Source organism: Arthrobacter zhaoxinii (assembly GCF_025244925.1).
Lineage (GTDB): Bacteria > Actinomycetota > Actinomycetes > Actinomycetales > Micrococcaceae > Arthrobacter_B > Arthrobacter_B zhaoxinii.
Genome location: NZ_CP104275.1, coordinates 2,280,363 through 2,338,033 on the forward strand (window position 1 = coordinate 2,280,363; position 57,671 = coordinate 2,338,033).

Here is a 57,671-nt window from a genome sequence, read left to right on the forward strand (position 1 = left end):
CCACGGTTCCGGCATCCGCCAGGGCTTTCAGGTGCCCTTCATCCTCGGGCCCCGGGTCCACCACCACCGTGCTTCCGGATCCGGGCGCAGCCACAACGTAGCTGTTGGTCCCGTCCAGCGACATGGGACCCGGGTTCGGCGCGAGCCGTACGCGGGTCAGGTCACTGCTGCGGACCAGTCCGGATTCCGGAAGCATGGGCATGGTCTGCCTAGGCCAGGCGGGTCAGCCAGCCGTGGGTATCCTCCACGGTGCCGGTCTGGATGCCGAGCAGCTGCTCGCGGATGGACATGGTCACTTCGCCGGGCTTGGCGTCGGCCGAACCGATGACCTCGTCCTCTGTCTTCAACTGGCCGATCGGAGTGATGACAGCGGCCGTGCCGCAGGCGAACACCTCGGTAATGTCACCGGAGGCAATGCCGTCGCGCCATTCGTCCAGGGTGATCTTGCGTTCCTGGACATCCATGCCGCGGTCGCGGCCCAGCTGCAGCACCGAGGAGCGGGTGATGCCGTGCAGGATGGTGCCGGACAGTGCGGGGGTGACCAGGCGGCCGTCCTTGAAGACGAAGAAGACATTCATGCCGCCCAGCTCTTCCACGGCGTTGTCGTTGAACTCGTCCAGGAACAGTACCTGCTTGCAGCCGTTCGCTTCGCCTTCCATCTGGGCAATGAGCGACGCCGCGTAGTTGCCGCCGCATTTGGCTTCCCCGGTGCCGCCGCGTCCTGCGCGGGCGTACTTGGTGGAGAGCCAGATGGATACGGGCTTCAGTTCCCCGCCGAAGTAGTTCCCGGCCGGGGACGCAATGACCCGGTAGGAAACCTCGCGGGCGGGACGTACGCCGAGGAAGGGCTCGGTGGCGATCATGAACGGGCGCAGGTACAGCGCAGCGCCTTCGCCGTCCGGGATCCAGTCCTGGTCCAGTGCCACCAGCTGGCGGATGGACTCCATGAAGAGCTCCTCGGGCAGCTCCGGCAGGGCTAGCCGGCGGGCCGAGAGGTTCAGGCGGGCGGCGTTGGCCTCCGGACGGAAACTCACCACCGAGCCGTCTGCATGGCGGTAGACCTTCAGGCCCTCGAAAATCTCCTGGCCGTAATGGAGCACTCCGGCGGCCGGGTCAATGGAGATGGGGCCGTAGGGCTCAATGCGGGCGTTCTGCCACTCCTGCTCCCCGGAATCCCCCGCCTTCCAGTCGATGACGGCGGTGTGGTCGGTGAAGTAGTCGCCGAACCCGGGGTTCGCCAGGATGGCTGCGCGCTCGGCGGCGGGCTTGGGATTGGTGGAAAGCTCCTGGCAAAATTCCAGTGCGCTGACGGTCATGATTCCTCCACTGTGAACGGCAAAAACCCGTTCTATGACTACTTGTTGGCTATGAACGAGCTTATGGCACCGCGGCGGCGATGGCATTGCCGACCTCAGCGGTGGTACGCCGCGTTCCGTCCCTGCCGGCAAGATCCTCAGCTACCGCGGACTCCACCCGGCCGGCTTCTTCGTCAAAGCCCAGGTGCCGGAGCAGAAGCGCCGCCGAAAGGATGGCTGCGGTGGGATCGGCCTTTTGCTGCCCGGCAATATCGGGAGCTGACCCGTGGACCGGCTCGAACATCGAGGGGAAGGTGCGGTCCATGTTGATGTTTCCGGAGGCCGCCAGGCCAATGCCGCCGGTGATCGCCGCGGCAAGATCCGTAATGATGTCTCCGAACAGATTGTCGGTGACAATCACGTCGAAGCGTGACGGATCGCTCACCATAAAGATGGTCGCTGCGTCTACGTGCAGATAGTCATGGGTGATGTCGGGGAACTCCTGCGCCACCTTCTCCACCGTGCGCTTCCAGAGCCGGCCGGCGTTCACCAGGACGTTGTGCTTGTGGACCAGGGTGACGTGGCGGCGCGGCCGGGCAGCGGCCCGGACGAAGGCGTCGCGCACCACCCGTTCCACGCCGTACGCAGTGTTCAGGGATACCTCGGTGGCGATTTCCTGCGGGGTGCCCTCCCGCAGCACTCCTCCGTTCCCGGCATAGGGACCTTCGGTTCCCTCCCGGACCACGATGAAGTCCACGTCGCCGGGTGCAGCAAGCGGGCTGTCGACGCCCGGATAGAGACGTGAGGGCCGCAGGTTGACGTAATGGTCCAGGCTGAAGCGCAGCTTCAGCAGCAGTTCCCGTTCGATCAGCCCGGAAGGGATCTGGGTGTCTCCGGGTGCCGCACCTACGGCACCGAACAGGATGGCGTCGTGCCCCTTGAGTGCTTCCAAGGTTTTTTCCGGAAGGGTCTCCCCGGTTGCCAGCCAGTGCTCCGCCCCCAGCGGATACTCCGTCAGATCAAACTCGACGGGGCTGGAACCCGTAACCGCCAGCAGCACCTTTACGGCTTCGGCGGTGACTTCGGGGCCGATCCCGTCTCCGGGGATGACGGCCAGGGAAATAGTTCGGGGTGTTTCGTCGCTCATGCTGCCCATCCTAGGAAGTCGGTCCAGATACCGGGCAACCTGTCCCGCATCGTGGACATCCGGGATTGTCACCCCGGGAGTTCAACCCGCAGTATGACGCGCGGACGTCCGAACACCCCTAAAGTTGGTTTCCATGCTTGTGCACCGACGACTCTATACCTGGCTGCAGGCGAACTCCGGGAAAGTGAACTTCTGGCAGGCAATCGCTGCCACGCTCATCTTCGCCGTCCCCTTTCTGCTCACGCGCGGCGGACAATACGTCGAGTTCGTCCTCTCTGCGGCCATCTGCCTGAGTCTGGCCTGGCGCCGCAGCCGCCCGGTGGGGGCAGCCGCCGTCCAGGCCGCCGCCTGCGTCCTCCAGCTCTTCCTGGTCCCGGTCACCGGCCTGCCGGCAGACATCTTCGTGCTGGTCACCGTGTACTCCCTGGCCGCTTTCGCCCCTCGCTGGGCAAGCATTGCCGGGCTGGCCCTGGCCGTCGTCGGCGGGGCACTCTTCTTGCTCCGGTACATCTTCCCCGACATCGCCGGGGGGAGCATTTCCTTCATCGCCTTCATTGACCTCGTCGCCATCGAAGCGGTGGTCCTGGTGGCATGGACGTTCGGCGACCTGACCCGCACCCGGCGGCTGGCCGTGCAGGCCCTCCAGGACCGCGCGCATCGGCTCGAAGTGGAACGCCAGCAGGAACGTGAGCTCGCTGCCGCCGATGAACGCAGCCACATTGCCCGCGAAATGCACGACATCGTGGCGCACTCACTCTCGGTGATCATCACCCAGGCCGACGGCGCCCGGTATGCGAGCGCTGCGGACCCGGACATCGCGCCAAAGACTCTGGGAGTCATTGCGGAAACCGGCCGCAGTTCCCTGCGGGAGATGCGCCGCCTGCTCGGTGTCCTGCGCGGCGACGAAGCCGCCTCCACCCGTCCTCTCCCTTCCCTGGCCGACGTCGAGGAACTGCTGGGCACGGTTAAGCGCAGCGGATTGGAAGCCGCCTTCAGCGTCACGGGCACGCCGCGGCGCCCCCTGCCGCCCGGCGCAGAGCTGACCGCCTACCGCGTGATCCAGGAATCCCTCACGAACGTGCTCAAACACGCGGGACCGGATGCGAGCGCGAAGATAGCCCTGCAGTGGACGTCGGCGGGCCTGGAACTCGGCGTCAATGACAACGGTCTGGGCGCGGCCTCGGCCCTGCACGACGACGGCGCCGGGCAGGGCATCAAGGGCATGGCCGAGCGGCTGTCCCTCTACGATGGAACGTTGACGGCCGCCCCTGCGGCCGGCGGAGGATTCCGCGTTAAAGCATTCATTCCCTACACGGAGGCCTAGCACCAGTGCCGGATTCCCCCTGGACGGCAGCGTCCGACCCGTCCGCCCAGCCCGCGGAACCTATCCGGGTACTCCTCGTTGATGACCAGCAGCTGGTACGCGGCGGCTTCCGGATGCTGATCAATTCCCAGCCGGACCTCAGGGTTGTTGCCGAAGCCGGCAACGGCCGCGAGGCCCTGGCAGCGCTGGCAGCCGTGTCCGCCGACGTCGTCCTCATGGATGTGCGTATGCCGGGGATGGACGGCATCGAAGCCACCGCCCGGATCCTGGACGGAAGCAGCGGCGGCGGGCCGAAGGTCGTAGTCCTGACCACCTTCGACCTGGACGAATACGCGCTCTCCGCCATCCACGCCGGAGCCAGCGGTTTCCTGCTTAAGGACGCACCCCCCGAGGAACTGCTGGAGGCCATCCGGACGGTGTACCGCGGGGACGCCGTCATCGCTCCCTCCACCACGCGCCGGCTGCTGGAGCACGTCGCTCCCCTGCTGCGCCCGGCCGGCGCCCCGGGCAGCCGGCACGCCGACGCCGTCGCCTCCCTGACCCCGCGCGAACACGAGGTGTTCACCCTGATTGCGCAGGGCCTGTCCAATCCGGAGATAGCGGCGAAGCTGTACCTGTCCGAAGCCACCGTGAAAACCCACGTGGGCCATATCCTGGCCAAGCTGGAGGCCCGGGACCGGGTGCAGGCCGTGGTCATTGCCTACGAGACGGGGATTGTCGCACCCTAGGGACATGGTGACCGTCGACGACGTCCGCTCCATCTGCCTCTCCCTCCCCGGCGTGACGGAACGCCTCAGCTGGAAGCAGCCCGCCTGGTTTGCCCGGACCCTGATGGCACGGATGTGGGAGGACAACGTCCTGACCGTGAAAAGCGCCGAACGCGAGGCGCTGGCGGCGCTGCAGCCGGACCTGTTCTATTGGACGCCGCACCACGACCGGTCCCCGCTGCTCCTCCTGGCTCGGCTGGAGCATCTGCCTCCGGATGAACTGCCCGAACTGCTCCAGGAGTCCTACCGGCTGGCCGGGCCGCTTCCACCCACGGTATGAGACACGGAGGAAAAGACCCGCCTGCCCTCCGATGTGGGCGCCCCTGACTGGTCCATACTCTGGCGGTATGACATCACTTGCACAGCATTCCCCTGCGGCCGGCGCCGGAAAACCGCGTCTCGCCGCCGCCGCCCAGCTCCTGAACAAGACTTACGGAACCGGCGACACCCGCGTCCATGCGCTGAAGGACGTGGACGTCAGCTTCGAAACCGGGACCTTCACCGCCATCATGGGCCCCTCCGGCTCCGGCAAATCCACCTTGATGCACTGCCTCGCCGGCCTGGACACCACCGACTCGGGACGCATCTGGGTGGGCGGGACCGAAATCACCGGGCTGAAGGACGCCGAGCTCACCCGCCTGCGCCGCGACAGCGTCGGGTTCGTTTTCCAGTCCTTCAACCTGGTGCCCACACTGACCGCGGAGCAGAACATTACGCTGCCGGTGTCCCTGGCCAACGGCACCGTGGACCGCGAATGGCTGGACTTCATCACGGAGACCCTCGGCCTCCGGGACCGGCTCCGGCACCGCCCGCATGAGCTTTCCGGCGGACAGCAGCAGCGCGTGGCCGTGGCCCGTGCCCTGCTGACCCGCCCGCACGTGCTCTTCGGCGATGAACCCACCGGCAACCTGGACTCCAAGTCCGGTGCCGAAGTGCTCTCACTCCTTCGCCGCTCCACCAAAGAGTTCGGCCAGAGCATCATCATGGTCACCCACGACCCCGTGGCTGCTTCCTACGCGGACCGCGTGGTCCTGATGAACGACGGCGAGCTGGTCGGAGAACTGGCGCAGCCGACTCCCGAATCCGTGCTCGCCGCCCTCACCCAGCTGGGGGCGTAGGCATGCTGCAGGTAGCCCTGGCGCAGGTGCGCCTGAATGCCCGGCGGTTCATCGCCGTTTCCCTGGCGGTGCTGATTGCCGTCGGCTTCCTCACCGCAACCCTCATCATCAATTCCTCGTCCAAGGCCTCACTGACGCAGAGCGTCGGCGAGGCATACCGGAACGCCGATCTGCTCGTCACCAGCGATATGTACAGCGCGGACTCGGCCGTATTGGATGAAGACACCGCCGCCCTGGTCCGGGACACCCCCGGCGTCGACGGTGTCTATGCGGCCCGGCAGGCCTACGTCACTTTCGGCGAGGGCCGGGACAACGTTTTCGCCCAGCTAGCCAACACCTCCGATCACGCGGACCTCTTTCCCGTGGAAGTGCTGCAGGGCACGCTGCCCGCTGCCGACAACGAAATAGCCGTGGACAAGCAGACGGCCGAGCTCCACGAGCTGTCAGAGGGATCGGTCTTGCCGCTCACCTCCTTTATCGCTGACCCGACAGGTGAACAGCAGACGGCCGAGTTCACAGTCACGGCACTGGTTTCCGACTCCAACGACCCTCAGGCCATGGGCACCCCGCAGCTGTATTCGACCTCTGCCGCGGTGGATCGGTTCGCCGAACCGGAGACCGGTTTCAGGAGCATCCAGGTGGCGCTGGCAGACGGGGCCGCGCTGGAAAACGTCCGCGCGGCACTGCAGGAGGACGTCAGCGGTATGGCAGGTGTCTCCGTCCGGACCGCGCAGGAGCAGACAGACGAAATGGTTGCTTCCATGACCGGCGGGAACGACATCCTCACCACCATCCTGCTCGCCTTCGCCGCCGTGGCCCTGTTGGTCTGCGCCCTGGTGGTCTCCAATACCTTCTCGGTATTGGTGGCCCAGCGCACCCGCGAACTCGCCCTGCTCCGGTGCATTGGTGCAGCCCGCTCACAGATCCGCCGCGCCGTCATTGTGGAAGCGCTGGTGGTGGGCATCGTGGCCTCGATTGCGGGAGTCCTTGCGGCCGTCGCACTGATGGGCGGAATAATCGCCTATCTGAAAACCATCCCGGAGAGCGGCTTCGCGACGCTGGCGGTCTCCCCGCTGGCTGTGATAGTCGGCCTGGTGGTGGGCGTCGCGATGACAGTGCTGGCAGCATTGGTTCCGGCACGCGCCGCAACGGCCGTCGCACCCTTGGCAGCCCTGCGTCCCGCCGACGACGTCCGCGCCGGCACAAAACGCGGCCGGGTCCGCCTGTCCATCGGCATGGTGCTGCTGGCCGTCGGTGCCGCCCTGCTGGCCGTCGGCACCGCAACGAACAACTTGCTCGTGGCGTTGCCCGGCGGCATGCTCAGCTTCATCGGTGTGCTGATGTGCGCCACCCTCTTTGTTCCTTCCCTGGTCCGTACCGTCGGCAGGATTGCTGCGCCGCTGGGAGTGCCGGGCAAACTGGCGGCACTCAACGCCGTCCGCAACCCCCAGCGCACCTCCGCTACGTCCTCGGCCCTGCTGATCGGCGTCACCCTGGTCACCATGATGATGACCGGCGCGGCAACCGTCCGGACTTCCCTGGACGGCGTGCTGGCCGCCGGGTACCCGGTGGATGTCAGCATCAGCGGCGCCGGAAACGAGTCGCCGTTCACCTCGGCCGATGCCGACGCAGCGCGTGCCGTGGAGGGTGTGCGGGAAGCTGTGCTGGTACCTTCGGCCGGAATGGCCGAGACCGAAAACGGACCGTACGGTGTTTATGCCCTGACCCCTGAGGACGCCGCGAAGGTAGTGCGGGACTCCGCATTGAAACTGGATGACGGCATCATCCTGATGCCGAAGGGAACCGCAGACAAGACGGTCACGGTACAGGGGGCTTCCGGGAGCGTCGAGCTGAAGGTTGTGGTTTCGGAAAGCCAGGCGCTGCAGCCGCTGATCACTGCCCGGACCGCCGAAACCCTCGGCGGCCTGCCCGCCGCAACGGCGGACACCTACATTCCGCAGCCGGAGCTGTGGCTGTCCGTGGTGGACGGCCTGAACACCAACGAGCTGATGGACCTGCGCACCGACCTCGCCGCGGCGGTGGACGTGGAGGACTACGCCGTCTCGGGCTCGGCCATCGAGCGCGGGGCCTATGAACAGGTCATCGACGTTCTGCTTCTGGTGGTCACCGGCCTGCTGGGAGTGGCAGTGGTTATTGCCCTGGTGGGTGTGGCCAACACACTCTCCCTCTCCGTACTGGAACGCACCCGGGAATCTTCGCTGCTGCGTGCCCTTGGTCTCACCCGCGGCCAACTGCGCGGCATGCTCGCGCTCGAAGCCGTGCTGATTGCCGGTGTGGCGGCCCTGATGGGCAGCGTGCTGGGGTCGCTCTACGGCTGGCTGGGGGTGGAATCAGCGCTGGGGGCCTTCGCTGCCGTGGCGCCGTCGCTCCCCTGGCTGCAGTTGACCGCTGTCCTGGCCGTAGCGATCCTGGCGGGTTTGGGGGCGTCCGTGCTTCCGGCCCGGCGTGCGGCCCGGCTCTCCCCCGTGGCCGGCCTGGCCGCGGACTAGCTCCTCGCGGTCCGGCCGCGGATCTGCAAGGATACTGAACAGGATGAATTACTAAGCAGGCTGATTTCAGCCGGCACTACGAGATGCATCCGGACAACGTGAGGAGAGCACATGCAGCAGTCCCAGACGGAACACGAATCACTGGCCGCCTACCTGGACGACCATCTGGTCGGGGCGGAGACGGGCGTCCGCCTTTTCACCGCCGCGCAGCGCACCTGGGAAGGATCTCCCTATGAGGAAACCTTCGCCCGGCTCGCGGAGGAAATCTCGGACGAACGCGACGAACTGGAATCCCTGATCCATGCGCTGGGCTATTCGCGCAGCAAGGTCAAGGCCGCGGCCGCCATGGTGGGCGCAGCAGCCGGGAAGCTGGGACCGCTCAATCCGCTCAGCACCGGCGGCGGCGCCACGGGGCAGCTGGAACTGGAATCCCTGCAGTCCCTGGTGCGGATGAAGGAATCCCTGTGGCGGACCCTGCTGGTGCTGTCCGCCACGGATCACCGGTTCAACACGGCCCGCCTGCAGGAACTCACCGAAACCGCCCGACGTCAGCAGGAAGAAGTCGCCGGCGTGATGGAACGGACGGCCGCGCAGCGGTTCCTCGGTTCCGCCGAATCCGTCTGACCTACGCAGGATCCAAAAACACCCCCGGCAGTCCGCCGGGGGTGTTTTTTGCTGCCGGGACCTATTCGGCCGGTTCTTCGTACTTCGGGAAGATAGGCGCCGGGGCCGGCAGTTCGGTGCCCGGCACCAGCGGGGTGCCGATGGCGCTGAACAGGCGGGCATCGCCGTCGGGCTGGCCCAGGACAGTAAGCAGCTTGCCCGCGCTCGGGGGCATGACCGGCTGGATCAGGATCGCCACGATGCGCAGCACCTCCAGCGTCACGTAGAGCACGGTGTTCATGCGCTCGACGTCGGTCTTCCGCAGCACCCACGGTGCCTGGTCGGCGAAGTAGGCGTTGGTGTCGCCGAGGACCTTCCACGTGGCTTCCAGTGCGCCGTGGAAATCCTGGACGTCGTAGGCCTCGCGGGAAACCTGCAGCAGGTTCCCGGCCGCTTCCAGCAGCGCACTGTCCTCGGGGGTGAACGCCCCGGGCTGCGGGACCGCAGCGCCGCAGTTCTTGGCCACCATGGACAGCGAACGCTGGGCGAGGTTGCCCAAGTTGTTGGCGAGGTCGGAGTTCATCCGGCCGACGACGGCGTCGTGGTTGTAGGAGCCGTCCGCGCCGAAGGGTACTTCGCGCAGCAGGAAGAACCGGACCGAGTCCAGCCCATACTGTTCGGCCCATGCCTTCGGCGCCACCACGTTGCCCAGGGACTTGGACATCTTGACACCCTTGTTGTGCAGGAAGCCGTGGATCATGATGCGCTTCGGCAGTTCAAGCTTCGCGGACATCAGGAATGCCGGCCAGAAAATGGCGTGGAAACGGGAAATGTCCTTGCCGATCACGTGCACATCGGCCGGCCAGTACTTCTTGAAGGCTTCGCTCTCCGTATCGGGGAAGCCGACGCCGGTGAGGTAGTTGGTCAGGGCGTCCACCCAGACGTACATCACGTGGTCCGGGTTGCCCGGCACCGGGACACCCCAGTCAAAGGTGGTGCGGGAAATGGAGAGGTCTTCCAGGCCGCCCTTGACGAAGCTGATGACTTCGTTGAACCGCGAGCGCGGCGCGGCGAAGTCCGGCTGGGACTCGTACAGGGCCAGCAGCCGGTCCTGGTATGCGGAGAGGCGGAAGAAGTAGCTTTCCTCTTCCGTCCAGGTCACCTCGGTGTCCGTCTCCTTGGAGTAGCGGACGCCGTCCTCGCGGACTTCGGTTTCGTCTTCGGTGTAGTAGGCCTCATCCCGGACGGAGTACCAGCCGGAGTACTTGGAAAGGTAGATGTCACCGTTCTCCTCCATCCGCTTCCAGATGGCCTGCGCGGCGGCGTAGTGGTCCGCGTCGGTGGTGCGGATGAAGCGGTCATAGGAGATATCCAGGTCCCGGCCCATCTGCGCGAAGGCAGCCGAGTTCCGGTCCGCGAGTTCCTTGGCGGTAACGCCTTCCTTATCCGCGGACTGCTGCATCTTCAGGCCGTGCTCATCGGTGCCGGTCATAAAGAAGACGTCGTACCCGTCGAGGCGCTTGAAGCGGGCCATGGCGTCGGTGGCGATGGCCTCGTAGGCGTGGCCGATATGCGGCACGCCGTTGGGGTAGGAGATGGCCGTGGTGATGTAGAACGGGGTCTGGGAATCGGAAGAAGTCACATAAGAAAATTACCCTGTTTTGCCCGCCGGTGTCGCACTGCGACGGCGCCGGCCCCGCTGTTGCGGAACCGGCGCCGGATCGGCGGACTGATCGGCGGAGTGTTCCCGCTAGTCCTGCAGGTCCACTTCCCGGGCCACGGTGGCACCGATTTCGACCTTCAGTGCTTCCAGCACATCCTGCGGCACCGAGGAATCCACGGTCAGCAGGGACAGTGCCTGGCCGCCCTCGGAGTTGCGGGCCACCTGCATGCCGGCAATGTTGATGTCCTTTTCGCCCAGGACCCGGCCCAGGGCGCCGATGACGCCGGGACGGTCCTGGTAGATCAGCACAATGAGGTGCTCGCTGATGGGGATTTCCAGGTCGTACCCGTTCACGCCCACGAGCTTCTGGATCTGCTTCGGGCCGGTGAGGGTGCCGGAGACCTCCAGCCGGGTGCCGTCGGACAGGGCGCCGCGGATGGTCAGCAGGTTGCGGTAGTCATCCACATCCGGGGTGGTCAGCAGCCGGACCTCGATGCCGCGCTGCTCGGCCAGGACCGGAGCATTCACGTAGGAGACCTGCTCGGACACGATGTCGGTGAAGATGCCCTTCAGTGCTGCCAGTTCCAGCGCCTTCACATCGAGGGCGGCAATCTCTCCGGCTACCTCGATGTCGATGGCGGTCACGGAGTCCGAGGCCAGCGCGGTGAAGATCCGGCCCAGCTTTTCGATCAGCGGGATGCCGGGGCGGACGTCCTCGGCGATGACGCCGCCTGCCACGTTCACGGCGTCGGGCACCAGTTCCCCGGCCAGGGCCAGGCGGACGGATTTCGCCACCGAGATGCCGGCCTTTTCCTGGGCTTCGGCGGTGGAAGCGCCCAGGTGCGGGGTCACCACCACGTTGTCCAGGGCGAAGAAGGGCAGGTCGGTGCTGGGTTCCTTCACGAACACGTCGACGCCGGCGCCGGCGATCTTTCCTGCCTGCAGCGCCTCGAACAGGGCTGCTTCATCCACGAGGCCGCCGCGGGCCACGTTCACCACGTAAGCGGTGTCTTTCATCTTCTCGAACGCCTCGGCGCCGAGCATCCCCAGGGTTTCGGGGGTCTTGGGCATGTGGATGGTGACGAAGTCGGACTCCGCCAGCAGCTCATCCAGGGACACCAGCCGGACGTTCAGCTGCGCAGCGCGGGCGGAGGTGACGTACGGGTCATAGGCGAGGATCTCGGTGCCGAAGCCCTGCATGCGTGCGGCCACCAAAGCGCCGATGCGGCCCAGCCCGATGATGCCGATCTTCTTTTCGAACAGTTCGGTGCCGCTGTACTTGGAACGTTTCCATTCACCGTTCTTCAGGGCGGCGCTGGCCTGCGGGATGTTCCGGGCCAGGGACACGATGTGCCCCACCGTCAGTTCCGCCGCGGAGATGATGTTCGACGTCGGCGCGTTGACCACCATCACGCCCGCCTGGGTGGCGGCCTTGATGTCCACGTTGTCCAGGCCCACGCCGGCCCGGGCAATGACCTTGAGGTTCTTCGCTGCGGCAATGGCTTCCCCGTCCACCTGCGTGGCGGAGCGCACGAGGATGGCGTCGACGTCGGCAATCGCGGACAGGAGCTGGGAGCGGTCGGCGCCGTCCGTGGTACGGATGTCAAAGTCGGGGCCCAGGGCCTCGACAGTGGCGGGCGAGAGTTCCTCCGCAAGGAGTACGACTGGTTTGGTGGCAGACACCGGTGACCTCTTCACTTTGGATGTACTGGGGCTTTTCGCGCAGGAGGCCGGACCCGCGGGCCCGGCCTCCTTGCCGATTCGGCTTGCTTTTCGAGCTTATCGCGCAGGTGCGCGGGCCGGTCGAATCGGCGCCGGACGTTACGGTCCGGTTAGCGGGCTACCGAGCCCTCGGTGTAATCGTCGTCGTTCTTGATCCAGGAGAAGAGCTTGCGCAGTTCGCGGCCGGTGCCCTCGATGGGGTGTTCCTCGCCCTTCTTGCGCAGCGCCTTGAATTCCGGTGCACCGGCGTCCTGGTCGTCGATGAAGCGCTTGGCGAAGGCACCGTTCTGGATGTCGGCCAGGACGGCCTTCATGTTTTCCTTCACGTGCTCGTCAATGACGCGCGGGCCGGAAACGTAGTCGCCGTATTCCGCGGTGTCCGAGACGCTCCAGCGCTGCTTGGCGATGCCGCCCTCGACCATCAGGTCCACGATCAGCTTCAGCTCGTGCAGCACCTCGAAGTACGCGACCTCCGGCTGGTAACCGGCCTCGGTGAGGGTTTCGAAGCCGTACTGGATCAGCTGCGAGGCACCGCCGCAGAGCACTGCCTGCTCACCGAAGAGGTCCGTTTCGGTTTCTTCGGTGAAGGTGGTTTCGATGACGCCGGCGCGGGTGCCGCCGATGGCCTTGGCGTAGGACAGGGCCAGTTCCTTGGCGGTGCCGGAGGGATTCTGCTCGACGGCGATCAGGTCCGGCACCCCGCGGCCGGCTTCGAATTCGCGCCGCACAATGTGGCCGGGGCCCTTGGGCGCCACGAGGGCGACGTCGACGTCGGCCGGCGGCTTGATGTAGCCGTAGCGGATGTTGAAGCCGTGGCCGAAGAACAGGGCGTCGCCGGCCTGCAGGTTCGGGGCAATGTCCTCCGCGTACACGAAACGCTGGACCTGGTCCGGGGTCAGGACCATGATCAGGTCCGCTTCGGCGACGGCATCCGCCACGTTCAGCACCCGAAGGCCTTCCGCCTCGGCCTTGGCACGGGAGGCGGAGCCTTCCTTGAGGCCCACGCGGACGTCGACGCCGGAGTCGCGCAGGCTGAGGGCGTGGGCGTGGCCCTGGCTGCCGTAGCCGATGACGGCGACGGTACGCCCCTGGATGATCGACAGGTCTGCGTCGTCGTCGTAATACATGTCAGTCACTTTGGTTATCTCCTACTGGTTTCTAAGGACAAGGGTCGGTGGTGGAAACTCAGGCGCTGCGCAGCGCGCGGTCACTCATGGATTTTGAGCCGCGGGCAACGGCCAGGGTTCCGGATTGGACTATTTCGCGGATGCCGAAGGGCTCAAGCACTGCAAGCAGTGCGGTGAGCTTCTCGGCGGTGCCGGTTGCCTCGACGATGACGGAGTCGGTGGAGACGTCCACTATCGAGGCGCGGAACAGCTCGGCTGCCTGGGTTACCTGCAGCCGTGTTGCGGCGTCCGCGCGGACCTTGACCAGGATGTGGTCCCGCTGCACGGAGGAATCGGGAACCAGCTCGACAATCTTGATGACGTTGACGAGCTTGTTCAGCTGTTTGGTGACCTGTTCGAGCAGGTCACCCTCGGCGTCGACCACCACGGTGATGCGGGACATGCCCGGCACCTCCGAGGGGCCCACAGCCAGGGAGTTGATGTTGAAGGCCCGGCGGGCAAACAGCGAGGCGACCCGGGTGAGCACGCCGGGAACATCTTCTACCAGCACGGAAAGGGTGTGGCGGGCCATGTCCTAGTCCTCCTCTTCCCAGGTGGGAGTCATGTTGCGGGCAATCTGGATCAGGTCGTTGCTGACGCCGGTGGGGACCATCGGCCACACCATGGAGTCGCGGCTGACCACGAAGTCGATGACGACGGGCCGGTCGTTGATTTCCAGTGCCTGCGCGATGGTCGCGTCAATGTCCTCGTCGCGTTCGCAGCGCAGCCCCACGCAGCCGTAGGCTTCGGCGAGCTTCACGAAGTCCGGGATCCGCACGGTGTCATGCCCGGTGTTGAGGTCCGTGTTGGAGTAGCGGGACTCGTAGAAGAGGGTCTGCCACTGCCGGACCATGCCCAGCGAGGAGTTGTTGATGATGGCGACCTTGATCGGGATGTTGTTGATCAGGCAGGTGGCCAGTTCCTGGTTGGTCATCTGGAAGCAGCCGTCGCCGTCGATGGCCCAGACCACCCGGTCCGGTGCGCCGACCTTGGCGCCCATGGCCGCCGGCACCGAATAGCCCATGGTGCCCAGGCCGCCGGAGTTCAACCATGCCCGCGGGCGTTCGTACTTGATGAACTGGGCGGACCACATCTGGTGCTGGCCCACGCCGGCCACGTACACGCCTTCGGGTCCGGTCATTGCACCGATGCGCTCGATGACCTTCTGCGGGGCAATCAGCCCGTCTTCGGGAGTGGCGTAGCCGATGGGGTAGGTTTCGCGCAGCCGGTCCAGCACGGCCCACCACGCGGAGATATCCGGTTTCCCGGCTTCGAACTGTCCGCGCACGGCGTCGGCCAGCTCGGGCATGATTTCCTTCACCGAGCCGACAATCGGCACATCCGCCGGCCGGTTCTTGGAGATCTCCGCCGGGTCGATGTCCGCGTGGATGACCTTCGCGGCGGGCGCGAAGGAGCTCAGCACGCCGGTCACCCGGTCATCGAAGCGGGCGCCGAGGGTGATCAGCAGGTCGGACTGCTGCAGGGCGGTTACGGCGGATACCGAGCCGTGCATCCCCGGCATGCCGACGTGCTGCTGGTGCGAGTCGGGGAAAACGCCGCGGGCCATAAGGGTGGTGACCACCGGAGCGCCCACCAGTTCGGCCAGCTCGAGGAGTTCGGCGGATGCGTTGGCTTTGAGCACGCCGCCGCCCACGTAGAACACCGGCCGGTGTGCGGCCGCGATGAGGCGGGCAGCTTCGCGCACCTGCTTGGAGTGTCCGCGGACCACGGTGCGGTAGCCCTGCAGATCGATCTTCGGCGGCCAGGAGAACGTGGTCTTTGCCTGCTGCGCATCCTTGGCAATGTCGACGAGGACCGGACCGGGCCGTCCCGACGTCGCAATGTGGAAGGCCTCGGCCAACACGCGGGGAATGTCGGCGGCATCCGTCACCAGGTAGGAGTGCTTGGTGATGGGCATCGTGATGCCCACGATGTCGGCTTCCTGGAAGGCATCGGAGCCGATGAAGGCGCTGGACACCTGCCCGGTGATGGCGACCATCGGGACGGAGTCCATGTGGGCGTCGGCAATAGCGGTGACGAGGTTGGTGGCACCGGGCCCCGACGTCACGATGCAGACACCGGCGCGTCCGGTCACCATGGCGTAGCCCTCGGCTGCGTGACCGGCGCCCTGCTCATGGCGCACCAGGATGTGGCGGATCTTCGTGGAATCCATCAGCGGATCATAGGTGGGCAGGATGGCGCCGCCGGGAAGTCCGAAGACTTCGTCGACGCCGAGTTCCTCAAGCGAGCGGACAATGGCCTGCGAGCCTGTCATCTCGGTGGGCGGAACAACGTTGTTGGGCCCCTGGATGCGCTCATCCGCGGCTTCGGTGGAGGCAGACGCGGAACCGGCTACGTCCTTGGTTTTGGCGGCCGCCGCGCGTGCAGCGGCGTGTGCCTTCGAGGCCATCAGCGAAGGGCTGATTGGCGATCCCTTACTCATCGGAACTTCCTTTGCGGATGCTAATCCATGGTCAATGCGGTCATGCGACGGCCGGCCCGGGTGGTGCCCGGTACGGCTTCTGTGTTCAGCGAAGCCAAAACTGACGATGCCAATAAAAAAACCCCTCGTGCCTGTGGGCTCCGTAGGGGTTCGCGCGTGACGTCTTAGACAAGTCGGGCTGTTACGCCACGCGCTTGATAAGGACGACGGGTACGATCTGCATACCGTTCAGTCTCGCGTTCCCCTACAGGGGTGTCAATTACCTGAGACGTCAGTCTCATTATGTGGACTGGGGCACCCCTGGGCGGAAGGCACCCCGGAGCCTTCCGCCTGGGGCAGGGGTATCAGCCGCAATAGGCACCCGTGGACGCGGAGTTGACCAGTTTGGTGTACTTGCCCAGGACCCCGGTGGTGAACTTTCCGGGCAGCGGCTGCCAGCCGATCCTGCGGGCTTCCAGCTCCTCCGGCTCCACCAGCAGGTCGAAGCTGCGCGCGGCGATGTCCACGCGGATCCGGTCACCGTCCTTCACGAAGGCGATGGGGCCGCCGTCGACCGCTTCGGGTGCCACGTGGCCGATGCACAGGCCAGTGGTGCCGCCGGAGAACCGGCCGTCTGTGAGCAGCAGGACGTCCTTGCCCAGGCCGGCTCCCTTGATGGCGCCGGTGATGGCGAGCATTTCGCGCATTCCCGGCCCGCCCTTGGGGCCTTCGTAGCGGATGACGACGACGTCGCCGGCGTGGATTTCTCCGGCGTCGAGGGCATCGAGGGCACCCTGTTCACGCTCGAAGACGCGGGCAGTGCCTTCAAAGATGTCGGCGTCAAAGCCTGCACTCTTTACGACGGCGCCCTCCGGGGCCATCGAGCCGTGCAGGATGGTGATGCCGCCGGTCTTGTGGATGGGGTTGTCCATGGCGCGCAGGACCTTCCCGTCCGGGTCCGGCGGGTTGATGGCGGCCAGGTTCTCCGCCACGGTCTTGCCGGTGACGGTGAGGCAGTCGCCGTGGATCAGGCCGGCGTCGAGCAGGGCCTTCATGATGACCGGCACGCCGCCGATCTTGTCGACGTCGAACATCACGTAGCGGCCGAACGGCTTCAGGTCGCCGAGGTGCGGGATGGTGTCACCGATCCGGTTGAAGTCCTCGAGGGTGAGGTCCACCTCGGCTTCGCGGGCGATGGCGAGCAGGTGCAGCACGGCGTTGGTGGACCCGCCGAAGGCCATGGTCACGGCAATGGCGTTTTCGAAGGCCTTCTTGGTCATGATGTCTCGGGCGGTGATGCCCTTGCGCAGCAGGTTGACCACTGCCTCGCCGGACTTGCGGGCGAACTCGTCGCGGCGCCGGTCGGCGGAGGGCGGGGCGGCCGAGCCCGGCAGAGACATGCCCAGGGCTTCACCGATGCAGGCCATGGTGTTGGCGGTGTACATCCCGCCGCAGGCACCTTCGCCCGGACAGATGGCCCGCTCAATCGAGTCCAGGTCCTTCAGGCTCATCTTGCCGGCGGCGCAGGCGCCCACGGCTTCGAAGGCGTCGATCAGGGTGACTTCCCGTTCGCTGCCGTCCTCCATTTTGGCGAAGCCCGGCATGATCGAGCCGGCGTAGAGGAAGACGCTGGCCAGGTCCAGGCGCGCGGCCGCCATCAGCATGCCGGGCAGGGACTTGTCACAGCCGGCCAGCAGCACCGAGCCGTCCAGGCGCTCGGCCATCATCACCGTCTCCACCGAGTCCGCAATCACCTCGCGGGACACCAGGGAGAAGTGCATGCCCTCGTGGCCCATGGAAATACCGTCCGAGACGGAAATGGTGCCGAACTGCATGGGGAAGCCGCCGCCCGCGTGGATGCCTTCCTTGGCACCGGTGGCGAGGCGGTTCAGGGAAAGGTTGCAGGGAGTGATCTCGTTCCAGGAACTCGCGACTCCGATCTGCGGCTTGGCAAAGTCGTCGTCGCCCATCCCCACGGCGCGGAACATGCCGCGGGCAGGAGCCGCGTGTATGCCGTCCGTGACTACTCGGCTGCGGGGTTTGATGTCCGGTGTGTTGTCTCCGCTCATGGGTTGATCGTAGGACTTAAGCCGTCAGTGTTCGCCCTTATGACGGACATCCGCAGCTCTTGTTACGGCCTGTGAACGGCAGATGAAGTTCTAGCACGGAGCGGGGCCGGGCTTCCCGAATAGGGGGACGGTGTTCATAGACTGGGGGTATGACATCGGATACAGGATTTCCACATCCGGACGCAGCTACTGTCCCGGGCACAGACGCCGGCACCCCCACCAGCGACCAGCTGAAGCGGGTACTGCGGCGCGTCTTCGAATCCCAGATCCCCAATTACGGTGACTACAACCTGGTGCTGGCCACCCCGGGACTCGACGGCGAAACCGGCTTCTATGTGCTGGGTTACCGGTGGCGTCCGGCCGAGGTGGTGTTCGCTCCGTTCGACGCCGTCAGCCTGGCCGGGCTGGAAGTGCCCACGTCCGTGAACACCACCAACCTCAGCCATACGGATGAGCTGGACGCAGACGCCTACGAGGTGGGCACCAGCACCGGGCGTATCTTCCAGTTCGCCGTCGAGCCGCAGGCCGTCCTTCCGGCCGCCGGCGCAGAGGGCGGACGCCTGCTGGAGCAGGCCGCCGACTGGGAGGATTTCCGCTCCTTCGTGGACTCCTACCTGGAACTGGCCTAACGCCCCGGACTCCTGGTTAAGCCCAGGGGCCTGCCTAAGCCCAGGGGCCCGGGCGGACCAGGTTCAAGGGTTCTTTTCCTGCCGCCAGCCGGGCCACCTGCTCGCGCAGCAGGGCCTTGATCCGCGGCTCGAAGGCTGCGGTGTTCCCGCCCCAGTGCGGGGTAATGATCGCTCCGGGCGCTTGCCGCAGGGGGTGTCCGGCGGGCAGCGGTTCCGGATCGAAGACGTCCAGGGCCGCACGCAGCCGGCCGGACACCACTTCCTTGGTCAGGGCCTCGCTGTCCACCACCGCACCCCGGGCGACGTTGACCACCAGCGCCCCGTCCGGCAGCGCGGCGAGGACACGCGCGTCGATCAGGTGTCGGGTCTGCTCGTTCAGCGGAGTGATCACCACCAGGATTTCGGCCCGGGCGGCCAGATCTGCCAGTTCCCCGGTGCCGTGCACGGCGCCGTCGTCGTCTGTCCGGGCCGTGCTGCCCACCCGGGTGAGTTCGACGTCGAACGGCCGCAGCCGTGCGGCAATCTCGCGGCCGATTCCGCCCACCCCCACCAGGAGGACGCGCCGGTCCGCCAGACCGGGGTACCGGACCGCTTCCCACCGGCCCTCATGCTGGGCGCTCAGCGCAGTGTCGATCCCCCGCTGTGCGGCAAGGACCAGGGTGAGGGCCATTTCCGCCGTGGCGGCCGCGTGGACTCCGGCGGCACTGGCGATGGCCGTTTGCTCGCCCACCAGTTCGGGCAGCCCGTCGTAGCCGGTGGACTGTGCCTGCAACAGCAGCAGGTTCGGCACCCGGTCCAGTGCATCTCCGTAGTCGGCGCCGTTGGCGTAGGGCAGCACCACCGCGTCGATCGCCTCGTAAGCCACTCCTTCCGGCTCGCCTATCAGATCCCAGAGGACGGCGTTCATGCCTTCGGGCAGCGGCTGCAGGGCTTCGAGGAGCTCGGGGGTGGGCACGGTCAGGGTGTGCACCGGGACCTTGCGGGAGTCAATGTCGGCCATGGCAGCCAGCGTAACCGGTGTCGCCCCGGGAGGCGGGACGGCAGCGGGACGCCAGCCGGGGTCCGCAACTATGGACAGCGGCAGGTGCCCGCCGTAACGTGAAATGTGCCTTCCGCCGACCGAAGGATGCCGCCGTGACTCGTAAGTCCTTGCTCTTCACAGCCCTCGGGGTGGGATCCGCCGCAGCGGTCCTCGCGGCGGTGGAGCGGATGCTGGGGCACGGCGTGGTCCGGCTCGCGGCAGGGATCGACACCGCCGGCGTGCCGGATCCGGACCTGCCGGTCACCCCGGTCCCCCGCGATGCTGTCACGACCGTGACCACCGGTGACCTGGCGTCGAACCTTCCTTCCCGGACCTGGGTAGTGGACAACGGCAGCGAATGGGAGGGAACTCCGGGTGAACTGGTGGTCCTCCCCTACTCCGGCAGCACCCCGGACCGGGATGCAACGTGAAACGGAACACAAAACCCCGGGGAATTGCGTTCTCCGGCGAAACTGCTGGTAGTGTTTCATGTCGTTGCTGATGGCAACTGCGCAAGAGATACCGCCGGCTTCCATCACCTCGAATGCGCACCTCTAGCTCAATTGGCAGAGCAATTGACTCTTAATCAATGGGTTCCGGGTTCAAGTCCCGGGGGGTGCACCAATCAAAACCCCGCCCGTTCAGGTTCATCGCCTGAACGGGCGGGGTTTTTTGTTGCTTTCAGTGACGCTGCACGTACTCTAGCCCGTATGCCGCCTATCAGGGCGGCCCTTGAACGGGGGTGCTCCATGGCAAAATCGCGGTCAACATCCTGGGGGTACGCCCTGTCAGCAAGCACGGTTCTTCTGCTGGGTGGTGCTGCTGCTTTGCTCCAGGCAGGCATAGCGGCTGACGAAGGCCGTCTCGGTGACGGGATTCTGCCCGCGCTGTGGCTCGTGTTCGGCACCGGACTCCTCGGGCTGGTTATCAGCCTCCCCTCCTACGTGGGGCATCTACGCAACGAACGGATCCGTTGACCGGGGCCGGACCCTCCGGATGGTTCCTGATTCGCTCCCAGTACGGCCCGGATTTCGTACTCCCTGCCGTGACGTGGTAATGTTTCATGTCGTTGCGGAGAACGAACCGCGCCTCACGGCGTAGGTCTTCCTTCCAGCAAAGTGCGCACCTCTAGCTCAATTGGCAGAGCAATTGACTCTTAATCAATGGGTTCCGGGTTCAAGTCCCGGGGGGTGCACAAACCAAAACCCCGTTCGACTCGGCATTATGCCGGGTCGGGCGGGGTTTTCTTTTTTTACATCACAACTACGCGTTCGCTGAGCGGCTAACGTCATCCGAGTCTCTACCCTTAGGGTGGGCGGACGATCGGGGCAAGCCAATAGATATGCGAGTATTCGGACGGATGCTTGCACGCTCTTTTCCTTCGCCGTTGGTAACTTGATTCGGTGAGTGGGCAGCTTCCCGAATCCCTGCGGACAGGTAAATTGCACCCTGAGCGTTCATACCCCCCCCCCCCCCCCGGCTTCGCACGCGCCGAGCCGGACCCGCTATACGCAAGGGATAATTAGCGGGAATACCCGCTATGAATACAGGGACACCAGAGCGAACCTGGCGACCACCGAGAATTAAATCAAGATTGTTCGCCCGTATAGTGTGAAGCGATAATCCAGGACAGCAAAGGGTGCCCATTGGTAGACATAAAAACAACGGAGTCGAGGCGACTGCTCCGCGAAGGCAAATTGGCTGAGCGTGCCGGCAATATGGGTGAAGCGAGGAACCTCTACCGCCAAGGTCTCATACTCGACCCCAGAGCGTCTCAGGCGGACTGGGATCTATTAGAGGAGAACCCCCGCCAGTTCCGGGAGCGCAGGGCGCTCCACGCCCTGCTGGCGATCCGCATTGAAGATATGCACCGCTCGGCTTACGCCGAAGCCAAACGAGCACCTCGGGTCACCGAGAACCCGCTTGTTTTCATGTATTGGGGGCAGGGCTTCGACTCCGCCCCCGAAATAGTGCGGGCCTGCTATGAGCAGGCGAAGCGTCTGCATTCGCCCGACAGCATCGTCTTTTTGGACGACAACAACCTGCATGAGTGGGTGACCCTACCGCAACGCATAATAGATGTGGCAAGCGTAAGCCGGGCGGCGTTCTCAGACGTCCTGCGTTTCGAACTACTAGCCAAACACGGCGGTGTCTGGCTCGATGCGACGTGTATGGTCATGCGGCCTATGCAGGACATTTTCCAGCATCTGGTGACTCCGTCTGGGTTCTTCGCGTTCGACAAGGAAAAGCCGGGTCTAATCTCCAGCTGGTTCCTTGCGAGTAATCCGGGTAGCTACATCACCTGCATGACGAGGGATGCGCTACGGCTGTACTTCGGCGTGTATGACAAGCCGATCACGTACTTCTTCCTGCATCAGATGTTCGTGTTTATGTACAGATTGGACGACAGGTTCGAGAAACTCTGGGACAAGCGGTCAACCCCTCGCGCCGATCCACGTGCTGTGCACCGGGCATTGCTCAGGGATGTTGGAGACGTCAATTTAAACGAGTTGCTTGCTGGCAGCTTCGTCCACAAGTTGACGCACAAGAACAAGCCCGAGCTGGTTAGTGAAACCTCGGTCCAGCAGGCACTTGTCCGCGGCGCCGTCCGTTTCGCTTAGAACTGCCGGATGAGCGCTCTCACCCTTCTGGGCGGGGTCCATCCCCGTTAGATCGCAGGCGGGCAGTATCAAACCTTGAGATCCCGGTCCCAAGCAGTCACGAACGATCCATGCAGGCACAAACCATATGTGCAGGTGACGCGGGCCCGGAACGGTGCATGATCTGACTGAACTCGTCTGCCAGACGCACCGGGGCGGTGACACCTGGCTTTCCTCGAGGTCCAGCAGCCTCGGGAGCGGGAGCGCTCCGGGAACGGCTGATGAATCCCCTAGTTCCCCTTCACATTCACAAGCTGCCGCAGCACGTGCTTCACCGTGACCAGATCCTTCGCATCCGCCATGACGGCGTCGATGTCCTTGTACGCCGCCGGGATCTCGTCAATGAAGGCCGGGGTGTCGCGGAACTCAATCCCCTTCATTGCCTTCCGCAGCTGCTCCTGGCTGAAGGTCTTGCGAGCCCTGGTCCTGGAATACTCCCGACCGGCCCCGTGCGGTGCGGAGTTCAGCGACGGCGCGTACCCCTTGCCTTCCACCACGTACGAAGCCGTGCCCATGGATCCCGGAATCAGTCCGGGCCGTCCCGGCGAGGCGTCGATGGCGCCCTTGCGGGAAAGCCAGACGTCCCTGCCGTAGTGGTGCTCCACCTCGGTGTAGTTGTGGTGGCAGTTGATCCGCTCCCGCTCCTGCACGGGCTCCCCCGTCCACGCGCTGAAGCAGGCCACCACCCGGTCCATCATCTCCTCGCGGTTCAGCAGCGCGAACTTCTGCGCCCACATGAGTTCGGCAATGTACCGGTCAAACTCCGCGGTCCCTTCCTCCAGATAGGCCAGGTCCCGGTCGGGCAGGTCGATGGACCGCTTCCCGCAGTAGTTCTGCGCGGCCCAGATGTGCTGCTGGGCGATCTTGTTTCCGACGCCGCGTGAGCCTGAATGCAGGAACAGCCAGACGGCGTCCTCCTCGTCCAGGGACACTTCGATGAAATGGTTGCCCGAGCCCAGCGTGCCCAGCTGGAGCCGCCAGCCCTTCAGGTAGGCCGCGGGATCAAAGCCGGCGGCAGCGGCGTCGTCGGCCAGCTCCTCGACGCGGAGGCGGGCCGAGTCGGTGAGGCTGCGGTTGTTGTTGCCGGCCGAAAGCGGAATGGCGTGTTCAATCGCTTCGCGGAGCACCCGGCGGTTTTTCCCGGCAATATCCGCGGCGGAATGCTGGGTGCGGACGGCAATCATGCCGCAGCCAATATCGACGCCGACCGCCGCGGGGATAATCGCTCCCAGAGTGGGAATGACGGAGCCCACCGCCGCACCCTTCCCCAGATGGGCATCCGGCATCGAAGCGAGGTGCGGATAAATGAAGGGCATCCGGGAGGTCTTGGTGTTCTGTTCCAGAGTTACTTCGTCAATCACACTGGCGAAATTAATGTACTTTTCGTTGACCTTCTGCTCCACGGCCACCCTTTCTAAGTTCACTTGCCATCGAAGTTAGCGGGCTTAACACAGAAAGAGGCACATCCCGTGGATGTGCCTCTTTCTTACGTTCCTGCGTGCACCGCAGCAGTCAGCGGCTCTCCGATGCGGTTTCCGTTGCTTCCGCCGGCTCCGGCAGGATCATGCTTTCGGGCGGAATCGGAAGGCCCGGCACGTCGACGGCGACCTGCCAGCGCGGGCTGCCCAGCTCGCTGATGACCTTCCGCAGCTGGCTTCGCAGCGCCTCGGACAGCAGCTCACCGCCGTCAAGCAGTGTCCGCTCGATGTTCTGCGCTTCGTGCAGGGCCTCGGTGCCCTGGGCTGTGATGGTCACCATGTGGCTGCGCTTGTCCAGGTCATTACGCACCCGGCTGACGTGCCCGTGGGTTTCGAGGCGGGCCAGGGTTTTGCCCATGGTCTGCGCCTGAACGCGCACAAGCTGGGCCAGGCGGGCCTGCGTCATGGGTCCCTGCGTTTCAAGGACACCCAACGCGATGACGCCTGCGTGGGTCAGTCCAATACTGACCAACCGCTCGTTCCAGGCGTGCTCTACAAGGCGGGCGGCTGTCGACAACAGGCGACCGGTGGGCCAGCGCTCCATATCCGGCATAAAATAAAACTCTTCCTCTAGGCTTCGGATCCCGCGCAAACAGTAAGTTTGCTGATTGCGTGCCGATCCACAGTCTAGGATAGCCACCGCGCGTGGGAATGTCGCGTTTTGACGCACCCGGCCGCGAAATCGAGACCAAGGAGAGACCTTCATGCCCCGCCTTAGCCCAGACGAAACCGCACCGGAATTCGTCCTTCCCGCCGCAGACGGAACCACCGTGTCATTGGCGGATCTGCGCGGCAGCAGCACCATCGTCTACTTCTACCCGGCTGCGGCAACCCCGGGCTGCACCAAGGAGGCCTGCGACTTCCGTGACAACCTGAACAGCCTCAAAGGCGCCGGCTACACCGTCCTGGGCATCTCCCCCGACCCGGTGGAAAAGCTGGAAAAGTTCGCGGCCTCCGAAAACCTGAACTTCCCGCTGCTCTCCGACGCGGACCACGCGGTGGCCGAGGCCTATGGCGCGTGGGGCGAGAAGAAGAACTACGGCCGCACCTATGAAGGACTGATCCGATCCACCGTGGTGGTGGACCCCGAGGGCAAGGTCTCCGTCGCCCAGTACAACGTCAAAGCCACCGGGCACGTGGCCAAGCTCCGTCGTGATCTGGGGCTTGACTAACCTCGGGTAGACTAAAACCGGTTTCCCGCAGCCGGCCGAAAAGCCGGCAGGGAAAACGGCGCGAGTGGCGGAATTGGTAGACGCGCTGGATTTAGGTTCCAGTGTCTTCGGACGTGTGGGTTCAAGTCCCTCCTCGCGCACTGAATAGTAAAAGCCCCGGTCTTCGGACCGGGGCTTTTTTCGTGCCCGGATAAATCACCTCCCGCCCGGGGACGTGACCAAATCGTGACCACGCCGACGGTGATCAATGTCACGTAACAGAAACACTTCCCCATTAGGCTCTGTCCATACGTTTGTGTCCAAAGGACGCATCCGGGCCGGCTTTCCGGCCGCAGGCACCACTCGCTTAGCGTTTATCCGCCCTTGAGGAGTACCCAAAACATGTTCCCAGCAGACAGCGTCCGGAAAGGCCGGTCCGCGAAAAACCGCGCGTCCGCCCTTACCGCCGGCCTTGCCCTGAGCGCACTCGTGCTCTCCGGCTGCGCCCAAAGCAACCGCGAGGAAGGGGCCGACAGCGGCTCCGAGGGCGTGGACGGCACCTTTGTGTTTGCCGCCTCGTCCGACCCGAAGTCCCTTGACCCGGCCTTCGCCTCCGACGGCGAAACCTTCCGCGTCAGCCGCCAGATGTTCGAGGGTCTTGTCGGCACCGAGCCCGGCACCGCGGACCCGGCACCCCTGCTGGCGAAGTCATGGGAGTCTTCCGAAGACGGCATGACCTACACCTTCGAACTCGAAGAAGGCGTCAAGTTCCATGACGGCACCGATTTCAACGCCGAAGCCGTCTGCGCCAACTTCGACCGCTGGTACAACTTCAGCGGCATCCAGCAGGCCGAAAGCCAGGCCTACTACTACGGCATGCTCTTCAAGGGATTCTCCGACAACCCCGAAGCCGCCACCTACAAGTCCTGCGAAGCCTCCTCGGATTCCCAGGCCGTGGTCACCCTGAACAAGCCGTTCGCCGGCTTCGTTGCAGCCCTCTCGCTGCCTGCCTTCAGCATGCAGAGCCCGGCGGCCCTGGAGGAATTCGGCGCCAACGAGTCCTCCGGCACGGCCGAAGCCCCGGAGCTGACCGAATACGCCAAGGGCCACCCGACCGGCACCGGTCCCTACAAGTTCGACGGCTGGGATGTGGGCAACCAGATCACCCTCTCGGCGAACGAGGACTACTGGGGCGGCGGCGAACCCCAGGTCACCGACATCATCTTCCGCGTGATCGACGATCCGCAGGCCCGCCGCCAGTCCCTGGAATCCGGCGACATTGACGGCTACGACCTCGTGGCCCCGGCCGACACCCAGTCCCTGGCCGACGCCGGGTTCAAGGTGGTCCCCCGCGATCCCTTCACCATCCTCTACCTGGGCATGAACCAGCAGGTGAAGGAGCTGGCTGATCCCAAGGTCCGCCAGGCCATCGCCCATGCCATCGACAAGGAAGCCCTGGTCAGCCAGACCCTGCCCGAGGGCACCAAGGTGGCCACCCAGTTCATTCCCGACGTCGTCAACGGCTACAACGAAGACGTCACCACGTATGAGTACGACCCCGAGAAGGCCAAGGCTCTGCTGGCAGAGGCCGGCTACCCGGACGGCTTCAGCGTGGACTTCAACTACCCCACCGGCGTCTCCCGTCCGTACATGCCCACCCCCGAGCAGGTCTTCACCAACCTGAGCGCCCAGCTGGGCGAGGTAGGCATCACGGTCAACGAGCAGCCGAACAAGTGGTCCCCGGATTATCTGGACCGGGTCCAGGCAGGGTCGGACCACGGCCTGCACCTGCTGGGCTGGACGGGTGACTACAACGACACGGACAACTTCGTAGGCGTGTTCTTCGGTCAGGAAAAGCCGGAGTTCGGCTTCAACAACCCGGAGATCTTCGCCGCCCTCGAAGAGGCCCGCCAGGTTTCCACCCTCGAAGAGCAGACCCCGCTCTACGAGCAGATCAATGAGGACATCGCCAAGTTCGTGCCGGCCGTTCCGCTGGCCCACCCGGCACCGTCGCTCGCGTTCTCCGAACGGGTGGAGTCCTACCCGGCCAGCCCGGTGAGCGACGAAGTCTTCAGCGACATCAAGCTCACCAAGTAACACCCCGCTGAGGCCGGGGACCCCGCGGGGTTCCCGGCCTCCTACGCGCCTCGTCTTTTCCTCCCCAGATCCTCCAGCCTCCCGCTGGGAAAGGACACTCGTGCTACGAGTCATCGGCAAACGCCTTCTTATGCTGATCCCCACCCTGATCGGCCTCTCGATCCTGCTGTTCCTGTGGGTCCGCAACCTGCCCGGCGGCCCGGCAACCGCGTTGCTCGGCGACAAGGCGTCCCCGGAAGCCATCGCCAACATCAACAAGGCCTACGGATTCGACCGCCCCCTGATCGAGCAGTACTTCACCTACGTCGGCAAACTCCTCCAGGGAGACTTCGGCACCTCCATCGTCACCGGACGCCCCGTGCTCGAGGAGTTCGCCACCCGCTTCCCCGCCACGGTGGAGCTGGCCGTTGTCGCCCTCATTTTCGCGATCGGCATCGGTATTCCGCTGGGTTATCTCGCAGCCAGCCACTACGGACGCTTCTGGGACCACTCCTCCGTGGTGCTGTCCCTGATCGGCATCACCGTCCCCGTGTTCTTCCTGGCCTTCATCCTCAAGTGGGTACTGGCCATCCAGCTGGGCTGGTTCCCCACCGACGGGCGCCAGGATCCACGCATCAACGCCACACACGTCACCGACTTCTACGTCCTGGACGGGCTCCTCACCCGGGAATGGGACGCGTCCTGGGACGCCATCCTGCACCTGGTGCTTCCCGCCATCGCGCTGGGCACCATTCCGCTGGCAATCATCGTGCGCATCACCCGGGCCTCGGTCCTGGAGGTCCAGGGCGCTGACTACGTCCGCACCGCCCGGGCCAAGGGTCTGATGGAAAAGACCATCCGCGGCCGGTTTGTGCTGCGCAACGCCATGCTGCCGGTGACCACCACTATCGGCCTGCAGACGGGCCTGCTGATTTCCGGTGCAGTGCTGACGGAGACGGTCTTCGCCTTCAGCGGCATCGGGAGGTTCCTGAGGGACGCGATTTTCGCCCTCGACTATCCCGTCCTGCAGGGATTCATTGTCTTCATCGCCGTGGCCTACTCACTGATCAACCTGATCGTTGATGTGTCCTACGGCTTCATCGATCCAAGGGTGCGTGTCCAGTGAGTACTACTCTGCCTCCCGCAGCGGGCGGGTCCGTCCTCCCCGAAGGGGCTCCCACAGCGAAGCCGGCCACCGGCAGCGGCATGTGGAAAGACGCCTTCCGCCGGCTGCGCCGCAACCCGGCGGCCATTGCCGGCGCCGTCATTGTGGGTCTGTTCATCCTGGTCTCCATCCTCGCCCCGCTGCTTGCCCCGTACGGCGGCAACGACCTGCCCGGCCGCACCAACATCACCCCGACCAGCATTCCCGGTCCGGGCGACATTGACGGCTATCCCCTGGGCCTGGACCGGTTCGGCGGCGACGTCCTTTCCAAACTTCTCTGGGGTGCACGGGCGTCCCTGATCATCGGTGTTGTCTCCACCGCTCTCGGCCTGGCCGGCGGCGTGCTGCTCGGCGTCATTGCCGGCGGCCTGGGCGGCTGGGTGGACAGCGTGATCATGCGCTTCGTCGACATCCTGCTCTCGGTTCCGAACCTGCTGCTGGCCGTGAGCATCGCGGCCCTGCTGGGACAGAATGCCGCCGCCGTCATGATCGCCATCGGTGTCTCACAGGTGCCCATCTTTGCCCGGCTCCTGCGCTCGTCGATGATTTCCCAGCGCAGCGCGGACTACATCCTGTCCGCCCAGACGCTGGGGCTGAGCCGGCGCACCATCACCATGAGCCACCTGCTGCCCAACAGCATGGGCCCGGTGATTGTCCAGGCGACCCTGACCCTGGCGACGGCGGTCATTGACGCCGCTGCGCTGTCCTTCCTGGGGCTCGGCGGCGGCCTGCCGCAGACCGCCGAGTGGGGCCGGATGCTGACCTACGCCCAGGCCGAACTGGGTGTGGCTCCGCAGCTAGCCTTCCTGCCGGGTATCTGCATTGCGGTGACCGCGCTTGGCTTCACCCTGCTGGGCGAGTCCCTGCGCGAGGCGCTGGATCCCAAGACCCGGCGGAAGTAACCGGGAGCGGCATGCCGCTGCAAACAGCAGAAGGGCCTTCCCTGGAATTCCAGGGAAGGCCCTTCTGTGTTGGTGCACCGGGCGTTTCCGGCCCGGCAGCAATCCTGTGCGTTCAGGCGCGACCGGTACCGCCGTCGTCGCCGTCCCCGTCGAGTGACGCCAGGTAATCCGCGTTGCCGTGCAGTGCCGGCAGATACCGCTCCAGGTCCTCCGAGGAGACATTCTCCGCGAGCAGGACCAGCAGACCGGCGAGCGCCGTGTTCGCCTTGCCCGCGGCATGCAGGCTCAGTGCCTCGAAGACGCCCAGCGACACCGACCCGGGGAAGGCACGCCGGGCGCCGGCAAACACCGCCAGGGACTCCTCGGTGCGCCCGAGCAGCCGGAGAGTGCTGCCGTACTGGAGGTAGCAGCGCCGCAGCACGTCCCCCTCCAGTCCCAGCGCCAGCGCCTGTTCGTAGAATCCGGCAGCCGTTTCCTCTTCGCCGGCGGTGTCATAGGCGCCGCCGACTTCATAGAGCACCCGGGGGTTGCCCGGGTGCCGGTGATGGACCTCGAGCAGCGCAGCAATGGTCGGCGCCATGTCCTCCCGGTTCCGGACGGACAACAGCTCCCGCAGTTCGGCTTCCAGTTCCGCTTCGGCGCCCGCCTGCACTGAGCCGCCCGTCATTAGGAGGCCAGCTCGCTGTCGATATTGAGCTCGTTGCCCGGGATGGATGCCAGGAGCTTCCGCGTGTAGGGGTGGCGCGGGTTGGAGAAGACTTCCTCCGAGGTAGCGGCCTCCACCAGTTCGCCGTCCTTCATAACGCACACGTAGTCGGAAATCAGCCGGACCACCGCCAGGTCATGGGAGATAAAGAGGTAGCTGAGACCGAACTCGCGCTGCAGGTCCCCGAGCAGCTGGAGGATCTGCGCCTGTACCAGGACGTCCAGGGCCGAGACCGGCTCGTCGCAGACAATCAGCTCCGGCTTCAGCGCCAGGGCACGGGCGATGGCCACACGCTGCCGCTGCCCGCCCGAGAGCTCCGCGGGGTAGCGGTGCAGCATCTCCGTCGGCAGCGCCACCTGCTCCATCAGTTCCAGCACCCGACGGCGGCGCTCTGCCTTGTCGCCGCGGCGGTAGGTCTTGAGCGGCTCCTCCAGGATCCGTTCGATGGTGTACATCGGGTCCAGCGAGGAATACGGGTCCTGGAAGATCGGCTGCACCCGCTGCCGGAACTCGCGCAGCTGGACCTTGTCCAGGGTGGCGACGTCCATGCCGTCAAAGGTCATGGTTCCGCTGGTGGGTTCAATCAGTTTCAGCAGCATCCGCGCGGTGGTGGTCTTGCCGGAACCGGACTCCCCCACAATCGCCACGGTGCGGCCGCGCGGAATGTCCAGGGTGACATTCTTCGCGGCATAGAAATCATCGGAACGGCCGCGGATCTTGAAGACCTTGGTGAGGTCGCGGAACTCCACGATGTTATCCGGCTCCGCCGCGGCGGGCTCGGCAGCCAGGGTCTCCGACGGCCCGGCGGTCGCTCCGCCCTTCGGCGCGGCATGGCCGGCAAAGGCACCGGGGCTGAGCCGCACGGCCGCCACGCTGGGGGCGGCACGGACCAGGGACTGGGTGTACGGGTGCTGCGGATCCTCCAGCAGCTGGCGGGCGGGACCGGTTTCCACCACCTCGCCGCGGTGCATCACCACCAGTTCGGAGGCACGCTCGGCGGCGAGCCCCAGGTCATGGGTAATCAGCAGGACGGAAGACCCGAGCTCCTCGGTCATCCGGTCAATCTGATCCAGGATGGTCCGCTGGACCGTGACGTCCAGGGCACTGGTGGGTTCGTCGGCGATCAGCAGCCGCGGGCGGCACGCCAGGCCAATGGCAATCAGGGCACGCTGGCGCATGCCGCCGGAGAACTCATGCGGGTACTGCTTGGCACGTTCGGCGGCATTGGGCAACCCCGCCGCGGTGAGGACCTCTACGACCTTCCGGTCCACATCCTTGGAGGTCGCCATGCCGTGGACCAGCAGGGTTTCGGCAACCTGGGTGCCGATCTTGGTGACCGGGTTGAGGTTGGACATGGGATCCTGCGGAACCAGTCCGATGGAACGCCCGCGGATGGCCCGCATCTTGGACTCCGGAAGGCCCACCAGTTCCTGCCCGTCGAAGCGGATGCTGCCCGAGGCGACCTTGCCGTTACCCGGCAGCAGCCCGATAACGGCCATTGCGGTAGTGGACTTTCCGGAGCCGGACTCCCCCACAATGGCCAGCGTCTTGCCGGCCGGGAGGGAAAAACCGGCGTTGCGGACGGCGGGGACTTCTCCCTCCATGGTCCGGAAATTAACGGCGAGGTTGCTCACCTCGAGCAGGGGCGAATCAGTGGTCAAATCAGTCATTTCCCCATCCTGCCCCACTCTTGCCCCTTGTGACGCGTGTCTCACGGCTGTTTACCGGTTTTTAATCATTTAGAATGAAGAATCACCGAAAAATGAGGGATGGAGCGTCCCGGAGGAGTATCACCGTGCCCAAGTCCGGCAGAGCCAAATCCGGGACCGTCAAATCCGGCAGCGCCCAGCCCGGCACCGAGACCCCCGCCCTTTCCCGCCGTTCCGTTATCCGTGCGAGCGCCGTGGCCGCGGCCTTTATGCTCGCCGGCTGCACGGCGGAAGCAGCGGATGATTCCCCGTCCCCGGCCCCTGCGGCCACCGGACCGGCCGGTCCCCGGGGCCGGTTCGTCTTTGCGGCGGCGGCACGCCCGGTAACCCTGGACCCCGCCCTGGCCACGGACACCGAGTCCTACCGCGTCACGCGCCAGGTGCTGGAAGGACTGGTGGGCGTGGACCCCCTGACCTCCGCCCCGACGCCGCTGCTGGCGAAGAGCTGGACCAAGTCCGAGGACCGCAGGACCTACACCTTTGAACTGCGCCGCGACGTCACCTTCCACGACGGCGAGCCGTTCAACGCCGAAGCCGTACGCCGGAACTTCGAGCGCTGGTACACCCTGCCGGAATCCGTGCGCAGCGATTCCCTGATGTACCGGTCGGTTTTCCGCGGGTTCTCGGACACCCCGAAGACCGCGGTCTACCGGGAATGCGTGGTTGAGGACGAATACACGGTGCGGGTGGAGCTCACTGAGCCACTGGACAGCTTCATCCCCGCCCTTGCCGCTCCGGCCTTCGCCATGTCGTCGCCGAAGGCCCTCACGGACGCCGCCGCCGATGCCCTGACCCAGGAACGCAACGGGCGGAAGGTTTCCGGCTACGGTGTCGCCCCGGTGGGCACCGGTCCGTTCCGCTTTGTCGGCTGGAACGAGGACACCGTTGAGCTGGCCGCCTACCCGGAGTACTGGGGCGAGGCCGGACAGATCGGAACCGTCGTCTTCCGGACCATCTCCAGCCCCGAAGGCCGGCTTCGTGCCCTGAAGAAGGGGGACGTGGACGGCTACGACCTGGTGACCGTCAACGACGTCGGCGACCTGGCCCGCAACGGCCTGCAGATCCAGCAACGGGACCCGTATTCCATCCTCTATCTGGGCATCAACACCAACTTCCCCGGTCTGGACAACGTCCTGATCCGCCGGGCGGTTGCCCACGCCATCGACAAGCCGGCCGTCCTGGAGGGTCTGTTCCTGAACGGCACCAAGGCCGCCAACCAGTTCCTCCCGGAAAAGCTCGGCCTGACCTCCGACAGCATTACCAGCTACGGGTACGACGTCGACAAGGCCCGCGAGCTGCTCAAGGAAGCCGGCTACGACGGCCGTGAACTGCCGTTCTACTATCCGCGCCGCGTGACCCGCAGCTACCTGCCCACACCGGAAAAGGTCTACGCCCGGCTCAGCAGCCAGCTCACCGCCGCCGGATTCAATATCCGCCCGGTCCCCGTGGACTGGTCCCAGGGCTACCTCGACAGGGTGCAGGGCAAGGAGGACCGGGCCTTCCACCTGCTCGGGCTTGCCGGAAGCTACGAGGCCGGGGACAACTTTGTGGGAACCCTGTTCGGCCGCTATACCGCCGAATTTTCCTACAATGACCCCGAGGTCTTCACTGGCATCGAAAAAGCACGGACCCTCGCCGAAGGCCAGGAACAGACGGACGCCTACCAAGCGATCTCCGATCGGATTTCAGAACGGGTGCCGGCTGTCCCCCTCGCTTTCCCCATCTCCGCCTTGGCGCTCTCCCCCCGGGTGGGCGGCTATCCCACCAGCCCCGTCCTGCACGAAGTCTTCAACCGGATCACCCTGACGGACAGCTGAGGCCGCCCGTCCCCGGTCAGCGGTTGGCAGCTCCCCCTCCCGCCGGGACGCCGGGGCAAGCGATAATTTTAGGAAGACATGTGGTCGGGGATACGCTTCTAGGGCTAGCGCCCACGCGACTGGAGAACAAGTTGACTGCTAATAGCCCGGCGGATAAGTCCGCAACGAAAACTGATGTACTGCTGATCGGCGGCGGCATCATGAGCGCGACCCTCGGGGCGTTCCTGAAGCAGCTCCAGCCAGACTGGGACATCTCCCTCTACGAGCGCCTCGACCGCGCGGGGCTGGAAAGCTCCGACCCGTGGAACAACGCGGGAACCGGCCATGCCGCACTCTGCGAGCTCAACTACAGCCCGGCCGCGGCCGACGGCTCCGTTGACCCGGCGAAGGCGGTGGGCATCAACGAGCAGTTCCAGGTTTCCCGGCAGTTCTGGTCGCATCTGGTGTCTTCCGGCCACATCTCCAACAGCTTCATCAATCCGCTGCCGCACATGAGCTTCGTCTGGGGTGACGCGCATTCGGAGTACCTGCGCCGCCGCTACGAGTCGCTGAGCGCCCAGCCCCTGTTCAAGACCATGGAGTTCTCCGAGGACCCGGCCAAGCTGGCCGAATGGGCCCCCCTGATCATGGAAGGCCGCGACCCGTCCCAGCGCGTTGCCGCCTCGCGCGTTGCCGGCGGCACCGACGTCGACTTCGGTGCGCTGACCCGCGAACTGACCAACTACCTCGGTGCCAACGGCGTGAACATGAACTTCCGCCACGAGGTCGGCAATGTGTCGCGTTCCTCCACCGGCGGCTGGGAGGTTCGGGTCAAGGACCTGGCAGCCGGCACCACCAGCACCGTTTCCGCCCGCTTCGTCTTCATCGGCGGCGGCGGCGGAGCCCTGCACCTACTCCAGGCCTCCGGCATCCCCGAGGGGAAGGGCTTCGGCGGCTTCCCCGTCTCCGGCCAGTTCCTGCGCTCCACGGACGAATCCATCATTTCGCGCCACAACGCGAAGGTGTACGGGCAGGCCTCCGTCGGTGCACCGCCCATGTCGGTCCCGCACCTGGACACCCGATTCGTCAACGGCCAGCGTTCCCTGCTGTTCGGCCCGTACGGCGGCTTCTCCCCGAAGTTCCTGAAGACCGGTTCCTACCTGGACCTGCCGCTTTCGGTCCGCCCGTCCAACCTCGTGCCGATGCTGGGTGTGGCCAAGGACAACATGAGCCTCGTCAAGTACCTCGTCACCGAGGTGATGAAGACCCGTGAAGGCAAAACGCAGGCGCTGCAGGAATTCATGCCGTCCGCGAAGACCGAAGGCTGGGACCTCATCACCGCGGGCCAGCGTGTCCAGGTCATCAAGAAGGACCCGAAGAAGGGCGGCGTGCTGCAGTTCGGCACCGAACTCATCACCGCCGCGGACGGCTCCATCGGCGCCCTGCTCGGGGCCTCCCCCGGCGCTTCCACGGCACCGCCCATCATGATCAACCTGCTCAAGCGCGCCTTCCCCCGCCAGTTCGGCGGCTGGGAACCGAAGATCAAGGAAATGATCCCGGGCTACGGCGTGAAGCTCAACGAGAACGAGCAGCTGGCGGCGGAGATCGAAGCCGACACCACCAAGGTCCTGGGACTTTCCTAGCACCTGCAGTAGCCGCGGCGCATGTTCCCCTTCCGGCGGGCCTGCGCCGCGACAGGCTTTACGACGCCGGCGCTGCGGGCGTCTTCCAACTCCAGTTCGCCCTTCCTAAGGCAGGATCATGGACCGTTTGGCCAAGCTGTCCCTCTCCAACCGGGCGCTCATTGCCCTGATCACGGTTTTCGTGGCGGTTTTCGGGGTCATTTCAATGAGCTCCCTGAAGCAGGAACTGATCCCGTCACTGGAGTTTCCGCAGATCAGCGTCATCACGGCACTGCCCGGGGCTTCCCCCGAGGTGGTGGATGCCCAGATCAGCGAACCGCTGGAAGGCGCCCTCACCGCCGTCGAAGGCCTCGAGTCCTCCTCGGCGACGTCCCGGTCCGGGATCTCCACGATCAGCCTGACCTTCGCCTACGGAACCGACCTGGACCGGGCACGCGGGCAGGTGGACCGGGCCATTTCCAACTCCCGCCAGCTGCTTCCCGACGATGCCAATCCGCAGTCGCTGGCCGGAAGCATCAGCGATTTCCCGATTGTCTACCTTGCGGTGTCCTCGGATGAACCGCTGGCCGAGCTCAACGCGGATCTGCAGCGGCTGACGGTCCCGCGCCTGCAGAAGATCGAAGGTGTCCGCACGGCCGAGGTGACGGGCGGCTCCACCCGCCACGTGGCCATCCTGCCCGACAACGCAGCTCTGGCCGCCGCAGGCGTCACCCCCACGGCCATCGTCGACGCACTGGAAAACAGCGGAGACCTGCTGCCTGCCGGCACGGTCGACGAAGACGGCCGCACCCTCTCGATCCAGGTGGGCGCGCCGCTGGACAGCCTCGAGAAGATCTCCGGCCTGCCGGTCGAATCCAGCCAGTCGACGCCGGGCAGCACTCCGGTCACCATCGGCGACGTGGCATCGGTGGACATCACGGAGGATGAATCCAGCTCCATCACCCGGACCAACGGCGAAGCCACCCTGGCCGTGTCCATCACCAAGACCCCGGCCGGGGACACGGTCGGCATTTCCCACGAAGTCATGGACCTGCTGCCCGCACTCCAGGACGAACTGGGCAACGGCGCAGTTTTCACGGTCATCTTCGACCAGGCCCCCTTCATCGAGAAATCCATTTCCGACCTCACCACGGAGGGACTGCTCGGCCTCGGCTTCGCCGTCCTGGTGATCCTGGTCTTCCTGCTCTCCCTGCGCTCCACCCTGGTCACGGCCGTGTCCATTCCGCTGTCGCTGCTGGTGACCTTCATTGGGCTGCTCGCCTTCGGATACTCCCTGAACATCCTCACCCTCGGTGCGCTGACCATCGCCATCGGCCGCGTCGTGGATGACTCCATTGTGGTGATCGAGAACATCAAGCGGCACCTCGGCTACGGCGAGGACAAACGCAGTGCCATCCTGACGGCCGTCCGCGAGGTCGCCGGCGCCGTAACGGCGTCGACCCTCACCACTGTGGCGGTGTTTGCACCCATCGCCTTTGTCGGCGGCCTGGCGGGCGAGCTGTTCCGCCCCTTCGCGGTGACCACAACGCTCGCCCTGCTGGCCTCCCTGCTGGTGTCGCTGACGATTGTCCCGGTGCTGGCCTACTGGTTCCTGAAGTCCTCCCCGCCGGTCGCCGATCCGGCGGCCTACCGTGCCGAGGCCGAGGAACGCGAGTCGCGGACCCTCCTGCAGCGCGGCTACCTGCCGATCCTGCGCACCACCCAGCGCCACCCCGTCTACACGGTGACCGCCGGGCTGATCATCCTCGTCGCGACCGCGGCAATGACCCCGCTGCTGCCCACCAACCTGCTGGGCGACACGGGACAGAACACCTTCAGCGTGCGGCAGGAGCTGCCCGCGGGCACGTCCCTCGAACGGACGTCCGAGGCCGCCGCCGAGGTGGAGGACATCCTGGGCGGCACCGAGGGCGTCAAGGACGTCCAGGTCACCATGGGCACCTCCACGTCCGGGCTCGGAGCCTTCACCGGCGGCGGCTCCTCGGTGGCCAACTTCACCGTCATCACCGAGGAAGGCGTGGACCAGGTGGCACTGCGGGACACCGTGCGGTCCGCGCTTGAGGACGTCGCCGACGACGCCGGCGAAGTCACCCTGGGCAGCACCGGCGGCGGCTTCGGCACCTCCAACACGGTGGACATTTCCCTCTCTGCCGGGGATCCGGCCGACCTGCAGCCGGCCAGTGACGCCCTGGTGGAGGCCATGTCCGATCTGCCGGGCGTTGCGGAGGCGAGCAGCAACCTGTCCTCCTCCCAGCCCGTGGTGCAGATCAGCATTGACCGCGCCAAGGCAGTTGCCGCCGGCCTGAACGAGCAGCAGATTGCCGGCCTGGTGGCTTCCACCATCAGCCCGCTGCCGGCCGGATCGGTACGGCTGGGCACCGATGACCTCCAGGTACTCATCGGCGAGGGCACCCCCATCACGTCGCTGGAGCAGCTGAACAGCATTTCCGTGCCCGCCGGCACCGGCTCGGTGCCGCTGAGCTCCCTGGCCACGGTGGAAGAGGTGGAGGTGCCGACGTCGGTCTCCTCCTCCGGTGGCGAGCGCACCGCCGTCGTCTCCGTCTCCCCGGACGGGGACAACCTGGGCGCGACCATCACCGAAGTCCAGAACCGGCTGGCCGACGTGGACCTGCCCGCCAGCGTGACCGCCGAACTCAGCGGCGCCGCCACCCAGCAGAACGAGTCCTTCACCCAGCTGGGCCTGGCCCTGCTGGCGGCGATTGCCATTGTCTACGTGATCATGGTCGCCACCTTCAAGTCGCTGCTGCAGCCGCTGATCCTGCTGGTCTCCATTCCGTTCGCGGCCACCGGCGCCATCCTGCTGCTGCTGCTCACCGGCGTTCCGCTGGGCCTGCCGTCCCTGGTCGGCATGCTGATGCTGGTGGGCATTGTGGTGACCAACGCGATTGTCCTGATGGACCTGATCAACCAGTACCGGCAGCCGCGGGGCAGCGAACCGGGCATGAATGTGGAGGACGCCATTTTCCGCGGCGCCCGCCAGCGCCTGCGCCCCATCCTCATGACCGCGCTGGCCACCGTCTTCGCCCTCACCCCGATGGCGCTGGGCGTGACCGGGGAGGGCGGCTTCATCTCCCGCCCGCTGGCCATTGTGGTGATCGGCGGGCTGATCTCCTCCACCGCCCTGACGCTGATCCTGGTACCGGTGCTTTACCGCCTGGTGGAGGGGGCCCGCGAGAAGCGGCAGCAGCGGAAGGAAACCGCCGGGGCGGCTGCCGGGGCCTAGCAGGCCGGGCAGCCGCCGGGAATGAAAGAATGCCGGCGGCCGTTGAGGGGAAGTGCATGCGTATGCATATACTTTAAGAAACACCCGAACATCCGGAGGACACCATGCAGATCGGCGTATTCAGCGTCAGCGACATCACCCGGGACCCCGTCACCGGGAAACTCCCCACCGAAGCTGAGCGGATCAAGGCAGCGGTGGCCATCGCCCGCAAGGTCGAAGAGATCGGCATGGACGTCTACGCCACCGGCGAGCACCACAACCCGCCCTTCTACGCCAGCTCCCCCACCACACTGCTGGGCTACATCGCCGCGCAGACCGAGCGGATCATCCTCTCCACCACCACCACGCTGATCACCACGAATGACCCGGTGAAGATTGCCGAGGACTTCGCCATGCTCCAGCACCTGGCCGACGGCCGGGTGGACCTGGTGCTGGGACGCGGCAATACCGCCCCGGTCTACCCCTGGTTCGGCAAGGATCCGCAGGACTCGGTGGAACTGACCGTGGAGAACTACAACCTCCTGCGCCAGCTCTGGGACAAGGAGACGGTGAACTGGGAGGGCAAATTCCGCACCCCGCTGCACAACTTCACTGCCACGCCCCGGCCGCTCGACGGCGTCGCCCCCTTCGTCTGGCACGGTTCCATCCGCACGCCGCAGGTGGCGGAGATTGCCGCGTACTTCGGGGACGGCTTCTTCGCCAACAACATCTTCTGGCCGAAGGAGCACTACATGCAGCTGATCGGCCTGTACCGCGAGCGCTACGAACACTACGGCCACGGCCGCGCCGACCAGGCCGTTGTGGGACTGGGCGGACAGTTCTTTATGCGGAAGAACTCCCAGGACGCCGTCAACGAGTTCCGCCCGTACTTCGACAATGCGCCCGTCTACGGCCACGGTCCGTCCATGGAGGACTTCACCGCCCAGACACCGCTGACCGTCGGCAGCCCGCAGGAGGTGCTGGAGAAGACCCTGAGTTTCCAGGAGTACTTCGGCGACTACCAGCGCCAGCTGTTCCTGATCGACCATGCCGGGCTGCCGCTGAAGACGGTCCTGGAGCAGCTGGACCTCTTCGGCGAATACGTGCTGCCGGAGCTGCGGAAGGAATTCGATGCCCGCCGCCCGGCGGACGTTCCCGAGGGCCCCACCCACGCCGCGCGCGTGGCGGCCAGGGATGCTGCCGCGTCGGACCCCGCGGTTCAGTAGGCTGGAACAATGCACTCAACGAATGACGCCACGGCGAAACAGGCAGCGGAAGCGTGGGAATCGCTGTTCCGCGTCCAGGTAGGCGTTATGCGTCGGCTGCAGCGGGATCCGGAGTTCCGGGACCTGACCATGCGGGAGTACGACGTCCTGTTCAACCTGACGCGCTGCCCCGGCGGCTGGATCCGGCTCAATGAGCTCAATGAACACCTGCTCATCAGCCAGCCCAGCCTGAGCCGGATGGTGGACCGGCTCCAGGCCCGTGGCCTGGTGCAGCGCCGGCCCGCCGAGAACGACCAGCGCGGTGTGGAACTCTCACTGACCGAGGAGGGACGGGCGGTCCAGCGCCGCCTGGGCCGCATCCACGTGCGCGGGATCCATGAGCTGCTGACCCCCGCCCTGGACAGCACGGAACTGGAACAGCTGAAGGAACTGACGGACAAGGTCCTGGCCAGCCTGGAGGACTAAGCGCGCGGCTCAGATCCCGGTGTCCGCGGCGGCATGCAGCAGCGGCAGCATCCGTCCCTGGAAGTGCGTGTTGAGCACAATCACGGAAGAGGTCCGCAGGACGGTGTTGGTGGAGACAATGGCGTCGATGACCCGCTGCAGATCCGAATTGGACCGCGCTGCCACCCGGGCCAGCAGGTCGCTCTCCCCCGAGACGGTGTGGACCTCCTGGATTTCCGGAATGCGGGACAGCGCGGCGACCACCGCGTCGTGGCCGGTGTCCTGGCGGATGGTGAGCGAGCAGTACGCCACGACGTCGTACCCCAGGGCCTCGGCGTCGATCCGCGGACCCCATCCGGCAATCACTCCGGTCTCCTGCATCCGGTCCAGGCGTGCCTGCACGGTGGCCCGGGCAACCGACAGCCGGCGCGAGGCCTCCAGCACCGACATCCGGGGGTTGTCGGTGAACAGGGTGACAATACGGGCGTCCAGCGCGTCGGTGGGCATGGGGTCCTTTCAGGGGACTAAGCACAGGCAGTGTACAAATTGTATAGCCAGCGGTGCAGCCGGCCGGAACCGGGCAGACACAAAACGGCCTTAAGATGGAATCCGGTATACAGTCCCGCGGCGGCTTACCTGCCAGCCGGCGGCTGTACAGCCAGCCAATCCGTTCGTTCTAAGGCCCCTCCCGCTATGCCCAGTTCCGCCCGCCCGTCCAGCACTGATACTGCACTTCCGGCCGGGGAACCGTCCGGCGCGAAGAAGATGCAGCCCAGGCACCTCGTCCTGATGAGCCTGGGCAGTGCCATCGGCACCGGCCTCTTCGTAGGCTCCGGCGAAGGCATCGCGGCGGCCGGACCCGCGGTGCTGATTTCCTTCCTGATCGCCGGAACCATGGTGATCCTCATCATGCGCATGATGGGCGAAATGGCAGCGGCCGACCCTAGCAGCGGCGCGTTTTCCGTGTATGCGGAGAAAGCCCTGGGGCGCACGGCCGGCACCACGGTGGGCTGGATGTGGTGGTTCCAGATAGTCATCGTCATTGCCGCCGAAGCCACGGCGGCCGCGGCCATCGTGGCCTCCCTGGTTCCCGGCGTCGAGCAGTGGGTGCTGGCGCTGGCGTTCATCATCGTGTTCACCGGGGTCAACCTGGCCGGAGCTGCCAGCCTGGGCGAATTCGAGTACTGGTTCGCCATCCTGAAGGTCGCGGCCATCATCATCTTCCTGGGCGTCGGCGTCGCCTTCGTGGCCGGCCTGCTTCCCGGCGTCGAGTCCCCCGGCACCTCCAACCTCTTCCATAACGGCGGCTTTATGCCCAACGGACTGACCGGCGTGGCCTCCGGACTGCTGCTGGTGGTGTTCGCCTTCGGCGGCACCGAGATCATCACCATCGCCGCCGCGGACACCGAGGAGCCGTCCAAGAACATTGCCGGGGCCATCAACTCGGTGATCTGGCGGATCCTCGTCTTCTACATCGGTTCGGTCCTGGTGATGGTCACCGTCCTGCCCTGGGACAGCGAAGCACTCAGCACCGGGCCGTTCGTGGCCGTCCTGCACGCAGCGCAGGTGCCCGGCGCGGACACCGTCATGGCGGTGGTCATTGTCATCGCCCTGCTGTCCGCCATGAACGCCAACCTGTACGGCGCGTCCCGGATGATCTACTCCCTGGCTGAGCGCGGCCGGGCACCGGGGGCCCTGGGCCGGCTGGGCTCCGGCGGAGTGCCGCGGCGGGCGGTGCTGGCCTCCGTGGTGTTCGGCTTCATTGCCGTGGTGCTGAACTACCTCTACCCCGACACCGTGCTGATGATCCTGCTCAACACGGTCGGCTCCACCTGCCTGGTGGTCTGGGGCATCTCCATCGTTTCCCAGATCATCCTGCGGCGGCGCGCGGAGGCCGCCGGCGTCGAACTCACGTTCAAGATGTGGGCCTTCCCCTGGCTCTCCTACTTCGCGCTGGCGCTGCTGGCGGGCATCGTGGTCCTCGGGTTCTTCGACCCCGACGTCCGCGTCCAGCTGCTGGCGACGGCGGCCCTCAGCACCGTACTGGTGCTGCTGGCCTGGTCCTTCGAGCGGCGCACCGCCGCCAAGGGGCGTGCAGCGTCCGGCACACCGGCCGAATAGGCGCACCGGGTCCCGGCCGGGCCCTTCCCCGGATGCGCAAACTGCGTAGCAGAGAGGGCGGCTGACCGACACATTTGTACAGAATGTGTCATGTTCTGCACGCTGTTTGCCCACTGTGGCGTGAAGCACTAAATTGCGGACTATGGACAATAATCTGCAACCAGCGGCCCTGCCGGCGGAGGAACTCCGGGAGCTGTACCGTCTGGTCACCGCCGTCCGGCAGCTGGACCTCGCCGCGATCGCCTGGCAGCGCCAGGGCATCATCCCCGGTTACGCCCCGGAACTGGGCCAGGAGGCCGCCCAGGTGGGCAGCGCCTTCGCCATGGATCCCGAGCACGACTTCGTTTTCCCCACCTACCGGGAAATGGGCGTGGCGCTGACCATGGGCGTGGACATGACCGCCTACATGTCCACCCACAAGGCCAGCTGGCACGGCGGCCTCTACAACCCGGTGCAGACCCGGCTCGCACCCATCCAGGCAGTGGTCGGCGGGTCCGTGCTGCACGCCGTGGGCTGGGCGCACGGACAGACCCTCGCCGGGAACCCCGGCGTGGCCCTGACCTACTTCGGCGACGGCGCCAGCTCCCAGGGCGACGTCCATGAGGCCATGAACTTCGTCGGAGTCCTCAAGGCGCCGGTCATCTTCTTCGTCCAGAACAACGGCTGGGCCATCTCGCTGCCCACCGAGGCGCAGGTGGCCGGCGGAACCGTCGCCGCCCGTGCAGCCGGGTACGGCATCAAGGCCATCACGGTCGACGGCAACGACGCCGCCGCCGTCGTCCAGGCCACCCGTGAAGCCGCCGCGCACGCCCGGTCCGGACACGGGCCGGTGCTGATCGAGGCCATGACCTACCGCCGCGGCCCGCACTCCACCAGCGACGATCCCGGCAGGTACCGCAGCTTGGCGGAGGAACGGCGGGACGAGGGCGCAGACCCCGTCCGGCTGCTGGCGGACCGGCTGCTCGCCGACGGGATAGCCGACGCCGCGTTCCTGGACTCCGCGCTGCAGGACGCCAACGCCAACGCAGACCGCATCCGCGAGGGGGTTATGGCACTCGGCCCGCGCCCCGGATCCGAAATGTTCGACTTCGTTTTTGCCGAGCCCACCGACGCACTTCAAGCCCAGGCACGCGCCTGGCGGGAGGAATCCGAACATGTCTGAGCAGCTCAGCGACGCCGTGGCGTCCTCCGACCTGGAAGCGGCTGCCCGGAACACCGGCGAAGCCGCCGCGCAGGAACAGTCCGCGGCGGTTTTGTCCCCGGAGGCGGGCGAAGGCCGGGTGGAAAACCTCTCGATGCAGGGTGCCCTGAACCGTGCCTTGGCCGAAACCCTGGCGGAGGATCCCCGGGCGGTGGTCCTGGGCGAGGACGTGGGGCGGCTCGGCGGCGTCTTCCGCATCACGGACGGCCTGCAGCAGCGCTTCGGCGCCGACCGCGTCTTCGATACCCCGCTGGCGGAATCCGGCATCCTCGGCATGTCCGTGGGGCTGGCCATGGCCGGGTTCCGTCCGATCCCCGAGGTGCAGTTTGACGGCTTCGCCTACCCCGCCGTGAACCAGATTGTCACCCAGCTGGCCCGGATGAACTACCGCAGCCGCGGCACCATGCCCATGCCGGTCACCCTGCGCGTACCGAGCTTCGGCGGCATCCGCGCCCCCGAGCACCACGGGGAGTCGCTGGAGGCGCTGTTCGCGCACGTGCCGGGCCTGAAAGTGGTTTCCCCGTCCAGCCCGCACGAGGCCTACCACCTGCTGAAACACGCCGTGGCCGTTCCGGATCCGGTGATTTTCATGGAACCGAAGTCCCGCTACTGGCAGAAGGGCGATGTGTTCCTGGACGACGCCGGCCCCCTGCAGGGCGCCAAGGTGGTCCGTCCGGGCAGGCACGTCACGCTGGTGGCGTGGGGTGCCATGGTGGCCCGCTGCCTGCAGGTGGCCGAGCTGGCCGCTGAGGACGGCATCGAGGTGGAGGTCCTGGACCTGCGCTGGCTCAAGCCGATCGACGCCGAGGGCCTGGCCGCTTCCGTGGCCCGGACCCGGCGCGCCGTCGTCGTCCATGAAGCACCGCTGACCTCCGGCCTCGGCGCCGAAGTGGCCGCCCTGATCACGGAGCGCTGCTTCGATACCCTGCGCGCTCCGGTTGGGCGGGTCACGGGATTCGACGTACCGTATCCCTCAGGCGACCTTGAAGATGAATACATCCCGAACATCGACCGCATCCTGTTCGGGATCCAGCGAGTATTGGAGTACCGGCGTGGCTGAAATCCCCTTCCCCCTTCCCGACCTCGGCGAAGGCCTGATCGAAGCCACCGTGCTGGAGTGGCTGGTGTCCGTGGGCGACCAGGTGGAACGCAACCAGCCGCTGGTCGAGGTGGAAACCACCAAATCAGCGGTGGAGCTGCCCTCCCCGCAGGCCGGACGCGTGGCCCGCACCTACGGCGAGCCGGGTGAAACCATCAACGTGGGCGAACCGCTCATCGTCTTCGAGGTTCCGGACAACACCGCCGGCATCGTGGGCACCGTGCCGCAGGAGGCTCCGGCACGCCGCCGTGTCCGTCTGACCGCTGCACTGGACGAGGACTAAACAGTGGCCGACTACGGCTCCCTGGTGGAGGGCACCGATCCGCGCCTGCAGGTCGAGGTGACCGATCCCGACGGCGGAACGGGCGCCGCCGCGGGCGCCGGAGCGCTGCGCCCGGTGCTGCTGCTGCACGGCTTTGCCTCCAGCTCGCAGCTGAACTGGCACGATTCAGGCTGGATCACGGCGCTGACCGCCGCCGGCCGCCGGGTCATCGCCGTGGACCTGCCCGGCCACGGCGGCAGCGCCGCCCCGGCGGACCGCGACTCCTACCGCCCCAGCCGCATCCGCGCGGACCTGCTGCAGGTCCTCCAGGACGCCGGCGTCGTCCCGCTTGCCGACGGCGACCCGGCCAGTGGCCTGGACATTGTGGGGTATTCCCTCGGTTCCCGCCTCGCCTGGGAATTCGGCGCGACCCAGCCCGAGCTCGTGCACCGCATGGTGCTGGGAGGGCCCGGAAGCGGGGACCCGCTGGCGGAGTTCGACCTCGACGCCGCCCGGCAGGCAGCTGCGGGCGGGGCACCCGTGGAGGACCCGCGCACCGCCGAACTGCTGCGGATGGCACAGCTGGTCCCCGGAAATGACCTGGCCGCCCTGTTCCGGATGATCGAAGCCATCAAGGAGGAGCCCTTCTCCCCCGCGGCTGCGGTTCCGGCCATGCCGCTGCTCCTGGTGGCCGGAGACCGGGACGACCTGGCGGTGACGGCACCGGACCTGGCGGCCCTGAGCGGGCAGGCCGAGCTCCTCTCGCTGCCGGCCCGCACCCACACCAACGCCGTGACGTCGCGGGCGTTCAAGACCGCTGCCGTGGAATTCCTGGGCCGGTAGCCCGCCCTGCACGGGTTACAGCTTCATCACAGAGCCGGACTGTCCCGCCGACATGCATCTGCGCGGGCTACGATGGAAGGGTCGGCGGGCTAGCCTCAGCATAATCAGCCTGCTGATTTATTTCGGCTTGACATCATTTATCCCCCGAGGGAGGACACCCGTGGATGTACTCCTGGGCCACCGCTACCGCACCACCGAACTCATCGGCTCGGGCGGTACTGCCGCGGTCTACCGGGCGGTGGATGAGAACCTTGGCCGGGAAGTAGCCGTCAAGCTTTTCAGCGTGGGGGTCAGCGAGGACGACGAAGACCGCCGCCAGCAGACGGAGATGCAACTGCTGGCTACGCTGAACCATCCCGGACTGGTCACCCTGCTGGATGCCGGTGTCACTGTGGACGACGAGGGACGCAGCTCCAGCTTCCTGGTGATGGAACTCGTGGACGGACCCGACCTGCGCGGGACGCTCAAGGAAGGTCCGCTCTCCTCCTCGGCAACGGCAGCACTGGGTGCCGACCTGGCGGACGCCCTGAACTACATCCACAGCAACGGGGTCATCCACCGCGATGTGAAACCCGCGAACATCCTGCTGTTCCCGCAGGAGGATATGGATACCCGTCTGTATCCGCGGCTCACGGACTTCGGGATTGCCCGGATGATGGAAGCCACCATGGCGACCGCCCACGGTGCCACCATCGGGACCGCGAATTACCTGAGCCCGGAACAGGCCCAGGGCTCCGCCGTGGATCCGCGCACCGATGTCTACTCTCTCGGCCTGGTGCTCCTGGAGTGCCTCACCGGGGAAAAGGCGTTCCCCGGACCGATCGTGGAATCGGCCGTGGCACGGCTGCTCCGCGACCCCGAGATTCCGGAGTGGGTCGGTGCCGACTGGACCGCCGTCCTGCGCGCCATGACCTCCCGCCTGGTGGACGCCCGCCCGGAGGCCCACGAAGTAGCGGTGGCGCTGCGCTCCCTGGCTTCCGAAGCGATGGTGCTGGACGGACCCGGCACCGCGCCGTCGTCGGACGCGTTTACGGCCAATGACCCCGTCACCGGCGAAGGCGTCACCACCGGCAACATCTACATTCCGGCGCCGCCGCAGCACGCGCCCAGCCTCGGCTAAGCAGGCATGGCTTAACCAAAAAGGATCGGTCCCGCGGGACCGACCCTTTTTGGTTAAGCCAGGGAAGGCTACTTGCCGTCGTCGGCCGCTTCATCCTCTTCGGGTTCAAAGTTCGAGGCTTCTTCGGTGCTCGCGGCAGCGATACCGTCCTCGCTCTGGGGGATGGTGCCTTCGGGGCCGCCCTGCGAACCCGTCTTCGACTGGTCCCCCTGGCCGGCTTCCTTTTCGGTATTTCCCATGGTGTATCTCCTTTGTCATGCTCTGGCCTGCTTATTCGATACTAGGCCAACCGTGGCCCAGCCAACACCTGCCAGCCGTTCCGGCGGCCGTCGGTTCAGGCGGCCGTCCGCTTCCGGGCGGCGCGGACGGCGAACAGGCTCAGCAGCAGCAGTGCTGCCGCCGAGGCGGTCGGAACAATGAAGGCGTGGCTGTGGCCGTAGGAGTCCGCCAGCCGGCCGGCGACGGAGGAACCCAGCGCCGTGCCGGTGACGACGCCGCTGGCCAGCATGGTCATCACGGTACCCATCAGTTCGCGCGGGGCCACAATGGCGCCGATGCCGAAAATGCTGACCATGGTCGGCCCCACGGGGAGACCCAGGATCATCAGCACCACAACCATGGTGCCGATGCTGGAGGGCAGGAACAGGAGCAGGGTAAATGCCAGCATCGCTGCGGCGCACAGGACCCAGCGGCCGGCGGTGCCGAAACGCTCGGGCCAGAAGGCAACGGACAGGGCGGCAACGGCGGAACTCAAAGCCATGGCCGCGTAGATCAGGCCAGCGGACGTGGCCATGTCGAAGCTGCCGGCAAACGCCGTGAGGCTGGTCTGGGTGGATCCGAAGAACGAGCCCATGGCCACCATGCCGAGCACCGGAACCATGATCAGCAGCCACTGCGGACGTACCTGCGGGGCCGGTGCTTCCGGTACCGGAGCGCCCTGCACTGCTCCCTTGCGGGAGATCTTCGGGCGGCGTGAGGTGGGGACAACGTGTTCCACGGTGTGGTGGACGGCGAAGGCGGTCACCATGCTCGCGGTCAGCACTGCCGCCAGCGCAAGCGGCAGCCAAGGGGCGACGGCGGCGGCAAGCAGGCCCACGAGGGCCGGGCCGAGCACGAAGGTCAGTTCGTCCGCGGTGCCTTCGTAGGCCAGGGCGGTGTCCATCTCGCGGCCCTGCGGGCGGCGGGAGGTCATGGCCATCCAGCGGACTCGTGCCATGGGGCCGACCTGCGGGCAGGAAGCGCCCATGAACAGTGCGGCCGCAAGCATCCAGAACGGTGCGTCGGACGGGTCCAGGAGCGCCGCGGACAGGAGGAACAGGCCGATGGCGACGGGATTTCCGACGGCGGTGCCCAGGAGAACCGGACGCTGTCCGATCCGGTCCGCCAGGTACCCGAGCAGCGGGGCACCGATCGCGGACCCGATGCCGACGCCGCCGGCGGCGAAGCCGCCCAGCGCGTAGGACCCGGAAACCTCGGTAATGAGGGTGAGCGCCCCGACCGTGAGCATGGCCAGGGGCAGCCGTGCGAGGAAGGCAATGGGGAAGAAGGATTTGCCGGCCAGCGCGAAGATCGCCTGGTAGCGGCCACCGGGGCCCGGACTTTTTGCCGGGTCGGCAGGGATGTGATCAAGGCTTGGCGCCTGAGTGGGGGTGGAGGTGTCTTGGGTCATGGTGCGGTATCCAGGTACGTCGAACCGCACACCGTCCCCCCTCCCGGTGTGCCCAACCCTTGTTCGGAGTCGATTTTACCCACGCCGGGCCGGTGAACCTAACTGGTCAAGACATCACCTGCTGAGGAGGTCCCCGGCGCTGTAGCGGACCGAGGAACCGTTGCGCCCCTTGATGATCTGGAGCTGCGCCGGGATCCGCTGTTTCATTTCCGCCACGTGGCTGACCAGCCCGACCACACGCCCGCCGTCGCGCAGGCCTTCCAGGGCATCCATGACCTCTTCCAGGGACTGCTCGTCAAGGCTGCCGAACCCTTCATCCACGAACAGCGTTTCAATGTTCACGCCGCCGGCCTCCTGCTGGACGACGTCGGCCAGGCCCAGGGCGAGGGCCAACGACGCCATGAAGCTTTCACCGCCGGAGAGGGTGGAGGTGTCCCGGCGCTGGCCGGTCCATTCGTCGGTGACGTGCAGGCCCAGTCCGGCCTTGCGGTTGCCGGACTTCGAATCACTGTGCACCAGGGCGTACCGGCCGCCGGTCATGGCGGCGAGCCGCTCCGTGGCCGCCGCCGCGACCTGTTCCAGCCGGGCGGCCAGGACGTAGGTGCTCAGCGTCATCTTGTATTCGTTCTCGCCTCCGCCGCGGGCAGTATCCGCAACGGACTGCAGCAGGTCCCGGCGGGCGCGCAGGGGCGCGGTGCGTTCGAGCGCCTCTTCCAGTTCGGCGGAGTATTCCGCGAGCCGGACGGCCGAGTCTTCGAGCAGGCGGACCAGCAGCCCCGCTTCCTCCTGGGCCCTGCGCGCCTCCGCCGCCTGCTCTGCGGCCTCTGCCACGTCTTCCTCGTCCGGCACTGCGAGCGGCTCCCCCGCTGCATCTTCCGGACCCGCCGCGGCCTGGGCTTCCCGGCGCACCAGCAGCCGGCGGCCCTGCTCTTCCCAAGCCGAGACCGCCGTGGCGTAGGCGTCGGCGGTGCCGGCATCCAGCAAAGCGTCGGTGACCTCGGCAGCCGTGGCAAAGGCCGTTCCCGCCAGTGCCGCATCCAGTTCCGCACCCACGCGTTCCGATTCGTCGTCGGCCGCGGCTGCGGCACCGGCCGCTTCCCGTGCCGCGGCGGCAAGCTCCGCGAACGCGGTGAGGGACAGGACCCGTTCACCGATGCTGTCAAACCCCTGCAGCGCCGCAGCAATGCGGTCCGAGAGTTCCGCTGCCTGTTCCCGTGCCGCGGCGGCACGGGAATCCGCCTGTGCGGCGGAAATGAGCGCTTCGGAACGTGTGCTCTCCGCTGCTGCCAGCTCCGCCCCGATGGCGGCCAGCCGGCGTTCGGCTTCTGCCAGCGCCCGGACGGCGCCGCGGGCCTGCTCCAAGTCGGCGCGGGCCGCATCCAATTGTTCCTGCGCAGACTCAGGGTCTCCCGCTCCGCCGCGGGCACGCAGCGCCGCAGCTTCCTCGGCAGCTGCGCCGGCCAGGTGCCTTGCCTCGTCGTAGGCGGCCTCCGCCTTGGCTGCACGCTTTTTCGCTTCCTGCTCGGCCTCCCGGGTTGCCGGTGCCTCACCGTCCGGCAGCGCGGCCGGATGCGGGTGCTCCAGTCCCCCGCAGACCGGGCACGGCGCTCCGTCTGCGAGTTCCTGGGCCAGCTCGGCAGCGGCCTGGTCCAGTCTGGCCTGCAGCAGGTCCTGCCACGCCTGGCGGAGGTCCTGGTATTCCTGGCGGGCGTCCGCTGCGGCCTTGCCGGTAGCCTCCGCCCGGGTGCTTGCTGCGGCGTAGCTGCTGATGGTTGCCACCAGCTCTTCGGCCGCGGCCAGGGCAGTTTCGGCCCGGGTTTCCCCCTCCGCCAGCCGTGCCAGCCCGGCTGCTTCCCCGGCCAGCCCGGTCTCCTCCGCCCGCAGTGACGTCAGTGCCGTCACTGCCTCGGCGGCCTGCGCCCGGTACCCCTCGGCAGCTTCCGTCTCCGCCGCGGCGCGGGTGAGCAGCGCGGAAGCGCGTTCCTCGTCTTCCAGGGCCGCACGGGCAGCCGCGAGGTCCGTACCGACTCGTGCCGCCAATCCGTCCGGCAGTGCCTGTCCGGCGTCCGGGAGGACGTTGTAGGCCGGAGCGAGGGTATGGGCGGCCAGATCCTGCAGGGCATCGGCGGCGTCCGCCCGGCGGGCTGCCGCCCGCTGCGCGGCCGTCTCCGCCGTCCGGACGGTGCCGGCCAGCACGGACGCCGCGGCGGAGGTCTGAAGCGCGGCCCGCTGCGGTTCAATCTCCGCTTCAGCCCGGGCATGTTCGGTTTCCTCCCGGATCAGCTGCTGCAGCGCCAGTCCGCGGGCACGCCGGTGCTCGAACTCCTGCAGGTGCTTCTCGGCGTGTTCGCGTGCCGTCCGCAGTTCCGTGAGTTCCTTCCGGGCTGAAACGCTGCGGAATTCCAGCTCCGCCCGGAACTGTTCAAGTTCCGCTTCTCCCTCATCGGGCCCGACGGCGCCGTCACCGGCCCCGCTGCCGGCTGCCAGTTCATCGCGGTAACGGCGGATTTCGTCCCGTGCACGCAGCAGCACATGCTCGGACCGCGACTGCGCTGCCTCAAAGCGGTCGGTGGCTTCGACCAGCTCGGCCTTGAGCCGGCGTTCAATGTCTTCGAACCTGGAGGTCCCGAACAGCTGCTGCAGCAACTGCTCGCGGGAGGCCGCATCGGCACGCAGGAAAGCGGCAAAATCGCCCTGGGGCAGCATCACCACCTTGGTGAACTGCTCCCGGTTCATCCCGAGCAGTTCGGTGATCTCCGCGCCGGCTTCATCATTGCGGGAAGACTTTTCCACCCAGACACCGTCGACGAATTCCCGCAGCAGTGTCTTGGCCTGCTCGGTCACGGTGCTTTTCCCGCCGGCACGCTTGGCGGGTCGTTCCCACTGCGGACTCCGGGCCACGTCAAAGCGCCGGACGCCCGAACTGAATTCCAGGACCACCTCGGGGGCGGTGTCCTGGTCGGCGTGGTCGCTGCGCAGCCGCCGTCCCTGCTGCCGGGCGCCCGGGACACTGCCGTAGAGCGCGAAGCAGATGGCGTCGAGCACGCTGGTCTTGCCGGCGCCCGTGGGTCCGTTCAGCAGGAAGAGCCCGTGGGCGCCGAGCTCGTCGAAGTCGATGGTCTGGCGCTCTGCGAACGGACCGAAAGCCTGCATTTCCAGGCGGTGGATTCTCACTTTGCTGCCTCTGCTTCGCGGACCTTGTCCAGGATTTCGATGAAGAGGTCCTTTTCCTCATCCGCTGCGCTGCGTGACCGGACATGCTCGAGGAAACCGCAGCAGATGTCGAGGTCGTCGGTGGCCTTGGCCAGCCGCTGGCTGTAGGTCTGGGCGGGCCCCCGGGCGCCGCCCTCCGGGTCGAAAGCCAGCACCAGGGTGTCCGGGAACCTGGTCCGGAGCCGTTCCATGGCCTTGGCGGGCCGCTGGCTGTCGGTGAGGGTGACCTGGCAGTAGGCGTCCTGTGCATCGGTGAGCGCCGGGTCCACCAGGAGGTCGTCGAGCTTGCCGCGCAGCACCGCCAGCCGGCGGGGGGCCGGCCAGGTGACCGGCTCCACGGACGCGAGGCCGCCGCCGTCGAACTCCAGCAGCCATCCGCCCTTCGCCTGCCGGGCTTCGGAGAACGAATACGGGAGCGGGGAACCGCTGTAGCGGACCGTGGTGCTGAGCTGCTGGCGGCCGTGCAGGTGGCCCAGGGCCGTGTAGGAAAACTCCTCGAACAGATCCAGCGGAACGGCGCCCAGGCCGCCTACGGCGAGGTCGCGTTCGCTGTCGCTGCTGATGCCGCCGCTGGCAAAGGTGTGCGCCATGACCACGGACGCAACCGGCTGGCCCGCCTCTTCGCGGGCAAGGATGTCCGCGCGGATCCGCTGCAGGGCGGCGTCGGTGACGGTGAAGTGGCTGGGGGTTTGTACCCCCAGGTCCGCGGCGGCGAGCCGCGGCTCCAGGTACGGGATGCCGTAAACGGCCACCGGCCGGCCCTCGACGGGCAGGATCACCGGGCGGTCGATGTCCTCGTAGCGGGTGCGAAGATGCACGCCGGCGCGCTCAAACAATGCACTGCCGAAGCCCAGCCGCGCGGCGGAATCATGGTTGCCGCTGGACAGCACCACCACGGCGCCGGCACCCGTGATGCGCTCCAGCGCCGAATCCAGCAGGCGCACGGTGTCCACTGCCGGCAGCGCACGGTCATAGACATCGCCGGATATCAGCACGGCGTCCACCCCCTGGTCGCGGACGGTGTCCACGAGCCGGTCGATGAAGTCCGCCTGGGCGTCGAGCATTCCCACGCCGTGGAAGGAGCGGCCCAGGTGCCAGTCTGAAGTGTGCAGTAAACGCATGTCTTAAAAAGTACAGGCCGGGTCCGACAGTTAACGGATCGGGGGCAGCGGCGCCTGCCGCTGCCCCCGTGGGGTGTTCGAACTTTATCCGGACTGCACTACGGGCGGCTGCCCGGCGTGCCGTCCTCCGGACGCGTGGTACCGGTGCCGTTGGCGGGCTTGTCGAAGAAGCCGCGGGCTTCCTCGTCCACTACCGGCGCGGTGCTTCCGGCGGCGGAAACCGGCTTGGTGGATGCCGGCTTGGTAGCCGTCTCATCCCCGGCCGCGTGCGTGTCTTCCTCCACGGAGGAAGCTGCGTCACTGCGGTGGGAATCAATGGTCATGTCGACGCTGCGGAAGATGAGGCCGGCAATCACTGCGCCGAGCAGCGGTGCAACCCAGAACAGCCAGAGCTGCTCCAGAGCCCAGCCTTCGGAGAAGATCGCGACGGCGGTGGAACGGGCCGGGTTGATGCCGCCGTTGGTGACGGGGACAAGCACGGTCAGCAGGACCGCGTAGGTCACGCCCACGGCGAACGCGCCCTTGGCCGCGGAGGACCGGTGGGACTGTGCGGTTGCCCGGCGGGATGCTGCGCCCAGGAAGACGGCGGTCAGGAGGGCACCGGCAATGACCTCCATCAGCAGTGCGCTGGCAAGCGGGAACATGGTCGCCGAGTGCTCGCCGTAACCGTTGGCCGTAGCGCTCATGAACTCACGTACCTGCTCACCAAGCTGGTCGTGGCCGGTGATGACCACCCAGAGGATCGCGACGCCGAGCACGGCGCCTACCAGCTGGGTCAGGATGTACGGCAGGACGAGCTTCCAGGCCGTGCGTCCGGCAACTGCGCTGCCGAGGGTGATGGCGGGGTTGAAGTGGCCGCCGGAAATGTAGCCGAACGCCACCATGGCGCCGGCAAGGACCAGGCCGAAGGCCAGCGGTGACGTGATACCGCCGCCGGTGCTGTTGCCGAAGATGGCAATCCCGATGCCGCCGAAGAGCAGCAGGAAGGAGCCGATAGCCTCGGCTACCGTCCGTCCGACCAGCCCGTAGGTGTAGCCACCGTTTACAGGCGTCCGATCGCGGGCGGGCGCTGCGGCGCGGGCTCCGCTGAGTGGTGTGGACTCAGATGACATGAAAGAGGAATTCCTAACGTGTGGGTGGGCGGCACTGGATTCACGGCCGCCGGTACAGAGCAGAAGCGGTACTGCGACATGGCCCGCACCGGAAGTGCCGGTGCCCGGGAGATGCGCGAACTCACTACAAACTACCCCACCGTGTCAGCGCAGCCTGTTAACTTCCTGAATTTGCCCTGTGTACCCCGTGGATCCCGGGTGCCGGGATTCCCGGCGGGAAGGCGTGTGCCGCCCCGCCCCGGACACAGCACACCATCCCATCAGGTGGTGCCCCTGTTGCTGTTGGGGTCCCAGGGAGGAACTCCCGCCCCACCCGGTGGGACACCGTGCAGCCCGGCCTCAGAAACCGCCCGCCGGACCGTCCCGGGACACAGCACAGCATCCCACCAACTGGTGCCCCTGTTGCTGGTGGGGTCACAGAAGAAACTCCCGCACCACCCGGTGGGATGCCGTGCGGAAAAGCCGGCTCCGCGAGGCCCCGGCCTCAGAACCCGCCCGCCGGACCGTCCCGGACCCAGCGCCTATGCTGGAGAAGTGATCCCCGAACCCGATTCCGCCCCTGTTTTCCTTTCCTCCGCTGCCCTCTCGGCCAAGATCCGAGGCTGCCTGCTCGGCGGTGCACTGGGTGATGCTGCCGCCGGCGCTGCCGCGGAAACCCAGTCCGGGTCCGGCATGTCGATCTCCGCGAACACCCAGCTGGCCCTCTACTCGCTGGACGGCCTGCTTGAGGCCATCGAATGGGCAAATGAGGGAGTGGGCGCGGACGAGACGGCCTGCGTCTGGCTGGCCTACCTCCGCTGGATGCGCGGCCAGGGCCTGCCGCTTCCCGAGGCCGGTCCGTCACCGCTGCCCCGGCCCATCGATGCCGAGCCGCTGCTGCGGCCGGAGGGAACCGGGGCCGGCGATCCCGATGTGCTGTCGGCACTCTCGACAGGGGAAATGGGCACCCGGCAGCGCCCGCTCAACACCGGCGTTGACACTCCTGCCGCACTGGTACGCTCGGCTCCGTTCGGCCTGCTCCCCTACGTTGCAACCGAAACGGTCTACAAGCTGGCGCTCGACGCCGCCTCGCTGACCCACGGACATCCTTCGGCCCGGCACAGCGCAGCAGTCTTCGCCTCCATGGTCCACGGTCTGCTCGCACCCGGGGCAACGCTCCGCAGCGCCGCAGAGTCGGCGCTGGCGCAGGCCCGGGAAAACGGGGTCCCCGACTTCAGCGACCGACTGCAGGAACTACTGGCCGACGACGGCGGTACGGACCCGGCAGGGGCGGGCACCGCAGGCCGGACGCCCGCGGCGGAAGAAGCCCTGGCCATCGGGCTGCGCGCCGCTCTGGCTGTGGAAGACGCCGCCACGGAGGATACGGACCTCAGTGCCGCTACGGCTGCTGCCATCCGGGAAGCCGCAGCAGCGGGCGGTACCTCCGCCGCCGTCGTCGCCGGCAGCCTGCTGGGGACCCGGTACGAGGCACTGCCGGACACCGACCTCGAGGCACTGCGGGAAGGCAGCGTCATTGAGAAGCTCGCCGCGGGATTCATCGCCTCCACGATCGCGCCCTAGCTCGGACGGGCTACTGCGAGGCCTTCGGCCAGATCCCGCCCAGGGTCTGCAGGAATTCGGCTTCCGACAGGACTTCGATGCGCTGGCCGCGTTCGTGCAGGTCCAGGACCCGCCGTGCCTTGCCGGTCAGGCGTCCGCTGCGCAGGTCCCCCGGCTCGAAGCCGTCGCCGACCACCAGCACGCTGGTGGCACGCGTGACGTTGCTGGCCGTGCGGGCACCGACGTCGGCTGCCCGGTCCTTGGCGGTCTGCCGTGCCATGCCCAGGTTGCCGGTGAAGACAACGGTCTGGCCGAACAGCGGATGGGCCGGGTCGGCGAACGGATTCGGCGGCGGGTTATCCCCCTCGGACGGCCAGCCCTGCCAGCCGGCGCCGACGCCAGCCGCAGTAGCGCCAGCCGCAGCAGCGGTGCCGGTCCCCCGGGCCAGGGCGTCCCGCGTGGCTTTGGAGAGCGGATGCTGCCCGGGCACATAGGCCGGCAGGTGGGAAGCCGGCCGGCCGTCCCGCAGGAAAAACTCCGGCATGGACCCTGCACCGCTGCGCCGGGCAATATCGATCATGATCCCGGCGCAGGCGCGGGCGTCCTCGGTGGCATCGTGGTGGTTCAGCAGGGGAACCCCGGCGGCCTCGGCAGCGAAGGGCAGCGAATGTGAGGGCAGCTGGTAGGTGCGGCGGGAATGCACCACGGTGCAGGTGTAGTCGTAGGCCGGTCCGGCCAGCTCGGAGACCTCCAGGGCGGAGCGGATGACGCCCAGGTCGAAAGCGGCATTGTGCGCCACCAGCAGGTCGTCGCCGATAAAGGCGCCGATCTCCGGGAAGAGGTCGCCGAACCGCGGCGCACCCGCCACCATCTCCGGTTCGATGCCGTGGATCCGGACGTTGCGCGGGTCGAAGTAGTCGTGTCCCTCCGGGGGCCGCATCAGCCAGGACGCTTCCTCGACAACCTGGCCGCCGCGGACCCTGACCAGTCCCACCGAGCACGGTGAACCGCGGAAACCGTTGGCCGTTTCAAAATCTATTGCGGTAAAGCTGAGTCCTGCATCAGGCATTTTCGCGGGCCGCGCGCTTCCGCCGGGAACTCCGGACCTTGGCCGTCACGAACCAGACGGCCGCAGCAATCACTGCCACGATGACAATCTTCTGGAACACACCGGCGTACTCTTCGACGATGTGCCAGCTTTCGCCCAGGTAGTAGCCGGCGACGATGAAGATCGCGTTCCAGATCAGGCTGCCGGCTGTCGTCAGGGCCAGGAAGGTCGGCAGGTGCATCCGCTCGATCCCCGCGGGAATCGAGATGAGGCTGCGGAACAGCGGAATCATCCGGCCGAAGAACACCGCTTTGTTCCCGTGCCGCTCGAACCAGGCCTCCACCTTGTCCACGTCTTCCAGGTCCACCAGGGGAACCTTGGCGACCACCTTGCGCATCCGGTCCCGGCCCAGCAGGGCGCCGATCCCGTAGAGCGCCAGGGCGCCGACGACGGACCCCAGCGTCGTCCAGAACAGCGCGGCGGCAATGGAGAAGTTGCCTTGGCTGGCAGTGAATCCGGCCAGCGGAAGAATGATTTCGCTCGGCAGCGGGGGGAAGAGGTTCTCCAGGGCGATGGCCAGCCCTGCGCCGGGGGCACCGATGGTTTCCATCATGCCGACCGCCCAGTCCGCCACACCCCCGAGGGCGCTTGGATCACCGGAAGCAGAAGCTTCGGCGACGACGGAGGTGGCTGGGGTAACGGCAGGTGTAATAGTCATCTCGCGCTCAATTCTGCCCTAGGCCCCCCGGCGGGGAAGAATCCGGGAAGCGGCGCCCGGCGCGTTTGGGACACATCACACATACTTCGGTTCGGGTCAGGGAGCCTCCGGAGTGCCGTTGGCGAGGGCGGCAACCAAGGCAGGCAGCAGCGCACGGAAGGCCTGCCCGCGGTGGCTGATCGCGTTCTTTTCCCCGCTGCTCAGTTCCGCACAGCTGCGGTCCTGCCCGGACGGCTGCAGGATCGGATCGTAGCCGAAGCCGCCCGTTCCCCGGGGAGTCTTCAGCAGCGTTCCCCGCAGTTCGCCGCGTTCGACGGTGTCGCCGCCGTCGGGCAGTGCCAGGGCAGCAGCGCAGACAAAGGCGGCTCCCCGGTGCTCGGCGGAAATGTCGCCCAGCTGGGCCAGGAGCAGTTCGAGGTTCGCGGCGTCGTCGCCGTGCCGGCCGGACCAGCGCGCCGAGAAAATGCCCGGCGCTCCCCCAAGCACGTCCACGGCCAGCCCGGAGTCGTCGGCAACGGCGGGCAGGCCGGTGGCAGCAGCTACCGCATGGGCCTTGAGCAGGGCATTCTCTTCAAAGGTCACGCCGGTTTCGGCGACGTCGGGAACACCGGCCGCCGCGGCGTCGATCACCTGCGTGTCGACGTCGAGCCCGGGCACCTGCCCGCGCAGCAGTTCCCGCAGCTCGCGCAGCTTGCCCGGGTTGCGGGTGGCCAGGACCAGACGGGCTGTTGCCTGCGGCATTTAGGCCAGGCCCAGGGTCTGCCGCTGGATGGCAGCCAGGTCTGCGGTGCCGGCCAGGGCCAGGTCGAGCAGGGCATCGAGTTCGGCACGGTCGAACGGAGCGCCCTCGGCCGTGCCCTGCACCTCGACGAACTTGCCCGAGCCGGTGACCACCACGTTCATGTCGGTTTCGGCGCGGACGTCTTCGACGTACGGCAGGTCCAGCATCGGAACCCCGTCGATGATGCCCACG

Annotated in this window: 50 protein-coding genes and 3 tRNA genes (2 of these 53 cut by a window edge); 29 read left to right on the forward strand and 24 right to left on the reverse strand. The window is 66.6% G+C overall.

Translation table 11 applies throughout. The features are described from left to right. The 3 genes from N2K95_RS10680 to N2K95_RS10690 form a co-directional block, all read right to left on the reverse strand. Positions 1 to 202 carry the 5' portion of an MBL fold metallo-hydrolase gene (locus tag N2K95_RS10680; RefSeq protein WP_407080077.1) on the reverse strand. Its footprint begins 587 nt before the window's first position, so 202 of the gene's 789 nt are visible here — the first part of the coding sequence; it begins with the start codon at positions 200 to 202; its stop codon lies beyond the left edge, outside the window. A 7-nt stretch (positions 203 to 209) separates the two neighbouring features. After that, entirely contained in the window at positions 210 to 1,316 is a 1,107-nt protein-coding gene (locus N2K95_RS10685; protein WP_260651543.1) for a branched-chain amino acid aminotransferase, read from the reverse strand. Positions 1,317 to 1,377: 61 nt separating this feature from the next. Further along, complete coding sequence (locus tag N2K95_RS10690) at positions 1,378 to 2,442, reverse strand: 3-isopropylmalate dehydrogenase (RefSeq protein WP_260651544.1); 1,065 nt, start codon at positions 2,440 to 2,442, stop codon at positions 1,378 to 1,380. 133 nt (positions 2,443 to 2,575) lie between these two features. On the opposite strand from N2K95_RS10690, the gene N2K95_RS10695 reads away from it, so the two are divergent. The 6 genes from N2K95_RS10695 to N2K95_RS10720 all read left to right on the forward strand — a co-directional run bounded on the left by N2K95_RS10695 (position 2,576) and on the right by N2K95_RS10720 (position 8,785). Continuing rightward, entirely contained in the window at positions 2,576 to 3,766 is a 1,191-nt protein-coding gene (locus N2K95_RS10695) for a sensor histidine kinase (RefSeq protein ID WP_260651545.1), read from the forward strand. A gap of 113 nt (positions 3,767 to 3,879) precedes the next feature. Next, complete coding sequence (locus N2K95_RS10700; protein ID WP_313771195.1) at positions 3,880 to 4,494, forward strand: response regulator transcription factor; 615 nt, start codon at positions 3,880 to 3,882, stop codon at positions 4,492 to 4,494. A 4-nt stretch (positions 4,495 to 4,498) separates the two neighbouring features. Then, on the forward strand, positions 4,499 to 4,813 hold the full coding sequence (locus tag N2K95_RS10705) for an MmcQ/YjbR family DNA-binding protein (RefSeq protein WP_260651546.1): 315 nt from the start codon (positions 4,499 to 4,501) through the stop codon (positions 4,811 to 4,813). A 67-nt stretch (positions 4,814 to 4,880) separates the two neighbouring features. Then, on the forward strand, positions 4,881 to 5,651 hold the full coding sequence (locus tag N2K95_RS10710) for an ABC transporter ATP-binding protein (RefSeq protein WP_260651547.1): 771 nt from the start codon (positions 4,881 to 4,883) through the stop codon (positions 5,649 to 5,651). 2 nt (positions 5,652 to 5,653) lie between these two features. Beyond that, the gene (locus N2K95_RS10715) at positions 5,654 to 8,161 is read left to right on the forward strand and encodes an ABC transporter permease (protein ID WP_260651548.1); all 2,508 of its coding nucleotides are present in this window, start codon (positions 5,654 to 5,656) and stop codon (positions 8,159 to 8,161) included. A 111-nt stretch (positions 8,162 to 8,272) separates the two neighbouring features. Then, entirely contained in the window at positions 8,273 to 8,785 is a 513-nt protein-coding gene (locus tag N2K95_RS10720) for a hypothetical protein (protein ID WP_255789844.1), read from the forward strand. A 61-nt stretch (positions 8,786 to 8,846) separates the two neighbouring features. On the opposite strand, the gene metG is transcribed toward N2K95_RS10720, so the two are convergent. From metG to ilvD, 6 genes are all read right to left on the reverse strand, one after another. Beyond that, entirely contained in the window at positions 8,847 to 10,406 is a 1,560-nt protein-coding gene (gene metG, locus N2K95_RS10725) for a methionine--tRNA ligase (protein WP_260651549.1), read from the reverse strand. A 108-nt stretch (positions 10,407 to 10,514) separates the two neighbouring features. Then, positions 10,515 to 12,110, reverse strand: a complete 1,596-nt coding sequence (gene serA, locus N2K95_RS10730; RefSeq protein WP_260651550.1) for a phosphoglycerate dehydrogenase — start codon at positions 12,108 to 12,110, stop codon at positions 10,515 to 10,517. A gap of 149 nt (positions 12,111 to 12,259) precedes the next feature. Beyond that, positions 12,260 to 13,285 (reverse strand): ketol-acid reductoisomerase, encoded by a 1,026-nt coding sequence (gene ilvC / locus N2K95_RS10735; RefSeq protein WP_260651551.1) that lies wholly within the window; start codon positions 13,283 to 13,285, stop codon positions 12,260 to 12,262. Positions 13,286 to 13,334: 49 nt separating this feature from the next. Continuing rightward, positions 13,335 to 13,847, reverse strand: coding sequence for an acetolactate synthase small subunit (ilvN, locus tag N2K95_RS10740; protein WP_255789851.1), 513 nt, complete (start codon positions 13,845 to 13,847; stop codon positions 13,335 to 13,337). Between the two features lie 3 nt (positions 13,848 to 13,850). Beyond that, positions 13,851 to 15,758, reverse strand: a complete 1,908-nt coding sequence (locus tag N2K95_RS10745) for an acetolactate synthase large subunit (RefSeq protein ID WP_260651552.1) — start codon at positions 15,756 to 15,758, stop codon at positions 13,851 to 13,853. A 344-nt stretch (positions 15,759 to 16,102) separates the two neighbouring features. Further along, entirely contained in the window at positions 16,103 to 17,806 is a 1,704-nt protein-coding gene (ilvD, locus tag N2K95_RS10750) for a dihydroxy-acid dehydratase (RefSeq protein ID WP_255789853.1), read from the reverse strand. 149 nt (positions 17,807 to 17,955) lie between these two features. Between ilvD and N2K95_RS10755 the strand changes: the two genes are divergently transcribed. Next, positions 17,956 to 18,435: a hypothetical protein gene (locus N2K95_RS10755; RefSeq protein WP_260651553.1), complete on the forward strand. Its 480-nt coding sequence runs from the start codon at positions 17,956 to 17,958 to the stop codon at positions 18,433 to 18,435. Positions 18,436 to 18,469: 34 nt separating this feature from the next. On the opposite strand, the gene N2K95_RS10760 is transcribed toward N2K95_RS10755, so the two are convergent. Continuing rightward, on the reverse strand, positions 18,470 to 19,435 hold the full coding sequence (locus tag N2K95_RS10760; RefSeq protein ID WP_260651554.1) for a 2-hydroxyacid dehydrogenase: 966 nt from the start codon (positions 19,433 to 19,435) through the stop codon (positions 18,470 to 18,472). A 134-nt stretch (positions 19,436 to 19,569) separates the two neighbouring features. Here N2K95_RS10760 and N2K95_RS10765 point away from each other — a divergent pair, with 134 nt between their 5' ends. The 5 genes from N2K95_RS10765 (at position 19,570) to N2K95_RS10785 (ending at position 22,077) form a co-directional block, all read left to right on the forward strand. Further along, entirely contained in the window at positions 19,570 to 19,887 is a 318-nt protein-coding gene (locus N2K95_RS10765) for a hypothetical protein (RefSeq protein WP_255789856.1), read from the forward strand. Positions 19,888 to 20,004: 117 nt separating this feature from the next. Then, positions 20,005 to 20,080 (forward strand) — tRNA-Lys (locus N2K95_RS10770). A 125-nt stretch (positions 20,081 to 20,205) separates the two neighbouring features. Then, complete coding sequence (locus N2K95_RS10775) at positions 20,206 to 20,433, forward strand: hypothetical protein (protein ID WP_260651555.1); 228 nt, start codon at positions 20,206 to 20,208, stop codon at positions 20,431 to 20,433. A gap of 145 nt (positions 20,434 to 20,578) precedes the next feature. Then, positions 20,579 to 20,651 (forward strand) — tRNA-Lys (locus tag N2K95_RS10780). A gap of 502 nt (positions 20,652 to 21,153) precedes the next feature. Beyond that, positions 21,154 to 22,077 (forward strand): capsular polysaccharide synthesis protein, encoded by a 924-nt coding sequence (locus N2K95_RS10785; protein ID WP_260651556.1) that lies wholly within the window; start codon positions 21,154 to 21,156, stop codon positions 22,075 to 22,077. Between the two features lie 269 nt (positions 22,078 to 22,346). Here the strand turns inward: N2K95_RS10785 and N2K95_RS10790 are convergent, their stop codons facing one another. Continuing rightward, positions 22,347 to 23,540 carry an RtcB family protein gene (locus N2K95_RS10790; RefSeq protein ID WP_260651557.1) on the reverse strand — a complete coding sequence of 398 codons (1,194 nt, stop codon included), beginning with the start codon at positions 23,538 to 23,540 and terminating at the stop codon, positions 22,347 to 22,349. An 88-nt stretch (positions 23,541 to 23,628) separates the two neighbouring features. Next, on the reverse strand, positions 23,629 to 24,147 hold the full coding sequence (locus tag N2K95_RS10795; protein WP_260651558.1) for a MarR family winged helix-turn-helix transcriptional regulator: 519 nt from the start codon (positions 24,145 to 24,147) through the stop codon (positions 23,629 to 23,631). 151 nt (positions 24,148 to 24,298) lie between these two features. On the opposite strand from N2K95_RS10795, the gene bcp reads away from it, so the two are divergent. From bcp to N2K95_RS10820, 5 genes are all read left to right on the forward strand, one after another. After that, positions 24,299 to 24,766, forward strand: a complete 468-nt coding sequence (gene bcp, locus N2K95_RS10800) for a thioredoxin-dependent thiol peroxidase (RefSeq protein ID WP_260651559.1) — start codon at positions 24,299 to 24,301, stop codon at positions 24,764 to 24,766. A 58-nt stretch (positions 24,767 to 24,824) separates the two neighbouring features. Next, positions 24,825 to 24,906, forward strand: a tRNA-Leu gene (locus N2K95_RS10805). A gap of 241 nt (positions 24,907 to 25,147) precedes the next feature. Continuing rightward, positions 25,148 to 26,842, forward strand: coding sequence for an ABC transporter substrate-binding protein (locus N2K95_RS10810; protein ID WP_260651560.1), 1,695 nt, complete (start codon positions 25,148 to 25,150; stop codon positions 26,840 to 26,842). A 100-nt stretch (positions 26,843 to 26,942) separates the two neighbouring features. After that, positions 26,943 to 27,947: an ABC transporter permease gene (locus tag N2K95_RS10815; protein WP_255789866.1), complete on the forward strand. Its 1,005-nt coding sequence runs from the start codon at positions 26,943 to 26,945 to the stop codon at positions 27,945 to 27,947. After that, positions 27,944 to 28,888: an ABC transporter permease gene (locus tag N2K95_RS10820; RefSeq protein WP_407079896.1), complete on the forward strand. Its 945-nt coding sequence runs from the start codon at positions 27,944 to 27,946 to the stop codon at positions 28,886 to 28,888. Before N2K95_RS10815 ends, N2K95_RS10820 begins: the two co-directional genes overlap by 4 nt. A gap of 112 nt (positions 28,889 to 29,000) precedes the next feature. Here N2K95_RS10820 and N2K95_RS10825 read toward each other — a convergent pair whose 3' ends face one another. Together N2K95_RS10825 and N2K95_RS10830 are read right to left on the reverse strand one after the other, a co-directional pair. Continuing rightward, the gene (locus N2K95_RS10825) at positions 29,001 to 29,555 is read right to left on the reverse strand and encodes a tetratricopeptide repeat protein (protein WP_260651561.1); all 555 of its coding nucleotides are present in this window, start codon (positions 29,553 to 29,555) and stop codon (positions 29,001 to 29,003) included. Further along, complete coding sequence (locus N2K95_RS10830; RefSeq protein ID WP_260651562.1) at positions 29,555 to 31,264, reverse strand: ABC transporter ATP-binding protein; 1,710 nt, start codon at positions 31,262 to 31,264, stop codon at positions 29,555 to 29,557. The genes N2K95_RS10825 and N2K95_RS10830 overlap by 1 nt, the downstream gene beginning before the upstream one ends. 125 nt (positions 31,265 to 31,389) lie before the next feature. Between N2K95_RS10830 and N2K95_RS10835 the strand changes: the two genes are divergently transcribed. The 5 genes from N2K95_RS10835 to N2K95_RS10855 all read left to right on the forward strand — a co-directional run bounded on the left by N2K95_RS10835 (position 31,390) and on the right by N2K95_RS10855 (position 39,653). Continuing rightward, the gene (locus N2K95_RS10835) at positions 31,390 to 33,120 is read left to right on the forward strand and encodes an ABC transporter substrate-binding protein (RefSeq protein ID WP_260651563.1); all 1,731 of its coding nucleotides are present in this window, start codon (positions 31,390 to 31,392) and stop codon (positions 33,118 to 33,120) included. Positions 33,121 to 33,251: 131 nt separating this feature from the next. Next, a complete protein-coding gene (locus tag N2K95_RS10840) occupies positions 33,252 to 34,742 on the forward strand; it encodes a malate:quinone oxidoreductase (protein WP_260651564.1) in 1,491 nt (496 codons plus the stop codon). 118 nt (positions 34,743 to 34,860) lie between these two features. Then, positions 34,861 to 37,983 (forward strand): efflux RND transporter permease subunit, encoded by a 3,123-nt coding sequence (locus N2K95_RS10845; RefSeq protein ID WP_260651565.1) that lies wholly within the window; start codon positions 34,861 to 34,863, stop codon positions 37,981 to 37,983. Between the two features lie 104 nt (positions 37,984 to 38,087). Continuing rightward, entirely contained in the window at positions 38,088 to 39,188 is a 1,101-nt protein-coding gene (locus N2K95_RS10850) for an LLM class flavin-dependent oxidoreductase (RefSeq protein ID WP_260651566.1), read from the forward strand. A gap of 9 nt (positions 39,189 to 39,197) precedes the next feature. Continuing rightward, entirely contained in the window at positions 39,198 to 39,653 is a 456-nt protein-coding gene (locus N2K95_RS10855) for a MarR family winged helix-turn-helix transcriptional regulator (protein ID WP_260651567.1), read from the forward strand. Positions 39,654 to 39,662: 9 nt separating this feature from the next. On the opposite strand, the gene N2K95_RS10860 is transcribed toward N2K95_RS10855, so the two are convergent. Next, positions 39,663 to 40,139: an Lrp/AsnC family transcriptional regulator gene (locus tag N2K95_RS10860; RefSeq protein WP_260651568.1), complete on the reverse strand. Its 477-nt coding sequence runs from the start codon at positions 40,137 to 40,139 to the stop codon at positions 39,663 to 39,665. A 186-nt stretch (positions 40,140 to 40,325) separates the two neighbouring features. Between N2K95_RS10860 and N2K95_RS10865 the strand changes: the two genes are divergently transcribed. From N2K95_RS10865 to N2K95_RS10890, 6 genes are all read left to right on the forward strand, one after another. Further along, on the forward strand, positions 40,326 to 41,753 hold the full coding sequence (locus N2K95_RS10865) for an amino acid permease (RefSeq protein WP_260651569.1): 1,428 nt from the start codon (positions 40,326 to 40,328) through the stop codon (positions 41,751 to 41,753). 142 nt (positions 41,754 to 41,895) lie between these two features. Beyond that, positions 41,896 to 42,915 carry a thiamine pyrophosphate-dependent enzyme gene (locus N2K95_RS10870; protein WP_260651570.1) on the forward strand — a complete coding sequence of 340 codons (1,020 nt, stop codon included), beginning with the start codon at positions 41,896 to 41,898 and terminating at the stop codon, positions 42,913 to 42,915. Between the two features lie 133 nt (positions 42,916 to 43,048). Next, a complete protein-coding gene (locus N2K95_RS10875; RefSeq protein ID WP_255790883.1) occupies positions 43,049 to 44,014 on the forward strand; it encodes an alpha-ketoacid dehydrogenase subunit beta in 966 nt (321 codons plus the stop codon). Continuing rightward, positions 44,007 to 44,336, forward strand: coding sequence for a biotin/lipoyl-containing protein (locus tag N2K95_RS10880; protein ID WP_227918229.1), 330 nt, complete (start codon positions 44,007 to 44,009; stop codon positions 44,334 to 44,336). Before N2K95_RS10875 ends, N2K95_RS10880 begins: the two co-directional genes overlap by 8 nt. A gap of 3 nt (positions 44,337 to 44,339) precedes the next feature. Continuing rightward, positions 44,340 to 45,158, forward strand: coding sequence for an alpha/beta fold hydrolase (locus tag N2K95_RS10885; RefSeq protein WP_260651571.1), 819 nt, complete (start codon positions 44,340 to 44,342; stop codon positions 45,156 to 45,158). Positions 45,159 to 45,318: 160 nt separating this feature from the next. Continuing rightward, a complete protein-coding gene (locus N2K95_RS10890) occupies positions 45,319 to 46,278 on the forward strand; it encodes a serine/threonine-protein kinase (RefSeq protein WP_260651572.1) in 960 nt (319 codons plus the stop codon). A gap of 68 nt (positions 46,279 to 46,346) precedes the next feature. On the opposite strand, the gene N2K95_RS10895 is transcribed toward N2K95_RS10890, so the two are convergent. The 5 genes from N2K95_RS10895 to N2K95_RS10915 form a co-directional block, all read right to left on the reverse strand. Continuing rightward, positions 46,347 to 46,517, reverse strand: a complete 171-nt coding sequence (locus tag N2K95_RS10895; protein ID WP_255789884.1) for a hypothetical protein — start codon at positions 46,515 to 46,517, stop codon at positions 46,347 to 46,349. A 95-nt stretch (positions 46,518 to 46,612) separates the two neighbouring features. After that, positions 46,613 to 47,947, reverse strand: coding sequence for an MFS transporter (locus N2K95_RS10900; protein ID WP_260651573.1), 1,335 nt, complete (start codon positions 47,945 to 47,947; stop codon positions 46,613 to 46,615). 114 nt (positions 47,948 to 48,061) lie between these two features. Next, positions 48,062 to 51,121, reverse strand: a complete 3,060-nt coding sequence (locus N2K95_RS10905) for an AAA family ATPase (RefSeq protein ID WP_260651574.1) — start codon at positions 51,119 to 51,121, stop codon at positions 48,062 to 48,064. Next, positions 51,118 to 52,281 (reverse strand): exonuclease SbcCD subunit D, encoded by a 1,164-nt coding sequence (locus N2K95_RS10910; protein ID WP_260651575.1) that lies wholly within the window; start codon positions 52,279 to 52,281, stop codon positions 51,118 to 51,120. Before N2K95_RS10910 ends, N2K95_RS10905 begins: the two co-directional genes overlap by 4 nt. 98 nt (positions 52,282 to 52,379) lie before the next feature. Continuing rightward, complete coding sequence (locus tag N2K95_RS10915) at positions 52,380 to 53,393, reverse strand: MIP/aquaporin family protein (protein WP_260651576.1); 1,014 nt, start codon at positions 53,391 to 53,393, stop codon at positions 52,380 to 52,382. A gap of 534 nt (positions 53,394 to 53,927) precedes the next feature. Here N2K95_RS10915 and N2K95_RS10920 point away from each other — a divergent pair. Continuing rightward, positions 53,928 to 54,953, forward strand: coding sequence for an ADP-ribosylglycohydrolase family protein (locus N2K95_RS10920; protein ID WP_260651577.1), 1,026 nt, complete (start codon positions 53,928 to 53,930; stop codon positions 54,951 to 54,953). A 10-nt stretch (positions 54,954 to 54,963) separates the two neighbouring features. On the opposite strand, the gene N2K95_RS10925 is transcribed toward N2K95_RS10920, so the two are convergent. The 4 genes from N2K95_RS10925 to rph form a co-directional block, all read right to left on the reverse strand. Next, positions 54,964 to 56,001: an exonuclease domain-containing protein gene (locus tag N2K95_RS10925; RefSeq protein WP_260651578.1), complete on the reverse strand. Its 1,038-nt coding sequence runs from the start codon at positions 55,999 to 56,001 to the stop codon at positions 54,964 to 54,966. Continuing rightward, the gene (locus N2K95_RS10930; protein WP_260651579.1) at positions 55,994 to 56,698 is read right to left on the reverse strand and encodes a DedA family protein; all 705 of its coding nucleotides are present in this window, start codon (positions 56,696 to 56,698) and stop codon (positions 55,994 to 55,996) included. Before N2K95_RS10930 ends, N2K95_RS10925 begins: the two co-directional genes overlap by 8 nt. A gap of 96 nt (positions 56,699 to 56,794) precedes the next feature. Then, the gene (rdgB, locus tag N2K95_RS10935) at positions 56,795 to 57,439 is read right to left on the reverse strand and encodes an RdgB/HAM1 family non-canonical purine NTP pyrophosphatase (protein ID WP_260651580.1); all 645 of its coding nucleotides are present in this window, start codon (positions 57,437 to 57,439) and stop codon (positions 56,795 to 56,797) included. Continuing rightward, positions 57,440 to 57,671: the final stretch of a ribonuclease PH gene (rph, locus tag N2K95_RS10940; RefSeq protein WP_255789925.1), read on the reverse strand. It continues 542 nt past the right edge of the window; the window shows 232 of its 774 coding nt (coding positions 543-774); the start codon falls outside the window, past its right edge; it ends in the stop codon at positions 57,440 to 57,442.

Bases quoted from the DNA above. Each gene is read 5' to 3' on its own strand.
- N2K95_RS10865 (WP_260651569.1), top strand. From the start codon at position 40,326: ATGCCCAGTTCCGCCCGCCCGTCCAGCACTGATACTGCACTTCCGGCC.
- N2K95_RS10860 (WP_260651568.1), bottom strand. From the start codon at position 40,139: ATGCCCACCGACGCGCTGGACGCCCGTATTGTCACCCTGTTCACCGAC.
- N2K95_RS10700 (WP_313771195.1), top strand. From the start codon at position 3,880: ATGCTGATCAATTCCCAGCCGGACCTCAGGGTTGTTGCCGAAGCCGGC.
- N2K95_RS10810 (WP_260651560.1), top strand. From the start codon at position 25,148: ATGTTCCCAGCAGACAGCGTCCGGAAAGGCCGGTCCGCGAAAAACCGC.
- N2K95_RS10795 (WP_260651558.1), bottom strand. From the start codon at position 24,147: ATGCCGGATATGGAGCGCTGGCCCACCGGTCGCCTGTTGTCGACAGCC.
- N2K95_RS10775 (WP_260651555.1), top strand. From the start codon at position 20,206: ATGGCAAAATCGCGGTCAACATCCTGGGGGTACGCCCTGTCAGCAAGC.
- N2K95_RS10830 (WP_260651562.1), bottom strand. From the start codon at position 31,264: ATGACTGATTTGACCACTGATTCGCCCCTGCTCGAGGTGAGCAACCTC.
- ilvD (WP_255789853.1), bottom strand. From the start codon at position 17,806: ATGAGCGGAGACAACACACCGGACATCAAACCCCGCAGCCGAGTAGTC.
- N2K95_RS10930 (WP_260651579.1), bottom strand. From the start codon at position 56,698: ATGACTATTACACCTGCCGTTACCCCAGCCACCTCCGTCGTCGCCGAA.
- N2K95_RS10760 (WP_260651554.1), bottom strand. From the start codon at position 19,435: ATGGCCGACATTGACTCCCGCAAGGTCCCGGTGCACACCCTGACCGTG.
- N2K95_RS10845 (WP_260651565.1), top strand. From the start codon at position 34,861: ATGGACCGTTTGGCCAAGCTGTCCCTCTCCAACCGGGCGCTCATTGCC.
- N2K95_RS10685 (WP_260651543.1), bottom strand. From the start codon at position 1,316: ATGACCGTCAGCGCACTGGAATTTTGCCAGGAGCTTTCCACCAATCCC.
- N2K95_RS10705 (WP_260651546.1), top strand. From the start codon at position 4,499: ATGGTGACCGTCGACGACGTCCGCTCCATCTGCCTCTCCCTCCCCGGC.
- N2K95_RS10910 (WP_260651575.1), bottom strand. From the start codon at position 52,281: ATGCGTTTACTGCACACTTCAGACTGGCACCTGGGCCGCTCCTTCCAC.
- N2K95_RS10720 (WP_255789844.1), top strand. From the start codon at position 8,273: ATGCAGCAGTCCCAGACGGAACACGAATCACTGGCCGCCTACCTGGAC.
- N2K95_RS10745 (WP_260651552.1), bottom strand. From the start codon at position 15,758: ATGAGTAAGGGATCGCCAATCAGCCCTTCGCTGATGGCCTCGAAGGCA.
- N2K95_RS10695 (WP_260651545.1), top strand. From the start codon at position 2,576: ATGCTTGTGCACCGACGACTCTATACCTGGCTGCAGGCGAACTCCGGG.
- N2K95_RS10850 (WP_260651566.1), top strand. From the start codon at position 38,088: ATGCAGATCGGCGTATTCAGCGTCAGCGACATCACCCGGGACCCCGTC.
- rdgB (WP_260651580.1), bottom strand. From the start codon at position 57,439: ATGCCGCAGGCAACAGCCCGTCTGGTCCTGGCCACCCGCAACCCGGGC.
- N2K95_RS10715 (WP_260651548.1), top strand. From the start codon at position 5,654: ATGCTGCAGGTAGCCCTGGCGCAGGTGCGCCTGAATGCCCGGCGGTTC.
- bcp (WP_260651559.1), top strand. From the start codon at position 24,299: ATGCCCCGCCTTAGCCCAGACGAAACCGCACCGGAATTCGTCCTTCCC.
- N2K95_RS10915 (WP_260651576.1), bottom strand. From the start codon at position 53,393: ATGTCATCTGAGTCCACACCACTCAGCGGAGCCCGCGCCGCAGCGCCC.
- N2K95_RS10875 (WP_255790883.1), top strand. From the start codon at position 43,049: ATGCAGGGTGCCCTGAACCGTGCCTTGGCCGAAACCCTGGCGGAGGAT.
- N2K95_RS10710 (WP_260651547.1), top strand. From the start codon at position 4,881: ATGACATCACTTGCACAGCATTCCCCTGCGGCCGGCGCCGGAAAACCG.
- N2K95_RS10925 (WP_260651578.1), bottom strand. From the start codon at position 56,001: ATGCCTGATGCAGGACTCAGCTTTACCGCAATAGATTTTGAAACGGCC.
- N2K95_RS10825 (WP_260651561.1), bottom strand. From the start codon at position 29,555: ATGACGGGCGGCTCAGTGCAGGCGGGCGCCGAAGCGGAACTGGAAGCC.
- N2K95_RS10755 (WP_260651553.1), top strand. From the start codon at position 17,956: ATGACATCGGATACAGGATTTCCACATCCGGACGCAGCTACTGTCCCG.
- N2K95_RS10870 (WP_260651570.1), top strand. From the start codon at position 41,896: ATGGACAATAATCTGCAACCAGCGGCCCTGCCGGCGGAGGAACTCCGG.
- N2K95_RS10895 (WP_255789884.1), bottom strand. From the start codon at position 46,517: ATGGGAAATACCGAAAAGGAAGCCGGCCAGGGGGACCAGTCGAAGACG.
- N2K95_RS10855 (WP_260651567.1), top strand. From the start codon at position 39,198: ATGCACTCAACGAATGACGCCACGGCGAAACAGGCAGCGGAAGCGTGG.
- N2K95_RS10690 (WP_260651544.1), bottom strand. From the start codon at position 2,442: ATGAGCGACGAAACACCCCGAACTATTTCCCTGGCCGTCATCCCCGGA.
- N2K95_RS10900 (WP_260651573.1), bottom strand. From the start codon at position 47,947: ATGACCCAAGACACCTCCACCCCCACTCAGGCGCCAAGCCTTGATCAC.
- ilvN (WP_255789851.1), bottom strand. From the start codon at position 13,847: ATGGCCCGCCACACCCTTTCCGTGCTGGTAGAAGATGTTCCCGGCGTG.